47 protein-coding genes and 6 pseudogenes are annotated in these 48,223 nt (G+C 58.3%); 23 read left to right on the top strand and 30 right to left on the bottom strand.

Annotated features, from left to right (window positions below; translation table 11 throughout):
* Positions 1–243: 243 nt before the first annotated feature.
* Both J3R84_RS33220 and J3R84_RS33225 read right to left on the bottom strand, forming a co-directional pair.
* Positions 244–1,893 carry a PAS domain-containing sensor histidine kinase gene (locus tag J3R84_RS33220; protein WP_225906350.1) on the bottom strand — a complete coding sequence of 550 codons (1,650 nt, stop codon included), beginning with the start codon at positions 1,891–1,893 and terminating at the stop codon, positions 244–246.
* Between the two features lie 139 nt (positions 1,894–2,032).
* A complete protein-coding gene (locus J3R84_RS33225) occupies positions 2,033–2,995 on the bottom strand; it encodes an SDR family NAD(P)-dependent oxidoreductase (RefSeq protein WP_057223520.1) in 963 nt (320 codons plus the stop codon).
* An 81-nt stretch (positions 2,996–3,076) separates the two neighbouring features.
* Between J3R84_RS33225 and J3R84_RS33230 the strand changes: the two genes are divergently transcribed.
* The 5 genes from J3R84_RS33230 to J3R84_RS33250 all read left to right on the top strand — a co-directional run bounded on the left by J3R84_RS33230 (position 3,077) and on the right by J3R84_RS33250 (position 6,527).
* The gene (locus tag J3R84_RS33230) at positions 3,077–3,997 is read left to right on the top strand and encodes an AraC family transcriptional regulator (RefSeq protein WP_203528418.1); all 921 of its coding nucleotides are present in this window, start codon (positions 3,077–3,079) and stop codon (positions 3,995–3,997) included.
* Positions 3,998–4,199: 202 nt separating this feature from the next.
* A complete protein-coding gene (locus J3R84_RS33235; protein WP_057218696.1) occupies positions 4,200–4,589 on the top strand; it encodes a response regulator in 390 nt (129 codons plus the stop codon).
* 449 nt (positions 4,590–5,038) lie between these two features.
* On the top strand, positions 5,039–5,722 hold the full coding sequence (locus tag J3R84_RS33240; RefSeq protein ID WP_057218631.1) for a glutathione S-transferase family protein: 684 nt from the start codon (positions 5,039–5,041) through the stop codon (positions 5,720–5,722).
* On the top strand, positions 5,719–6,063 hold the full coding sequence (locus J3R84_RS33245; RefSeq protein ID WP_057209084.1) for an ArsR/SmtB family transcription factor: 345 nt from the start codon (positions 5,719–5,721) through the stop codon (positions 6,061–6,063). Before J3R84_RS33240 ends, J3R84_RS33245 begins: the two co-directional genes overlap by 4 nt.
* The gene (locus J3R84_RS33250) at positions 6,063–6,527 is read left to right on the top strand and encodes an SRPBCC domain-containing protein (protein WP_171520778.1); all 465 of its coding nucleotides are present in this window, start codon (positions 6,063–6,065) and stop codon (positions 6,525–6,527) included. The genes J3R84_RS33245 and J3R84_RS33250 overlap by 1 nt, the downstream gene beginning before the upstream one ends.
* Positions 6,528–7,384: 857 nt before the next feature.
* On the opposite strand, the pseudogene J3R84_RS33255 reads toward J3R84_RS33250, so the two are convergent.
* Positions 7,385–7,923, bottom strand: a pseudogene (locus J3R84_RS33255) (ABC transporter ATP-binding protein); the annotation flags it as partial.
* Between the two features lie 795 nt (positions 7,924–8,718).
* Here J3R84_RS33255 and J3R84_RS33260 point away from each other — a divergent pair.
* On the top strand, positions 8,719–9,006 hold the full coding sequence (locus tag J3R84_RS33260; RefSeq protein WP_057209221.1) for a hypothetical protein: 288 nt from the start codon (positions 8,719–8,721) through the stop codon (positions 9,004–9,006).
* An 88-nt stretch (positions 9,007–9,094) separates the two neighbouring features.
* On the opposite strand, the pseudogene J3R84_RS33265 reads toward J3R84_RS33260, so the two are convergent.
* The 6 genes and pseudogenes from J3R84_RS33265 to J3R84_RS33290 all read right to left on the bottom strand — a co-directional run.
* A pseudogene (locus tag J3R84_RS33265) lies at positions 9,095–9,264 on the bottom strand (NADH oxidase); the annotation flags it as partial.
* Between the two features lie 112 nt (positions 9,265–9,376).
* Entirely contained in the window at positions 9,377–10,456 is a 1,080-nt protein-coding gene (locus J3R84_RS33270) for a quaternary amine ABC transporter ATP-binding protein (RefSeq protein ID WP_203528420.1), read from the bottom strand.
* Entirely contained in the window at positions 10,449–11,336 is an 888-nt protein-coding gene (locus tag J3R84_RS33275; protein ID WP_057209225.1) for an ABC transporter permease, read from the bottom strand. Before J3R84_RS33275 ends, J3R84_RS33270 begins: the two co-directional genes overlap by 8 nt.
* Positions 11,337–11,438: 102 nt before the next feature.
* On the bottom strand, positions 11,439–12,440 hold the full coding sequence (locus J3R84_RS33280) for an ABC transporter substrate-binding protein (RefSeq protein WP_057218624.1): 1,002 nt from the start codon (positions 12,438–12,440) through the stop codon (positions 11,439–11,441).
* A 66-nt stretch (positions 12,441–12,506) separates the two neighbouring features.
* The gene (locus J3R84_RS33285) at positions 12,507–13,307 is read right to left on the bottom strand and encodes a pyrroline-5-carboxylate reductase family protein (RefSeq protein WP_057218623.1); all 801 of its coding nucleotides are present in this window, start codon (positions 13,305–13,307) and stop codon (positions 12,507–12,509) included.
* A gap of 7 nt (positions 13,308–13,314) precedes the next feature.
* Complete coding sequence (locus J3R84_RS33290; RefSeq protein WP_203528423.1) at positions 13,315–13,938, bottom strand: TetR/AcrR family transcriptional regulator; 624 nt, start codon at positions 13,936–13,938, stop codon at positions 13,315–13,317.
* Positions 13,939–14,087: 149 nt separating this feature from the next.
* Here J3R84_RS33290 and J3R84_RS33295 point away from each other — a divergent pair, with 149 nt between their 5' ends.
* The 3 genes and pseudogenes from J3R84_RS33295 to J3R84_RS39195 form a co-directional block, all read left to right on the top strand.
* On the top strand, positions 14,088–16,124 hold the full coding sequence (locus tag J3R84_RS33295; protein ID WP_057218621.1) for an NADH:flavin oxidoreductase: 2,037 nt from the start codon (positions 14,088–14,090) through the stop codon (positions 16,122–16,124).
* A gap of 2 nt (positions 16,125–16,126) precedes the next feature.
* Entirely contained in the window at positions 16,127–16,732 is a 606-nt protein-coding gene (locus tag J3R84_RS33300; protein WP_057209243.1) for a dimethylsulfonioproprionate lyase family protein, read from the top strand.
* Between the two features lie 28 nt (positions 16,733–16,760).
* A pseudogene (locus J3R84_RS39195) lies at positions 16,761–16,897 on the top strand (S-(hydroxymethyl)glutathione synthase); the annotation flags it as partial.
* Positions 16,898–17,027: 130 nt separating this feature from the next.
* Here the strand turns inward: J3R84_RS39195 and J3R84_RS33310 are convergent.
* Positions 17,028–18,113 carry an FAD-binding oxidoreductase gene (locus tag J3R84_RS33310; protein WP_057223535.1) on the bottom strand — a complete coding sequence of 362 codons (1,086 nt, stop codon included), beginning with the start codon at positions 18,111–18,113 and terminating at the stop codon, positions 17,028–17,030.
* Positions 18,103–19,356 (bottom strand): aromatic ring-hydroxylating oxygenase subunit alpha, encoded by a 1,254-nt coding sequence (locus tag J3R84_RS33315; protein ID WP_203528425.1) that lies wholly within the window; start codon positions 19,354–19,356, stop codon positions 18,103–18,105. The genes J3R84_RS33310 and J3R84_RS33315 overlap by 11 nt, the downstream gene beginning before the upstream one ends.
* Before the next feature lie 121 nt (positions 19,357–19,477).
* On the opposite strand from J3R84_RS33315, the gene J3R84_RS33320 reads away from it, so the two are divergent.
* Positions 19,478–20,389 (top strand): LysR substrate-binding domain-containing protein, encoded by a 912-nt coding sequence (locus J3R84_RS33320; RefSeq protein WP_057209249.1) that lies wholly within the window; start codon positions 19,478–19,480, stop codon positions 20,387–20,389.
* A gap of 696 nt (positions 20,390–21,085) precedes the next feature.
* Here J3R84_RS33320 and J3R84_RS33325 read toward each other — a convergent pair.
* Complete coding sequence (locus J3R84_RS33325) at positions 21,086–21,286, bottom strand: hypothetical protein (RefSeq protein ID WP_156408515.1); 201 nt, start codon at positions 21,284–21,286, stop codon at positions 21,086–21,088.
* Between the two features lie 291 nt (positions 21,287–21,577).
* Between J3R84_RS33325 and J3R84_RS33330 the strand changes: the two genes are divergently transcribed.
* A complete protein-coding gene (locus tag J3R84_RS33330; protein WP_063978403.1) occupies positions 21,578–21,829 on the top strand; it encodes a hypothetical protein in 252 nt (83 codons plus the stop codon).
* A 281-nt stretch (positions 21,830–22,110) separates the two neighbouring features.
* On the opposite strand, the gene J3R84_RS33335 is transcribed toward J3R84_RS33330, so the two are convergent.
* The 4 genes from J3R84_RS33335 to J3R84_RS33350 all read right to left on the bottom strand — a co-directional run bounded on the left by J3R84_RS33335 (position 22,111) and on the right by J3R84_RS33350 (position 26,444).
* A complete protein-coding gene (locus tag J3R84_RS33335; protein ID WP_203528427.1) occupies positions 22,111–22,443 on the bottom strand; it encodes a YciI family protein in 333 nt (110 codons plus the stop codon).
* A gap of 1,056 nt (positions 22,444–23,499) precedes the next feature.
* A complete protein-coding gene (locus J3R84_RS33340) occupies positions 23,500–24,252 on the bottom strand; it encodes an ABC transporter ATP-binding protein (protein ID WP_171520782.1) in 753 nt (250 codons plus the stop codon).
* The gene (locus tag J3R84_RS33345; protein WP_057218611.1) at positions 24,246–25,310 is read right to left on the bottom strand and encodes a FecCD family ABC transporter permease; all 1,065 of its coding nucleotides are present in this window, start codon (positions 25,308–25,310) and stop codon (positions 24,246–24,248) included. Before J3R84_RS33345 ends, J3R84_RS33340 begins: the two co-directional genes overlap by 7 nt.
* A 3-nt stretch (positions 25,311–25,313) precedes the next feature.
* On the bottom strand, positions 25,314–26,444 hold the full coding sequence (locus tag J3R84_RS33350; RefSeq protein WP_203528429.1) for an ABC transporter substrate-binding protein: 1,131 nt from the start codon (positions 26,442–26,444) through the stop codon (positions 25,314–25,316).
* Between the two features lie 108 nt (positions 26,445–26,552).
* On the opposite strand from J3R84_RS33350, the gene J3R84_RS33355 reads away from it, so the two are divergent.
* Entirely contained in the window at positions 26,553–27,371 is an 819-nt protein-coding gene (locus J3R84_RS33355) for a class I SAM-dependent methyltransferase (protein WP_171520784.1), read from the top strand.
* Positions 27,372–27,570: 199 nt separating this feature from the next.
* Here J3R84_RS33355 and J3R84_RS33360 read toward each other — a convergent pair.
* Positions 27,571–27,732: pseudogene (locus J3R84_RS33360) on the bottom strand (Hsp20/alpha crystallin family protein); the annotation flags it as partial.
* Positions 27,733–27,979: 247 nt separating this feature from the next.
* Positions 27,980–28,663, bottom strand: a complete 684-nt coding sequence (locus J3R84_RS33365; RefSeq protein WP_057221660.1) for a DAPG hydrolase family protein — start codon at positions 28,661–28,663, stop codon at positions 27,980–27,982.
* An 88-nt stretch (positions 28,664–28,751) separates the two neighbouring features.
* Between J3R84_RS33365 and J3R84_RS33370 the strand changes: the two genes are divergently transcribed.
* A complete protein-coding gene (locus tag J3R84_RS33370) occupies positions 28,752–29,396 on the top strand; it encodes a TetR/AcrR family transcriptional regulator (RefSeq protein WP_057221661.1) in 645 nt (214 codons plus the stop codon).
* A gap of 275 nt (positions 29,397–29,671) precedes the next feature.
* On the opposite strand, the gene J3R84_RS33375 is transcribed toward J3R84_RS33370, so the two are convergent.
* Together J3R84_RS33375 and J3R84_RS33380 are read right to left on the bottom strand one after the other, a co-directional pair.
* A complete protein-coding gene (locus tag J3R84_RS33375; protein WP_057221662.1) occupies positions 29,672–29,971 on the bottom strand; it encodes a hypothetical protein in 300 nt (99 codons plus the stop codon).
* A gap of 194 nt (positions 29,972–30,165) precedes the next feature.
* On the bottom strand, positions 30,166–31,995 hold the full coding sequence (locus J3R84_RS33380; protein ID WP_171520786.1) for an ABC transporter ATP-binding protein/permease: 1,830 nt from the start codon (positions 31,993–31,995) through the stop codon (positions 30,166–30,168).
* A 248-nt stretch (positions 31,996–32,243) separates the two neighbouring features.
* Here J3R84_RS33380 and J3R84_RS33385 point away from each other — a divergent pair, with 248 nt between their 5' ends.
* Entirely contained in the window at positions 32,244–32,471 is a 228-nt protein-coding gene (locus tag J3R84_RS33385) for a hypothetical protein (protein ID WP_203528431.1), read from the top strand.
* A 51-nt stretch (positions 32,472–32,522) separates the two neighbouring features.
* Here J3R84_RS33385 and J3R84_RS33390 read toward each other — a convergent pair whose 3' ends face one another.
* From J3R84_RS33390 to J3R84_RS33405, 4 genes and pseudogenes are all read right to left on the bottom strand, one after another.
* Positions 32,523–32,792: a type II toxin-antitoxin system RelE/ParE family toxin gene (locus tag J3R84_RS33390; RefSeq protein ID WP_203528433.1), complete on the bottom strand. Its 270-nt coding sequence runs from the start codon at positions 32,790–32,792 to the stop codon at positions 32,523–32,525.
* On the bottom strand, positions 32,792–33,049 hold the full coding sequence (locus J3R84_RS33395) for a CopG family ribbon-helix-helix protein (RefSeq protein WP_057223693.1): 258 nt from the start codon (positions 33,047–33,049) through the stop codon (positions 32,792–32,794). The genes J3R84_RS33390 and J3R84_RS33395 overlap by 1 nt, the downstream gene beginning before the upstream one ends.
* A gap of 101 nt (positions 33,050–33,150) precedes the next feature.
* Positions 33,151–33,371: pseudogene (locus J3R84_RS33400) on the bottom strand (GSU2403 family nucleotidyltransferase fold protein); the annotation flags it as partial.
* Between the two features lie 43 nt (positions 33,372–33,414).
* Positions 33,415–34,146 carry a GntR family transcriptional regulator gene (locus tag J3R84_RS33405; protein WP_057218601.1) on the bottom strand — a complete coding sequence of 244 codons (732 nt, stop codon included), beginning with the start codon at positions 34,144–34,146 and terminating at the stop codon, positions 33,415–33,417.
* Between the two features lie 208 nt (positions 34,147–34,354).
* Between J3R84_RS33405 and J3R84_RS33410 the strand changes: the two genes are divergently transcribed.
* Both J3R84_RS33410 and J3R84_RS33415 read left to right on the top strand, forming a co-directional pair.
* Positions 34,355–35,368, top strand: a complete 1,014-nt coding sequence (locus tag J3R84_RS33410) for an SIS domain-containing protein (RefSeq protein WP_057223544.1) — start codon at positions 34,355–34,357, stop codon at positions 35,366–35,368.
* A gap of 82 nt (positions 35,369–35,450) precedes the next feature.
* Positions 35,451–36,263 (top strand): PfkB family carbohydrate kinase, encoded by an 813-nt coding sequence (locus J3R84_RS33415; RefSeq protein WP_057218694.1) that lies wholly within the window; start codon positions 35,451–35,453, stop codon positions 36,261–36,263.
* A gap of 266 nt (positions 36,264–36,529) precedes the next feature.
* Here the strand turns inward: J3R84_RS33415 and J3R84_RS33420 are convergent, their stop codons facing one another.
* The 3 genes from J3R84_RS33420 to J3R84_RS33430 all read right to left on the bottom strand — a co-directional run bounded on the left by J3R84_RS33420 (position 36,530) and on the right by J3R84_RS33430 (position 39,693).
* The gene (locus J3R84_RS33420) at positions 36,530–37,501 is read right to left on the bottom strand and encodes an amino acid ABC transporter permease (protein WP_057209309.1); all 972 of its coding nucleotides are present in this window, start codon (positions 37,499–37,501) and stop codon (positions 36,530–36,532) included.
* Positions 37,502–37,523: 22 nt separating this feature from the next.
* Positions 37,524–38,804 carry an NAD(P)/FAD-dependent oxidoreductase gene (locus J3R84_RS33425; protein ID WP_203528435.1) on the bottom strand — a complete coding sequence of 427 codons (1,281 nt, stop codon included), beginning with the start codon at positions 38,802–38,804 and terminating at the stop codon, positions 37,524–37,526.
* A gap of 61 nt (positions 38,805–38,865) precedes the next feature.
* Positions 38,866–39,693 (bottom strand): transporter substrate-binding domain-containing protein, encoded by an 828-nt coding sequence (locus tag J3R84_RS33430; protein ID WP_057221667.1) that lies wholly within the window; start codon positions 39,691–39,693, stop codon positions 38,866–38,868.
* 888 nt (positions 39,694–40,581) lie between these two features.
* Here J3R84_RS33430 and J3R84_RS33435 point away from each other — a divergent pair.
* Both J3R84_RS33435 and J3R84_RS33440 read left to right on the top strand, forming a co-directional pair.
* Positions 40,582–41,337, top strand: a complete 756-nt coding sequence (locus tag J3R84_RS33435) for an SDR family oxidoreductase (protein WP_057221669.1) — start codon at positions 40,582–40,584, stop codon at positions 41,335–41,337.
* Positions 41,338–41,657: 320 nt separating this feature from the next.
* Positions 41,658–41,831, top strand: a pseudogene (locus J3R84_RS33440) (glutathione-dependent formaldehyde dehydrogenase); the annotation flags it as partial.
* Between the two features lie 443 nt (positions 41,832–42,274).
* On the opposite strand, the gene groL reads toward J3R84_RS33440, so the two are convergent.
* Both groL and groES read right to left on the bottom strand, forming a co-directional pair.
* On the bottom strand, positions 42,275–43,903 hold the full coding sequence (gene groL / locus J3R84_RS33445; protein WP_203528437.1) for a chaperonin GroEL: 1,629 nt from the start codon (positions 43,901–43,903) through the stop codon (positions 42,275–42,277).
* Between the two features lie 41 nt (positions 43,904–43,944).
* Positions 43,945–44,259: a co-chaperone GroES gene (gene groES / locus J3R84_RS33450; protein ID WP_057218594.1), complete on the bottom strand. Its 315-nt coding sequence runs from the start codon at positions 44,257–44,259 to the stop codon at positions 43,945–43,947.
* 275 nt (positions 44,260–44,534) lie between these two features.
* Here groES and J3R84_RS33455 point away from each other — a divergent pair, with 275 nt between their 5' ends.
* From J3R84_RS33455 to J3R84_RS33470, 4 genes are all read left to right on the top strand, one after another.
* Positions 44,535–44,807: an usg protein gene (locus J3R84_RS33455; protein ID WP_203528439.1), complete on the top strand. Its 273-nt coding sequence runs from the start codon at positions 44,535–44,537 to the stop codon at positions 44,805–44,807.
* A 240-nt stretch (positions 44,808–45,047) separates the two neighbouring features.
* The gene (locus J3R84_RS33460) at positions 45,048–45,524 is read left to right on the top strand and encodes an Hsp20 family protein (RefSeq protein WP_057218592.1); all 477 of its coding nucleotides are present in this window, start codon (positions 45,048–45,050) and stop codon (positions 45,522–45,524) included.
* A gap of 66 nt (positions 45,525–45,590) precedes the next feature.
* Positions 45,591–45,890, top strand: a complete 300-nt coding sequence (locus tag J3R84_RS33465) for a DUF982 domain-containing protein (protein WP_057218591.1) — start codon at positions 45,591–45,593, stop codon at positions 45,888–45,890.
* 8 nt (positions 45,891–45,898) lie between these two features.
* Complete coding sequence (locus J3R84_RS33470) at positions 45,899–46,180, top strand: hypothetical protein (RefSeq protein WP_057218589.1); 282 nt, start codon at positions 45,899–45,901, stop codon at positions 46,178–46,180.
* A 343-nt stretch (positions 46,181–46,523) separates the two neighbouring features.
* On the opposite strand, the gene J3R84_RS33475 is transcribed toward J3R84_RS33470, so the two are convergent.
* A complete protein-coding gene (locus tag J3R84_RS33475) occupies positions 46,524–47,567 on the bottom strand; it encodes an SDR family oxidoreductase (RefSeq protein ID WP_057218588.1) in 1,044 nt (347 codons plus the stop codon).
* Positions 47,568–47,645: 78 nt separating this feature from the next.
* Here J3R84_RS33475 and J3R84_RS33480 point away from each other — a divergent pair, with 78 nt between their 5' ends.
* Complete coding sequence (locus J3R84_RS33480) at positions 47,646–48,095, top strand: MerR family transcriptional regulator (protein WP_057218587.1); 450 nt, start codon at positions 47,646–47,648, stop codon at positions 48,093–48,095.
* The last annotated feature ends 128 nt before the right edge of the window (positions 48,096–48,223 follow it).

The raw sequence follows: 48,223 nt of genomic DNA on the forward strand, positions 1-48,223 counted from the left end.
ATGTAGATGGAATTGGCTCGATGCCGTCGAATGAGGTCAGATGGTTTTCTCGCCGGGAAGCGCAACCTTTACTGGAAGTATCGGAGTACTGCCGGCACGCGGGTGTAGATGAGGCGGAGGAGCGGCGGCTGATTACCTTGCTGGGTCGATATGCGTCCCGCCACGAGCTACAGATGAATATCATTCGCTCGCTTCGCCGGGTTCGCTAGTACCCAATTATCGCCAGTCCCTGTGCGAAAGATATCATACGGGAAGCGTTATCTCGAAAACAGTGCCACCCCCGGCGGCATTCTCAGCCTTGAGAGTGCCGCCATTTGCCTCCACCATGCTGACGCAGATGGCGAGGCCGATCCCCAAGCCGTATGGTTTTGTGCTCTGGAATGCTGCAAACAACTTACCCATGATAGCAGGCGATATCCCCGGGCCGTTATCCATGACGGACATCCTAACCGAAGTGGTGCCTGCCTGCGCCAAACCGATCCGGATCATTTTCCTGGCGCCGTCCATGCTCTCCATCGCCTGGATTGCATTGGCGATCAGGTTAACTAACACCTGCTGAAGTTCGATCCTGACTGCGTTCACAGCAGGCAAATCCCTTTCGGACTCGACGCGGATGTCGACCTTGCCGCGAAGCAGATCCGGCGTCATCAATGCACAGGTTTCGTCGACCAGCGACATCAGATCCAAGACCTCTGGCATGCGTCGTTCTTGCCTTAGCAGGCGCCGGGTATTCTCGATAATGTCGCTTGCGCGCTTGCAGTCCCGCACCATTCGTTCCGCTGATCGCCGCACCGCGACGAGGTTTGGCGGGGCCCTGGACAACCACTTCAACAGGGTTTGAGTGTTGACAGTCAGAGCGGCGAGCGGTTGGTTGAGTTCGTGGGCAAGCGAGGCAGATAGGGCGCCCACGGTTGCGGCTCTTGCTGCTTTGGCCAACTCGGCCTGCGCCTCCAACAGCGCCTTCTGTGTCATCTCTCGTTGTGTGATGTCGACCATTCCGACAACGACGCGGTCAAAGGCAGCCGTGTCTTCCGGAAAGCGCAGACTGATGATCACCTGCCGGGTCTCGGCGTCGTGCCTGACGATAGTTCCGGTCTGCTCGAGGCTTTTTCGTTCACTGAAAATCGCATCAAGGAGGTTGATGGTCGTTTCACGGTCGGCCAGGACGTGTCCTGTCATCGCGACGGTGATTCCCTTTGTCGCTACATGGCCAAGCAGTTCGATGGCAGCATCGTTTGCAGCAATCGTCCTGATCAAACGGGCGCATTTTTCCACGACGTCAGGATTACCAAGGGCATGGGATCGAAAGTCGGCGACGCCTTCACGCTTGAGTGACAAAAGATAGGTTCTTACTGAGGAATAGTCGCGCTCCCATAGGGCGACCCGGCTTTGTTCGAAGATCGAGCGATAACGGCGCTCGCTGTCGCGAAGCGCCTTGTTCGATGCGATGAGCTCGGTGCGAGCTGCAGCGTTCCTGAGGATGAGTGCACAGGTAACGGAAATGGCTGAAAGCGATACCGTCAGGCGAAGCAGACTGGAGATGTCGAAAATGAAGCCGTGACCCATCGTATAGGAGACGAGGGTCAGAATATTACATGTCACGCCTACGAAAATCACTCCATGTCGGCTCAGCAAGCCCGCCGAGAGTAGCATCACGATTACATAGAGCACCGCTATCGCGCTCTCGATTTGAGTAAACGCATCGATGTAGAAGACCGCAGCACCAAGAGCTGCGGCCGCAACTGTATTGACGATATCGTGAGGCGTAGCGTTCTGGACGCCACCCATGGTCACCGGGTTTTTACGGGTCTGTTGATTGCCGTTTTTCGCCGAGCGACGCCGATAGGCGGAATTGTCCAAGGCGATACGGGCATGATCGGGGAGTGGCGTCAAAAGCGGTATGTCATCAATGCTTGTGTCGATGGATAGACGCTATCAGCAGCCGGCTGCGGTGAGGACTATACTCGTGGATAGGTGCAGCCGTGATCTTGCCGGCCCACCTGCAGCCGGGTCGGCGTCCCCCTATATTTCATCAAGCAAAGGCTCCAGTCATCGAAACCGATGCGTCCCAGAGACGCCGTGCCGCAACAGGATCGATTGCCCAACTTGCAACCCCCTTGCTGCCTAATTCGCCGTTGTAGGGTTGGGCGACGCCGAAGTCTTCGAGATATTCACCTCCAAACCCGTCAAGCTCGAGGCTGGCACCTGCCCAGACCATTGAAGCGGCGCCTTGTTGCGGGGTCTTGCGGCCGTTCGCCGGATCGATGCGCAGGTTTCCGTCTGCATCGTATGCGTCGAACCGTGCCAAGTATTCCGGCGTCAGGTGCCTGACAATATCGGTCAGGATTTGGCCCGGATGCAATGAAAAGGCGCGCACGCCGACTTCGCGTCCGCGCCTGTCGAGCTCAACTGCGAACAATGCGTTTGCTGTTTTGGCCTGACCATAGGCGAGCACGCTGTCATAGGCGCGGCGGACGAAATGGATATCGTCGAAATCGATACCTCCCGCCTGATGTGCGCGTGAGGAAACACTGACAACACGCGCGCCATTCGCGCGCGTGAGCGCCGGCCATAGAGCCGCGGTCAGTTGGAAATGGCCGAGGTGATTGATCGCAAACTGCCCCTCGTGGCCGTCCGAGTTGCGCCACAGTGGGGTTGCCATGACGCCGGCACTATTGATCAGCATCGATATGGGTCGCCCACTGGAAACGACTTCTGCCCCGAATGCCGCAATCTCGCTGGGAACCGAGAGGTCCAGGTCAGCGATCGTTACGTTGCGCAGATGTGCAAGATTTCGTTCGGCCTTTGAGCAGTCCCGCGCCGGAACGATGACGGTAGCGCCGACGCTGGCAAGCGCGCGTGTTGCCTCCAGACCTAGACCTGAATAGCCGCCAGTGACAACGGCGGTCGTGCCATTTAGGTCAAGCCCTTCGACCACCTGCTGTGCTGTGCTGGCAACACCAAAACGCGAGTTAATGAGATTCGGATTGTGCATGTATGGCTCCGTGATGCTTGTGCCAGGGATATATCGGCACTACCTCTGGAGGATCCATCATCAAGGCGCCAAAGTACTGTCGTGATCGTCCAAAAGCCCAACGAAGATGCACTCTCATCCATTCTGGAATGTCTTGGCGCCCGAGCCCTCTGCTCGATGCGATTGGAGGCTGGCGGGAGTTGGGCCGTCCATTTTCCCTTGCCGCGGGTACTCAAGTTCGATTTTGTTCGGCGCGGCGAATGCTGGCTACGCCTCAGTGGCGCCGAGCCAGTGCGGATCAACGCTGGTGATTGTATCATCGTAGCCGGCGTCCACTATGAGCTTGCCAACGATCCGGATACGCCGGCCCTTCCTGCACAGGAGGTGTTTTCGCCAGCGGGACCCGCACAAATCGGCGCTGTGACGGACTTCACTGTCCTCGGTGGGACGCTTCAACTCGACGCTGGCGACGTTCTGTTCGTAACGGGCGTGTTACCTTCCGTTGTCGTAATACGGGCGGATGAAATGGCACCAGTAGGGTGGCTATTGGAGCAGCTGGATCACGAATGGGACAGCGGCAGGCCTGGAGCTCGACTGGCGAGTAACGACCTCATGCGCCTTGCTTTCATTCACGTATTGCGTGCGCATTTGGCGAAGCTCGACGAGGGCGTCGGATGGCTTCACGCTCTGATTGATCGAAACTTGGGCCCAGCGATGCGAGCCATTCACGCAGATCCGGCTCGTGCCTGGACGGTCAGCGAACTGGCGCGCATCGCCGGGCAATCGCGGTCTGGGTTTGCGGCAAGATTTCGCGCTCATGTGGGATTGTCGCCAATGGACTATATCGCCCTTTGGCGGGTGAGATTGGCATCCGCCAAGCTCCGCGGAAGCAATTTGCCGATATCACATATCGGCCAGGAACTTGGATTTGCGACTGACAGTGGATTTAGTGCCATGTTTCGCCGGGTGATGGGCATGTCTCCCCGACAATACCGCCGGAAGCAGGCCGATCTGCACACATGATCGAGGTGACATAGTTCTCCGGAGTGATAGGGCTCCTGGAAGAAGGAACCAATCACCAAATGCCTCGTTCACCTTAAGATTGTTTTAACGAGAAGTGCCGTGACAATGCGTTGTGCTTTCGCTAGCCATTGGTGCAGGTGGAGAAGATTGCATGCCGCAGTCTGTTCAAGTGACAGTGCATGGCCAGGAGGACCGTTCATCCATGGCAATCGATGGGGAACAGGAACAGCAGGCAAGTAAACAGCGACCCGTCGTTGCAGTCGTCGATGACGATCCGGTTGTGCTCGAAGCGCTGGAAGACTTGCTGGAATCGGCCGGTTATTCTGCGCGCGGGTTCCCGTCTGCCGCGTCTTTGCTTTCCAACGGTCTCTCCGGGTTGGATGTCATAATCACCGATATTGGAATGCCAGGAATGGATGGCTTTGAACTCTGCGATGCCGTGAACTCTGTTCGGCCGGAAATGCCGGTTTTCTTGATGACCGGCCGCCACGACATTGAAGGCAAACGGAGCGAAACATCGAACTTGGGGATATTCCGCAAGCCGTTCGACACCCGAGTTCTTCTTGCGGCGGTCAAAGACGCATTAGCTTGACGAGATGAAAGCGAAGGGATGCCGGCGACAATGTGCGAGCCGCTTTCCACTCGGCAAGATCTCTCTTGCCTGCGCGTGGCGCAGACCCGAAGCGTTCAAGATCTTTCTGCCGATGGATCGCAAGCCAGTTCTTGAGGTTGGAGATGCGCAAGTTCGCGCCGGGCGTGCGCGGGCGCTGCATCGCCCGGTGCGCTTCCTCCAGTCCTCCGGCAACGGCTTGGCTGGATGCCAAGAGGGCAGCCGCGACCAGCCGATTCGGCAAGTGAGCCGAACGGCATGGGCAACATTGTCGGACGCGCCTTCCGTTTTCGGGTGATCGGACCGGTGCTACTCCCTGCAGTCTATCGCCATTCGAAATCGCAAAAAGGTTTCCAAGAAAGGAAACTGTTGTTGCGTCGATGGAAGGGCAGGTCTATAAGTTTCCAATGTTGGAAACTTAGGAGTGGCCCATGCTGACGCTCTACATCCACCCACTTGCCTCCTTCTGCCACAAGGTTCTCATAAGCCTTTATGAAAGCGAGCTGGTCTTTGAGGCAAGGACGGTGGATTTCTCCGATCCGGGATCGGCCGCAGCGCATTTTGAACGTTGGCCTGTCGGGAAGATTCCCGTGTTGCATGATAGCGCAACAGGTCGCGTCGTGCCCGAGACGAGCATCATCATTGAGTATCTGCAGACGCGATACCCCGAGCAATTCCGCTTCCTCCCTGACGACGCACGGCTGCGGCTGGACACGCGGCTCTGGGATCGCTTCTATGATCTCCATGTCAGTGTGCCCATGCAGAAGATCGTCACGGACCGGATCAGGCCGGCCGGAGCCGGAGATCCGTACGGAGTTGCCGAGGCGCATGAGGCGCTCGAGACGGCCTATGCAATGATCGAGACGCAGCTATCGGGAAAGGCCTGGGCGGTGGGTGACGACTTCACGCTGGCGGATTGCGCCGCCTTCCCAGCCTTGTTTTTCGCATCCGTCGTTCATCCGATTGGAGGCGTGAGGCCCGCGTTGTCCTCCTATCTGGATCGGCTCCTGTCACGCCCGTCGGTGGCGCGTGTAATGGACGAGGCACGTCCCTTCTTCCGGTTTTTCCCTTATAAGGAGGCCCTGCCAGAGCGCTTCCGGGAGAAGACTGAATGAAGAACACACCGCAGACGAATTTCGATCGGATGTTTCATGCTCTCTCGGATCCTTACCGAAGAGCCTTCATCGAGCAGCTTTCGAAGGGACCGGCCGCGGTGAAGGAACTCGCTGCACCAGCGGCCGTGCAACTTCCGGCGGTCCTGAAGCACCTTCGTGTCCTCGAGGAAGGCGGCATCGTCATCTCCGAAAAGGTCGGCCGCGTGCGGACCTACCGGATGCGCCCAGACGCCTTTCGTGCAGTGGGCAACTGGATCGATGAGCGCCAGAGCGAGATGAACGATGCCTTCGATCGACTGGCTATTCTGATGGCGCAAACACCGGAAAAGAAGGATCACTGATGGGAGTCAATGTCGACCACCGCACGTTCGTCATCAAGCGCGCACTGCCGGGTAGCCCCGCTCACGCATTTCGCTTTTGGTCTGATCGTGCCTTGAAGCGACAATGGAATGCCTGTCATCCCGACTGGCATGTGCTGGAAGATCGGTTCGACTTCCGAGTCGATGGTTGCGAACGCTTGGTCTGGCGCATGCCTCAGGGGATCGTTCAGGAGATGACCGCTCATTTCCTCGAAATCGCCGAGCGGCAACGCATAGTTTATGCCTATACGATGCGGACAGATGGCCGAAGCTTTTCTTCATCTCTTGTAACCGTGGAGTTCGAAAGCACGCCTACAGGAACCGAGATGACCTTCACCGAGCAAGCCATGTTTGCAGATGTCAAGCACGCAGAGAGAAGAGAAAGTGGCACAGGCGTTGGATTTGATCGGCTGTACCAGGCTATGGAAGCTGCCTCGGTTGGGTGATGGGCCTGAACTCCCGCTTTTGGTGCAATACGGGCTTTTGTCGTGCAATTTCTGTTTTTACTTACGCATCATAGCAGTGGCATGATTCCGTTCCTCGAAGCGCGCATCTGACCGGGCTCGGATCAGCTTGGCGGGGGCGCCTCAAACAGAACCTACGTGACGCACCTTGATGGTCCAACGCCGCCTAGCCTTCGCTACCGGTGGCGCTGTTGCACCTCGCGCCAGCCATATTGCCCGTCCGTGACTTTTCCTTCGAGCGCGGCATCAGTTCGATCTGGACATCCTTCATGTGCGACGGGCTGACCGTGTCCGCGCTGATGCCAAAGGTGTCGATGCTGAAACGGTCACCAACGGTTTTTCGATTTTGCCTTCGGTGACTTTCTTGTCACATAGATCGCGGCTGATGCAGCCTTGCTGCACTCGTAGAGGTTTGGCCGCTGTCGTCCAAATCGCCCCCCCTCGCTGAGAGGTGTTGCTGCGATTGTCTTGATTTGTCGAGCGAGAGCCGCAAGCTTTTTTGCAAGATCCTGTAATTCGATCGGTGAAGCCGCGCGCTCGCGGGTGTCCTTGACGCTAGGTCCGTGCACGGTGTCCTCCTCTCCCATTGGACATAAGCACAATGTATATTTCAAAAACGGAATATAAGACTACCTCCCAAAACGCGCTATGATCGCGGTACACAGCCAATGGTTTATTTAGCAAAGGTGGCTGTCGCGTTGCCTCGCTATGGCTTGAAGTAGCCGGCTTTCGACCTAAGCGACCGGCATGGGCCGAGCCAAACTTTCTAGACGCGTCAGCGATGATGCTGGAAATCGATGGCGCTTGTAGCTAACAGGGGCCCGGATAATCGTCGCCAGTTATAAGCAAACAAAATCATGGCAGGTTAACGTGAGATCATCGCGACGAGGAATGTAGCCACGACTGCCGTTGATCAGGGTGCGGGTGTAGGGGTGGATAACGGCCCGCTTGATCAGCTGCCGCTTTTCCGCAACTTCGACGAAGCCACCATCCTGCATCATGGCAACGCGGTCGCACAGGTGAGCGACCACGGCGAGATCGTGGCTGACGAGGATATATGTCAGCCCTTCTCGCTCACGCAGATCTTTCAGCAGGTTCAGGATCTCGGCCTGGATGGACACGTCGAGCGCCGACGTCGGTTCATCGAGCAGTAGAATGTGGGGTGACAGAGCCCCCGGGCAATGGCCACGCGCTGGCGCTGGCCGCCGGACAGCTGATGCGGGAACCGATATCGAAAATTCTGTGGCAAACCAACATCTTCGAGTGCTTTGTTCACCCGTTCCTGGCGCCGATCCAGCCCATGGATCTCCAGTGGCTCCAGAAGCGTGCGACCGATCGCGTGCCGCGGGTGGATGGAACCGAATGGGTCCTGAAACAGCTGCGAGCCTAATCACCGGCGCGAACCTGCTGGGTGGAAGGTGGATGATCCGTCGCCTGAGGCGGGGCTGCGTTCGACGAAGTTGGGTTAATCTCGGGAAGGTGATCGTCGAGGGCGAGGACCGGTATGGCGAGGGCGTCAAATGTCGCGGCCCGGCTTCGAGACCGGGCGAGATATGGTCTCGCCAAAGGTCACCAGAGGTTGAGAATAAGCTGGTTTCCGGCCTCGAGCCGATGGGCGCAGAAGGTGAAGAATATCGCGGAACCGGTGCAGGCTTTCCGCGTCATCCTTGAAGGACAAGTTCCACGCCAATCAAAGCGCATGGGCTGTTCGTCGAATGCATAAAACAGCGCCTGGCCGACGACGCGCTTGGCGCCACGCCCGCCGAGCGCTGCCTGAGGGAACCTTTCCTTTGGTTTCGATTTGAATCTTAGAAAGACGACAAAATTGGAGACCAGCTGTGGACTTCGAGACGATCGGCCGTCGGCGTCTGATGATGCGCTTGCCGGCGTATCGACGGCAGCTAGAAACGCTGAAAATCCCAGCCCTAAAGGACCTCCTAAAGGCCTACGGGTTCGCGGCCATTCAGAGGGACCAGGTGCGTGCGGTTGAAGGCCACAAAACGCGCCATGCCCGACTGGATTGCGACTGCGCGAGGATCGAGATGGATGTTGTTCGGCTGCTCACGAATGTCGCCGCCCGGGCCGTAAAGGCATAGACCCCACCAGGAACTTTTCTTAGCAGTCAGAGTTGGACCGCTGCGGTTACTGCTTGTGGCCAAAACGGAGCAAGAAAATGAACCTGGAAAAGATCGGCAGAGCACGCATGATGCTACGGCTGCCTGCCTACGGGCGCTTACTTTCCGAGTTAAGAAGCCGATCGATGATCGAGATTTTCATTGCCTATGCCGAGGCGTCAATCCAACTCGATGTGCTGCGCAGCACCGACACTCCCGATGGGGTCTTGATTGAAGAATACGACCAGATTTGCTTGAAGATCGAAAACAGTATCGAGCCATATCTGAGGATGTTGACCGAGCAAAGCCTTACAAGTCACGCGACCAAAGAAACGCAGGCGCGATAGCACGCATCAACTACCCGGGAACCGCAGTAGGAAGCAGCTAAACTTAGCCGCGTTGGATCTGAACGAGAATGGGGTTCGGCAGGATCGAAACGCGATCGTCGGAATGCCAGAAGTTGCCGCGGGTCAAAACGGCCGCAGATGAACCGGCATTGGTTCGACGACAATCATCGCGGCGATCCCGATTGCCCGTTCTGTGTAGTAGGCTGCATGACGTTCCGTCGGGCGGCCCTCCACCGCCGTGTTTGCCGTCAGTGCGCCCCCGGCGGCGAGGGGATAGGGATTGAGTTGGTAGTGCCTCGGCCACCTCGCGCTTTCGGGGCAAAGGCCGGCCACCCGGAGCATGCAGCGTTTGGGCGACCGACCAGTCATGTCACGCGGCGGTAGCTGCGACCGTCATTGTGCGATCGTAGGCTTCATGCGCATTGACCATCGCACCGGCCAGCTGGCGAAACGTGACGGTGCCGAGAGGCTTGCCGGAAGAATCGACGACGGTGATGTCGCCTTCGGGTGCAGCTGTGAGCGCACGTACCGCCTCTTCGATCGTGAAATCGGCGGGAATCCGTTGCCCGCTATCGACAGCGCCCGCCCCAAGTGGCGTCATGATGGCCTCAACATGCACGACGCGGCCCCGGTTCACCTCCTTCACGAAGTTCGCGACATAGTCGTCGGCGGGTCTCAACACGATATCCTGGCTGGTCCCCTGCTGTATGACCTCGCCGTCGCGCAGAATGGCGATCTGGTCGCCGAGCCTCAAAGCCTCGTCGAGGTCGTGGGTGATGAAGACGATCGTCTTCTTGATCTCCTTTTGTAGGTCCAGAAGCACCGTCTGCATATCCGTGCGGATGAGCGGGTCGAGTGCCGAATAAGCCTCATCCATCAAGAGCACCGGTGCGTCGTTGGCAAGCGCCCGGGCAAGGCCGACGCGCTGCTGCATGCCGCCCGACAGCTGGTTCGGGTACTTCTGCTCGAAACCTCTGAGCCCGACGCGCTCCAGCCATCGCATGGCGGTATCGATGCTCTGCGCGTGAGACACACCCTGGATTTCAAGGCCGAAGATAGTGTTGTCGAGCACGCTGCGGTGCGGAAGAAGGGCAAACTTCTGGAATACCATGGCCGTCTGGTGACGACGGAATTCGCGCAAATCCTTATCCGGCATCTTCACCACATCGATGCCGTCGACGAGGACTTCGCCGGCTGTCGGGTCGATCAGCCGGTTGATGTGGCGGATGAGCGTCGATTTGCCCGATCCGGAAAGCCCCATGATCACCTGAATGGAGCCCGACGGCATTTCGATGTTGATGTCGCGAAGTCCGAGCACGTGTCCGTGCCGCTCATTCAGTTCGGTCTTGGTCAGACCGCTCCTGACGGCCTCGACATGAGCCTGCGCATTCGGCCCGAAGATCTTGTAGAGATGGCGGATCGCGATGCCGCCGAAAGCATGGTCAGCCATGGACAACCTCCCGATGCTTCTGGAGCCGTTCACCATAGGCCTGACTGACACGGTCGAACATGATAGCAATGCCGACGATGGCAAGGCCATTGAAGATGCCGAGCGTGAAGTATTGGTTCGCGATCGCTTTGAGCACCGGCTGGCCAAGACCTTGAACGCCGATCATCGAAGCGATGACGACCATGGCGAGCGCCATCATGATGGTCTGGTTGATGCCGGCCATGATGGTTGGAAGCGCTAGGGGCAGCTGCACCTTGAAAAGCTTCTGTCTGTTGTCAGCGCCAAAGGCGTCGGCCGCCTCCAGCACATCCTTGTCGACGAGACGAATGCCGAGATTGGTGAGCCGGATCATCGGCGGGATGGCATAGATGACAACGGCGATCAGACCGGGAACCTTGCCGATGCCGAGCAGCATGACGACGGGTATCAGGTAAACAAAGCTCGGCATGGTCTGCATCACGTCGAGCACGGGATTGACGATCCGCTGGACCTTGTCCGAGCGCGACATCAGAATGCCGGTCGGCAGTCCGATCGCGATCGACAGAACGGTGCACACGAAGATCATCGAGATCGTCCGCATCGTGTCGTCCCACATGCCGAAGTAGCCGATCAACAACAGCGTCGCGAGACAGCCGCCGACGATCCGCAGGCTCCTCGTGGCTGCCCAGGCGATGACCAGGATCAGGAGCGTGATGATCGGCCAAGGCGTCTTGGTCATGAACCGATCGGCGGCGATCAGAAAATGCTGCAGGGGCGTGAAGAAGCCCTCGATCAGGTCGCCGTAGCTGCGCGTAAAGCCGCGAAAAGTCTCGTCGATGACCTTCTTCAGATCTCGAAGTGCGTTGTCGTTCATGTGAGGAAATTGATAAAACCAGTCCATTCGGTTCCCCTTCTCGAAAGAGCCGATCCGTTCTTGTTGTTATATCGGCACGCACGGTGCGGTGTGCCGAAAGCGCACCGCACCGGCGTTCGGCAGTGGTGATTAAAGCGCAGCCTCGATCTTGGTGGCGGCCTCCGGGGAAACCCACTTCTTCCAGATATCCGGGTTTTCTTCGAGGAAGTGCTTGGCACCTTCTTCGCCGCTCGCCTGGTTGTCGGTCATCCAGGCCATGAGCTTGGCGATCGTCTCATTGCTCCAGGAGCGTTTGTTGAGATAATCCATGACCTCGGGGCCTGCCTTTTCGGAAAAGGGCTTGGCGACGAGCGTAACGATCGTGTCGACCGGCCATGCGCTGGGTTTGGGGTCGGTGCATTCGGCAACCGTAATGCAGCGCTTCCACTCGGCCGTATTGTATGGCACGCCGGCTTGCAGCTGCACCATCTCGTATTTGCCGAGAAGGGCGGTCGGCGCCCAGTAGTAGCCGACCCAGCCTTCCTTGCGTTCGTAGGCCTTGGCGATTGAACCGTCGAGACCTGCGGCGGATCCGGTGTCAACGAGAGTCCAGCCGGCTTTTTCAGCTTCGAAGGCCTTGTACAGCTGTGCGGTTACGACGGTGCCTCCCCAACCCTGCGGCCCGTTGAAGATTGCCCCCTTGCTCGGGTCTTCAGGATCCTTGATAAGATCGGGATGTTTCAGGAGGTCGGGAATTGTCTTGATGTCGGGGTGGGCATCGGCAAAGTACTTCGGGATCCACCAGCCTTGGATGCCGCCGTCGGGAAGGGGAGAGCCAACCTTGACGATGCGACCTTCCTCCGTACCTTTCTTGACCACGTCGGGCAGCAGATCGATCCAGGCTTCCGGCGCGATATCAGGCTCGCCTTTTTCCGCCATCGACGTGATGGTTGGGACGGTGTCTCCGATGGTGATCTCGGCGCTGCAGCCGTAACCTTCATTGAGGATGATCTTGTCGAGGTTGGAAATTACCTCGGCACTTTGCCAATTCATGCTGGCGATTGTGACGCCGCCGCAGTCCGCAGCATTGGCGAGCGACGAACCAGTGACGGTTCCAAGAAACAGGCATGTCGATGCAAGCAAGCGTTTCATTATCGTTCCCTCTTTTGGCGGCTTATCTTTTGAAAGCGGAGTGCCGCGGAACCCGCCCTTACGGCGCTAGGAGGCTTCCCCCATGCCAACCGATTTCCTCAATGCAGCCGTCAACCCGCGCGAAACGGCATCATCGAACCCGGCCGCGCGCATCTCCTCGATCGCGGCAGCTGTGGTGCCGCGATAGTCAAGGAAGGTCTGGACTGTTTCACTGGGACAGTCGTCCCGCTGTTCCAGCAGCCGGCCCGCACCCACCATGAGGGTGTTGACGGCCCGCTTGGCGATCTCGGGCGACAGTCCATGCGAGATGGCGTCTGTCATCATCGCTTCGGCGAGCAGCGCCGGAAAGGCGGGCCCCGATCCGGTGAGGCCGGTCAGATAGTCGATTTCCGCCTCTTCGCACACTTCATCTTGAGAGCCGCAGGCATCGAATATAGCCCGCACGATCGCCCGATCATCTTTTCGCAAGCCGGCCGTGGCGATCCAAGGCGTGTAGGACTTTCGAACTTCGGCCGCCGCATTCGGCAGGGCACGAACCACACGGTCCGTCCGGTGGTGCGCACAAAGAGCGCTCAGGCGAATACCCGCCATGACGGAGATGAGAAGCTTGCCTTCGGCATCGACGTTCAGGGTGGGCCAGTCCGCCGGGCGGACGGAGAGAACGATAACGTCAGAGCGGTCGGCGAGTGCCTGGTTGTCTGATGTCCAGGAGGAGCGGTTGAAACGGTAGGGACGCTCGCGGCGATAGGAGAGGGACAGGTTTTCAGGTTCAACGACGCCTGCGCCGACAATGGCTTTGGCTATTGCGCCGCCCAGCCATCCGGCACCACCAAGTACGCCAACCCTCAAAGGTCCGCCCGTTTCCATTGTTCTCTCACTCTGCTTTGTAGCCATGCCGGGCGTAGAAGCGGTCGAGCTCCCTCTGCTGCGGCGTTTGTCCGGTATAAATCGCGATGTAATCCGGAATGCGCCTCATACGGAGCGCCAGGTCCTCCTTGGACTGCATCGAGATGTATCCAATCTGGACCAGGTAGGTTGTTCGCGCGCGAACATCCGCTGGTCCCGCCTCGTAGCCGAAACGCATAAACATGCGGCCCAGCGCCTCCATTCTGACCTGATCGGCCTGCTGGACTTCGGCCAGTATCTCCGGCGATTGCAGCGCCCAGCTACGAACGGCGAATTCGAACTGGGAGTCAAACAGGTCCTTGCTCACCCAGCAGTCGAAAACGTTCAGCATCGCCTCGGCCAGGGACTCCGCATAGGCTTCGGATTGCTTGACGAGGTTACCCGTATTCTTCTCCCTCCAGCGCGCAATGAGAGCGTTCAACAGTTCCTCGCGGTCCTTGAAGAACCAATAGAAGCTAGTCCGGGAAAGATTGAGCCGTTTGGCCAACGGCAGGATCTTCACCGACTCCACGCCAGACTCGAGCAGGGAGTCGTAGGCCGCTTCGAGCCACCCCTCCTGAGAACCGCGCCAGCCGGTGTCACTCTGTTCCATGATTACCTCCTAACAAATCCAAAGGACTGCTTCAAGCAAAATGTACACGAGTGTCGAAGTTCCAAACTACGGTGTTTTTGTTTGTTGACACTTGTGTACATTTTCGCTTACCGTTGCGAATTAAAGTCCCTTAAACCGGAGCCCCTCGCATGTCGAACGATCCCCTGCTTCAGCCGTTTCAGTTGAAGCATTTGACCCTGCGCAACCGCATCATCGTCACGTCCCACGAGCCTGCCTACCCAGAAGACGGTATGCCGAAGGGCCGCTACCGCGCCTATACGGTTGAACGGGCGAAGGGCGGTGTGGCGCTGACGATGACTGCCGGCTCAGCTGCAGTCTCGAAAGACAGCCCCCCGGTCTTCAACAATCTGCTAGCTTACAAGGACGAGATCGTGCCGTGGATTAGGCAGATGACGGACGCTGTGCACGATGAGGGCGCCGCGATCATGATCCAGCTCACTCATCTCGGCAGGCGCACCCGCTGGGACAAGGGCGACTGGCTCCCGGTCATTGCACCCTCGCACCATCGCGAAGCCTCACACCGCGCGTTTCCGAAGAAGATCGAAGACTGGGATATCGAGCGCATCATCAAGGACTTCGCTGACGCGGCCGAGCGTATGAAGGCCGGTGGTATGGATGGCGTCGAACTTGAAGCCTACGGCCATCTCATCGACCAGTTCACCTCGCCGCTCACCAACGAGCTCGATGGTCCCTATGGTGGTTCGCTCGACAATCGCTTGCGTTTCTGTTTCGACGTCTTCAAGGCAATGCGTGAAAGGGTCGGTGACGACTTCATCCTGGGCGTTCGCTATACAGCCGACGAATGTCTTCCCGGCGGGACCGGAATGAGCGAAGGCATTGAGATCTCAAAACGCCTTCGCGACAGCGGCCTTATAGACTATCTGAATGTTATTCGCGGCCATATCGATACGGATGCGGGTCTGACCGACGTCATCCCGATTCAGGGTATGGCAAATTCGCCGCATCTTGATTTCGCGGGCGAGATCCGCGCCGCGACCAATTTTCCGACGTTCCATGCAGCCAAGATTCCGGATGTGGCAACCGCGCGCCACGCAATCGCGTCGGGCAAGGTGGACATGGTCGGAATGACCCGCGCGCACATGACCGACCCGCATATCGTGCGAAAGATCATGGAAAAGCGAGAGGATGATATCCGCCCCTGTGTCGGCGCCAACTACTGTCTTGACCGCATATATCAAGGTGGCATGGCCTTCTGCATCCATAATGCTGCGACCGGCCGGGAAGAAACGATGCCGCACCGGATCCCGAAGGCGGTGGTCCGCAAGAAGGTCGTAATTGTGGGGGCGGGCCCAGCTGGCCTTGAAGCCGCTCGCGTCTCTGCGGAGCGGGGGCATGAGGTCGTCGTTTTCGAGGCCGCGAACAATCCGGGCGGCCAGATCCGGCTTACGGCCCAAAGCGAGCGCCGACGGGAAATGATCAGCATCATCGACTGGCGCATGAACCAGTGCGAAAAGCTCGGCGTCACCTTCCGGTTCAACAACTGGGCCGAGGCTGACACCGTGCATGCCGAAGCGCCCGATGTTGTCATCATCGCGACAGGCGGACTGCCGCATACGGAGGTTCTTTCGAAGGGAAACGAGCTTGTCGTTTCCTCCTGGGACATCATCTCGGGTGATGTAAAGCCGGGAACCAACGTGCTCATCTTCGACGATGCGGGCGATCATGCTGGTCTTCAGGCTGCGGAGTTCCTCGCCAGGGCCGGTGCGAAAGTCGAGATCATGACGCCGGACCGTTCCTTCGCGCCGGAAGTCATGGCGATGAACCTCGTTCCCTACATGCGCTCGCTGCAGAAACTCGATGTCACCTTTACCGTCACCTACAGGCTGGAGGCGGCAGAGAAGAGCGGCAATCAGATCATCGCGCATGTCGGCAGCGACTATGGCGGCGTGGCCAAGCAGCAGACCTTCGATCAGATCGTCGTCAATCACGGCACCATTCCGCTCGATGACCTCTATTTCGAACTGAAGCCTGGTTCGAGGAACCTCGGCGAAGTGTCCTACGACGACCTGATTTCTGGAACGCCGCAATCGGTTGAACGCAACCCGGAAGGTGCCTACCAACTCTTCCGGATCGGCGATGCGGTCGCGGCGCGTAACACGCATGCGGCCATCTACGACGCGCTGCGTCTTGCCAAGGATCTCTAACGATGGCGCGGGTCGACGCTCTGCAAGCTTTTCTGGATGCGGCTTTCGTCGCGTTCGACCAATTCGCTCAGGATTTAAGGGCGCGCCGGTCCGTCATGGAGATATTTGCCCAACTCGAAGCGCCACAACCCCAACGCTTGAACATCGGAAAGCGCCTTCCGGTGTGCAACCGACATATCGAGAGCGTTCTGGCAACGAAAACCTGGCGACCGTCACTGGATGCGCTGATTGAGCGCTTCGCGGACCTTGAGCCGATGCTCGAATGGAAGTGGCGCTCCGTCTACGATCATACGGCAAGCGAGAATTTCCTGATGAGCCACGCCAATACGATGATCGTCGGACCGGGTGGCTTGGAGGACCGAAGTGACCTATGGCTTGGAGCGACGCTGATGGCGCCGAACGTGCGTTATCCCGATCACGACCATGCCCCGGAAGAAACTTACCTGGTTCTGTCGGAGGGAGAGTTTCAGCATGGCACCTCCGAGTGGTTCTCACCCGGGGTCGGAGGCTCGTTTTACAATCCACCTGGTGTCCGGCACGCCATGCGCTCCGACGAAACGCCGTTGTTCGCCTTCTGGGCGTTGTTGCCTGATCGCCCGAGACATTGAAGTGAACGGCTCGGGTGCAACCGAGCGCAGGAGGAACATTGCTGATAACCATGCCTGCGGCTGCACCAAGTGCTGAAGCCCGATGGTGCTGTCTTCTCGGACGTCGCCGCCGCCCCGACAGACAATGTCGAGATACGAGAAAACGGCGACGAGAGCTTGGTATTGAGGCCTATGACTGCCACAACACTGGCCTCATGGGACCCATCGCCACCTGGACGGCAAAGAAGAGTGGCGCGCTCGCGGCCTGACAAGCTAAGGCCCGACAATGAACCGGTGTCCCGATGCTCGGATGATGCTAGCGATCGATGACGAGATCGCTCAGCGGCTTCGAACAGCACGGCAGAAAGAGTCCGGCATCTATCTCTCGTTGCCGGATGCCGCCATTGTGGTTCATCTCGACCGAGCCGGATACCAGTTTCGACTTGCATGTGCCGCAAACGCCATTCGAACAGGATGAGGGAAGCTTTACTCCTGCCTTTTTTGCGCAGGCGAGCACGGTCTGCTCACCTGCAACCTCGATCTTGCGAGCCTGTTTGGAAAATTCGACCTGGAATGTTCGGGTGGCGGGCTGTTCGACGTTAGGAATATCCACGTCGTCGATCACCGCTGCATCGAAGCTCTCCTCGATATAGTTGGACGCCTGAACGCCCAGTTCGGCCGTGATCGCGCGCGCCGCCGCCATGAACGGCGCAGGGCCGCAGCACATGATGATGCGTTCAGCGACGTCGGGAACCGCGAGTTGCATATATGCAGCCGATATGCGTCCCGTCAGACCGTGCCAATTGGCCTCACCGGAAACGACTTCCGGCAGAAACTGCAGTCGCAGGCCCTTCACTCGGTTGGCCAGATTGGCGAGTTCGTCGCGAAAGATGAGGTCCTTCGGGGTCCGCGCCGCGTGCATGAAGACAACATCGGCGGGTTCGCACGTGTCTGCCAACTCGCGGACCATCGCCATGACCGGGGTAATCCCTGATCCTCCGGACAGAAACAGATACTTCCGGCCGTTCGGCCGAACGAAGTGGCCGAGAGGACCGTTTGCCTTGACCTTGGCGTTGACGACGAGCTTGTCATGAAGCCAGTTCGATATCTTGCCGCCGGCGACGCGTTTGACCGTGACCGAGAACGCATTGCTGCGCTTCGGGGACGACGATATGCTGTAGCACCGGCTTTCCGGCTCGCCATCAACATCGAGGTCGAACAGGAAATATTGACCGGCTTCGAAGGCAAAACGTTTGCCCTCGGGAGACGCAAAGGTGAAGGTCTTCACGTCGTGCGTTTCCTGATGGACATCCACGCAGACCAGATCTTCATCCCTGTCGCGGCTCCACAAGTTGTCAGGCTCAAGACGCCCGACCGGAGAAAAGGAGCTCTTAGTATCCATGGGCACGCATCCGGTCGATGTACCAAGACGTGAACTTGTCGAGGTTGGTTTCGGAGAAGGGTGAGTAGGGGCCTGGCACATAGGCTGGATCTTCGATCCCGGCGTGCGAGCGGGCGACGAGTTCGGCGTCCTGCTCGGTCGTGGCGATCCAGACGTTGGTCAGCTTTTCGAGGTCGTAATCGACGCCTTCGACCGCATCCTTGTGCACGAGCCATTTCGTCCGCACGAGCGTCTTATCCGCTGAGAGCGGTATGACGATCGAAACGACGGCGTGGTCGCCCATGAAGTGGTTCCAGCTGTTGTGGCCCCAGAGGTGCATATCGCCGAGATCCTTGCGCAATATCGTGCCGAGCAGCTTTGCCGAGGCTGCGGTCGCGTCGGGGGTCTGGGATTCGCCAGCACCCGAAATGACGAGCCGTTGCGTTCGGAAATTAGTGGTGCAGTTCACCAATTGCTCGACCGCTGCAGATGGATACCCGTCCGCCTCCCACCGCTTGGTGCGTTCCGCATAGAGCGAGAAATGCTCCTCGGCCTGGGCGCGATCTTCCAGGCTCAAGGCGTCCGGGTCGAAGCCGAAATCGAGGTCGACAAAGGAGACGCAGAGTTCGGGATGGTTAGCGGAGCAGTGGTAGCATTCACGGTTGTTTTCGATCGTGAGCTTCCAGTTGCCCTGTTCGATGACATCGGATTCGTACGCGACCTTGGCGTTGCTGATATCGTAGGGTGCAAGGCGTTCGGCCATGACGTCGATGAGGCGCTCGATATCTTCGGGCGGATTGTCCGATAGGCAGACATAGATGAGGCCGCCAACCGACTTGAATGCCGCCGCCTTGAGGCTGCGGCATTCCTTGTCGAAGTTCTTGCCCATATGAGGCGCGTAGCTCAGCTCGCCCGTCAACTCATAGGTCCAGGTATGATAGGGACAGACGAGCTTCGAAACGATCGTCTTGCCCGGATCCAGCAGACGTGAGCCGCGGTGACGGCAGACGTTGTGCATGACGCGGATATCGCCGTCGTCGTCGCGAAGGACGATGAGGCTCGTCTTGCCGATATCAATAACGGATGCATCGCCAGGCTCCGGCACATCGCATTCAAGGCCGATACAGATCCAGTGCCGGCGGAAGAACACCTCGAGATCTGCCTCGAACACGTCCTCGCGTGTGTAAAGGCCGGCTGGAAGTGAATGTCCTTCAGCCCTTGCGTCCAGGAGGGCCGATATGGGAGAAGCAAATGTCTGCAGCATAAATCCACCTTATGTTCCGATCGAAAGGCCGAGGGGCTGAAAGACAAAATCGCTCAACTATTCTGGTCGCTCAACGGCATAAATATGCGCAGGTGACATTACCAAATGTAATGGAAGACAGATGTCGAACCTGAGGAAGAAACTACCGCCGCTCACCGCCTTGACGGCATTTGAAGCGGCGGCCCGCTTGTCCAGCTTCACGCGCGCGGCGACGGAGCTCGGTGTTACTCAGGCTGCCGTAAGCCGGCAAATCCATTTGCTGGAAGAAGATTTCGGTTTCCCCTTGTTTCGGCGGCTCCACCGCAAGATCGAATTGACGGAGAAGGGCAAGCTGCTTTCAGCAGCGGCCGGCGACGCGTTCAATCTGATTGCCGACACCGTAGCCGACCTCCGATCTGAAGGCCCGGATGATGAGTTGGCCATCTCGGCGACCATTTCCTTCTCGCACTTCTGGCTTCTGCCAAGGATCGCCGCGTTTTCTCGCGCCCATCCCGAAATCAAACTTCGCATCATTACGCAGGATGCCCGAACAAGCATCGAGACAAGCGATGTAGACCTGGCGATCCGCTACGGAACCGGTACTTGGTCGGACGGTCAGGCGGAGCTATTGTTCGACGACGAAGTTTTCCCGATTTGCAGCGCAGATTATTTGCTCACGGCTGGCGAGGTCCGCACACCGCAAGATCTTGTCGGCCATCCTTTGATATCAAGCGATACGGAAGATCCTACATGGACGGGCTGGGAGGAGTGGCTAGCGGCCTTTTCCGTGAAGGCGCCGAAAAAGGCCCGAGGCCTTCGATGCAGTTTCTACATCGAGGCCATTTATGCCGCAATGAACGGGCAAGGCATTGCGCTCGGTTGGAATCGTCTAGTGGCCGACCTTATCCAGCAAACTCGCTTGGTCCGTCTTACTGATGCATCCATCCGCACCAGGGCGGCCTACTTCGTCGTCGTTCCAACAAGGAAGCCAAAAAAAGAAAGTGGGAGACTGTTCATTGAGTGGCTGCGCGAGGTTTCCGCTTCCGCGGTTTGACGATTCTTACGCGTGTGTTGGGCCTGCCGTTCCTCTCCATCTCGAAGCGGGTTCGGGGTTGGGTTCCCGATAAGACAAGCGCTTGTTGCGGACTGCCAGCCTAGCCTTAGGCACGCCATTTGGCAGGCGCACCAAAACCCGCGACAATGTGAAAAGTTCCGGCATGGGACTTCAGTCTGATCGGCCCTTGGCAAAAGTCTGAGGTCGATTGTTGGGAAGCCGCGTTGCACTAAATTTCTCAATTAGCCCATGTCGCTGAAGACCCTCACAAAAAAGCCATGGGTTTGTAACGGTGCCAGAGCGGCTCTTCCGTCCCTTCGGCTGCTCTGGTGCTGTTACCTCGGTTCGAGGAGACCATGGGAGATATCAGGATGCATGAAAGACATAGCTATGGGCAGCCGGAAAAAACCGCATCAACCGGGTTGCCCATCGGTGTGATGCTTCTCTCGGTAGCAGCGATAGCCGTTTACCTGATCGTTGGAGGCGAAATTCTCAATGACAATAGCCGGGCCGTCGCCGTGTACCTTCCTAAGGTAGAGGCGAAATAGCCTTACTCAGGGCCAAGGGAGGCGCGGAATGAGCTTGTTAAAGCTAGGGCGGGCTCGCCTGGGGATGGCGCTACCGCGCCATCGTGGGTGGTTGCTCGCAACCAAGGACCGGCGATTGGACGATCTCTTTGAATCCTACGCGCTGGCATCAACGACGCTCGACAATCTCCGGCGTGAGATGCCCCATCGAGAGGCGCTTATAGACGAATACGAGGAAGTCTGCCGGGACCTGCAGGTAGATGTAGTTACGCTGCTCGCCCTGTTGGAGGAGCGAACCTTGCAGCGAAGCTAGCAGCTTGCCGGGGAGAAGGCTTTTTAAGCGCTCAGCTCGATAGCGTTGTTGCAGCACCCGCAAGCTCCAATGTCGCTGCCGGCATTGTAAATGCGGTAGTTGCATCTAGATCCATAGAAAAATTGTCGACGAAAACAAACTCGGCGCAGTACAGCGCAGGGGTCGTTCGCGCGTCCCGTAATTCAAATAGAAGGCCACGCTTGGCGACGCGGTGGGCACCGGACCTCTCAAGGTGGGTTTGACCGTCCATGACCGGCCAGGCCTGGCTCCTGTTAACCTTTCGTTAACCATATATCCGGAACCTCCAGCCCTGGGGCTTTCCGCAATCTCTTACGGAAGGAAAACAGCATGAGGCTCGTGACACTGTCGGGAAGAATTATGGAGAACAGCCACCATACCTTGATCGTGATGAGAGATGGCAGCACCTGTCAGGCGGTCTGCGTGGTCAATGACAGCGCGATTGGCGATATTCGTTCCAAGCTTACGACGCTTGAGAGGATTGCCAGCCGCAAGCTCGATGGCGGAGAATTGGCATTCGACGGTCACATTTGGATCACCGCTTCCGATCTGCCCGAGAGGACAGATGCCGTGCCGCATTGATCATCGTCGATCGTACTTGCCCCAAAAGGCCCAACATCTAGATTAGTTGCGGCACCTGCGGAAGGGGCCGGACGAGGTTCGACTTGCGATGAAGCGTATCGTCGAAGCTGTCGAGGGGTACACGGCCGTGAGCAAGCACTGTGGAACCCACACCCTGGTCAATGACAGTGATCTCGAGGTGCGGTCGGGCGAAATCCATCATCTGGCCGAGCGGTTTGCACGAAACGACCCTGCCAGTGCATCGGCGATGCTCGTGGCTGCTGAAGACGTTGCGGCTCGGATCAAGTTGCCTGTTTCAATGGCCAAACTTCAACGACGCCATGCGCAACCGCACAGGGCACGCACGAAACCTTTTTGATAGCTTCGCTCAGGTCGGCAGCTTCGATGATGGCGAAACCGGCGATCGGCAAGGCGGACGACATGAACGGTCCATCGCGGGTTTCCACGCCGTGAGCGTCTGGATTGCGAACCTGCACCGGTTCGCCAGCGATCCCCATCACAGCGCCGTCGGACCGAAGTTTGGCGTCCTGGGCGTGCGCGGCGTCTCTGGCGGACTTGGGCGTGCGGTCGTAGTCGGCCGGATCGCCATATCCGATTGTGATTAACTTGGGCATTGTCTCGTCTCCTTTCAGTCACGAAACCACCGACGGTCCGTCCTCGAACATGATGCCCCGCAGGAACACCACTTCACGGAACGCCTCTGCGGCCATTTCAATCGGGCAAATGGATCACACCTCCGTCCCCGCAGGATCGCAAATCTGCTTGCATAATGCAACCGGAGTCTGACGCGCCGGAGCTTGTGCAGATGGCCGACGATCAGTCTTTGATCGCAAAAGGCGACGCGAAAAAAGTCAACCTTACCCGGCTTCGAATTCTCAACGTTTTCAGCCTGGTCCGCCGATCTGTTAATTTGAACGCTCAGACGGAGCTTCAACTGTATCCGTATGGGAAGCGGCCATTTCCGATTCTGTGAAATCCTTCAAAGCGCTTGCCGCGTCTTGCTCGCTGCATCGCGGCAAGTCTGCAGAATGTCCTCTTTCTGCAAGCTGCGGGTGGTCCCGCAGACAAAGCACTGGAACACCTCTCTCGTCTCCATGCCCGAGATTGTGAGTCTCTCGCGCATGCCGCACCTCGGGCACTGAATTTGAAAGCTGTCGGAGCGATCCACGGCTGCCTCCCGCTTGCTTCAGAGTTGAACAATCAACTGGCTCACCGAAAGGTAATTTCAAGATGACCTACTGCCCGCCGCTGGATTGGCTCCAGCCGGTGAAGATGTAGCGTATCATCGCGGATGGGAGCGTCGAAGCCTATCGACCTCTGATCCCGTCAACGAGCACGCTCATTTCGCCAGGGAACTAGCAACACGGCCCACGTTGACTATGCCGCCCACACGCTGGGCCGCAATACCGGCGCGATCGGCGTTTCACTGGCCTACATGGCTGGAGCGATCGAACGCCCGTTACCCGCAAGATCCCGATGTAATCGCGCACCCGCAGCTTTCTACGAATTCCCGGTCCGGAGGCGATCCTGTCGCATGCGGAAGTCAACCAAGCAGGCCGGTGAGTGCGATCTCACCCGGCTTCCGTTCGCCCCCAAGGTGATCGCTTAGGCCTATGCACCATCACACGCGCCGTGAAGCCAAAGTCACTGCCATTTGCCAGCGGCTCGGACTAGATCGGGCCGTCGACGATCACCAATGCACGGCCCTGCGAGCAATTCTCGATGCGGGCATTGACCTGGTAGATTTCCTGCAACATCGGAGTGGTGATGACGCTTGCGGTCTTGCCGCTTGCAACCATTGTTCCATTGGCTATGACGATGGTGTTTTCGCAATAACGCAGGGCATGGTTGAGGTCGTGAAGCGCGATGAGAACGATCATGCCTTTGCGGCGAGCAAGGTTGGAAACAAAACTCAGCACGTCAACCTGGCGGTGAAGGTCAAGAGCCGAGGTCGGTTCGTCCATCAGCAGCACTTCGGGCTTGCGGATTAGCGCCTGGGCGAGGGAGACCAACTGGCGCTGTCCGCCGGAAAGTTCGCCGAGGCCGCGAAACGCGAGCGCGTCGATCCGTAGTGCCTTCAAAATGCTGTCGATTTCATCGAGCTCGTCATTGTGAACGCGCCAGCCGCTGCCTTGCTTTGCAGATAGGAGAATAGATTCATATACCGTCAAGACAGCGTTTGCGCCGGTGTCCTGCGGCATGTAGCAGATGCTCGTTTGCGCGCGCTCGGTGTCAGACAGATGGACGAGACCTGGCCCGGAAATAAGCGACGCTATGCGTTTGAAAAGTGTCGACTTGCCCGCAGCGTTCGGGCCAATCACGGCGGTCATACTGCCTTTTTCCAGAATGTCGGTACTGACGCCGGAAAGGACAGAACTGCGGCCATACATGGCGCCGATATTATCAAGTGCGAGCGCTACCATGCGCGCCTCCGATTGCTGAAGATCAGGACGAAGAAGAACGGTACGCCGATGAGGGCGGTGATCACACCGATCGGCAAAATCGCACCAGGGATGATCATCTTACTGACGACCGATGTCGCCGAGAGCAGCAGCGCGCCGCAAATAACCGAGCCCGGCAGGAAGAAGCGCTGGTCCTCGCCGACGAGCATGCGGGCGATATGGGGTCCGACCAGGCCGACAAAGCCAATAGTGCCCACGAACGACACCGGGATGGCAGCAAGCAGGCTGACGATCATCATCGTCTGCAGGCGCAGTCGACGCACGTTCACGCCCATGCTGGCTGCCTTATCATCGCCGAGACGAAGCGCCGTCAATGCCCAGGCGTCCTTCATCAGGAACGGGACCATCGCAACCAGAATGGCCCCAGTGAAGTAAACCTTCGGCCAGGTCGCCTTGGTGAGGCTGCCCATTGTCCAGAACACCACCGCTGCAAGCGCCTGTTCAGAGGCCAGATATTCCAGCAAGGAAAGTGCGGCGTTGAACGTGAAGACAAGCGCAATGCCGAGTAGCACGATCGTTTCGACGCTGACGCCGCGCATTGTCGAGGCGAAATGGATGAAGAGGGCTGCCACCATCGCCATCAGGAAGGCATTGAGTGGAACCATGTACTGGATCGCTGCCGGAAACAGCGCGACGCCACCGACCAATGCCAACGCAGCGCCGAAACTGGCTGCAGCGGAAATCCCGAGCGTGAAAGGGCTGGCAAGCGGATTGGAAAGGATCGTCTGCATTTGGGCGCCCGCAACCGATAGGGAGGCGCCTACCGTTACTGCCATCAATGCAATCGGCATGCGGATATCCCAAACGATGACGCGCAGCTGTTGCGCGACGGCGGCCGGGTCGAGCATTGCCGACAGGACGTCCGAAAGTGGGTAATTTGCCGGCCCGAGCGCCATGTCGAGCGATATGCTGAAGCACAATGCAATGACAAGCAAGCTCAAGATGGCAATGCGGCGAAAAGCGAGGGCGCGGTATAGATCGCGTCCCGTTGACTCGGTGGTCGCAGCCTCGATGGCCATGGATCATTCATCCTTGAGCGAGACGAAGTATCCCGGCTTGTAATCGAGCGGCAGGAAGCGCGCGTGCAGTTCCTTGAATGTCGCTTCGGGGTCAAGGTCGGCAAACAGTTCCGGATGCAGCCACTTGGCGATCTCCTGGATTGCAACGAACTGATACGGATTGTTATAGAACTGATGCCAGATGGCGTGGACATTGCCGTCCGCGACAGCCTTGACGCCGGTAAAGGCTGGACGTTGGGTCAGCGCTTCAAGCTTGCGATGGGCTTCCTTCAGATCGGCACCGTAGCCGACACCGACCCAGGCACCCCCTGGAACATACTTGTCCCAGTTGCCGCCGGTAATGATGATCTGGTCCGGATTGGAGGCAATCACCTGCTCCGGATTGACCGTACCGAAGGTGCCGGGGATGATGTCCTTTGCGATGTTGATGCCACCGGCGATCTCGACCATCTTGCCGAAATTCTCGTTGCCAAACGACATGCAGCAATCATCGGAATATCCACCGGCACGCTCGACGAACACCAGCGGTTTCTTCGCGTCGGCCTTCGCCAGCACGCCCGTGACCCGCTCGATGCTGTCGGCGCGGAACTTGATGAAGTCTTCGGCGATTGTTTCCTTGCCCATCAGCTTGCCCATGATGCGCATGCTCGGCTCGGTGTTTTCCATCGGCTTTTCACGGAAGTCGACATAGACCAGTGGGATGCCGACCTTGCCGAGCTTTTCGATGTAACCAGCTTCTTCCGTGGCAGTCTTGGCGTCGACGTTCATGAGGATCACGTCGGGCTTAAGCGCGACGGCTTGTTCGATGTCGAAGGTCCCGTCCTTCATGCCGCCAAACGTCGGCAGCTTGGCGATTTCTGGGTATTTTGCCAGATAGGCTTCGTAGGATTCAGGGTCGGCTTTCGGCAGGTCGTCGCGCCAGCCTACAACGTGTTCGAACGGAGCTTGCCTGTCGAGCGCAGCAAGGAAATAGATCTGCCGGCCTTCGCCGAGAATCATGTTCTTGACCGGAGCTTCAACTTCGACGTCGCGTCCGGTCACGTCCTTGATGGTAATCTTGTCGGCGAAAGCCGGCCAGGTAGCGGTGGCAAGTAGACCCATTGCAAGTGCGGCTGCTTTGGCTTTAATGCGCATCGAATTTCACTCCGTGGAAACTGCGATGCCTGTATTATTTTATGACTTTAACAGTCAAGTTATATCTATTAGAACCATTTTAATCTCATGCAATCAGGATCGAGCAGGATGAACACAGGAGCGGCTGCGGGCCACAATTTTGGGCTGCGGGACGAGATTAAAACCTATTGGTCGGCGCGTGCGGCGACTTTCGATCAATCGCCCGGACATGAGATCTTTTCAGAAGAGGAACGCCAGGCCTGGCACAATTTGATCATCAGGCACCTCGCTCGAGGAGAAGGACGTCACGCATTGGATCTGGCGTGCGGCACTGGGGTCATATCGCATCTCATGGACGATTTAGGTTACAAGGTCACAGGCCTTGATTGGGCAGAGCCGATGCTGGAACGGGCCCGGGCAAAGGCGAAGACGCGTGGACGAGCGATTGAGTTTCGCATCGCCGATGCTGAAAACACCATGGAGCCGGATGAAAGCTATGATGTCGTGGTAACACGTCATCTCGTTTGGACACTCGTCGATCCGAGGCAGGCATTTGCGGAATGGTTGAGGGTCTTGAAGCCCGGCGGAACCTTGCTTGTCGTTGATGGTGACTTCGTCAACCTCAGTATGGCGGAGCGTGTCGTGAAGACAGCAGCAGAATTGCTCCAGCAGTTGGGATTGACGAAAGCGGACCAGGTCCCCGCGCCGGCGGGCATGGCCGAAATTCACAACCGCATCCTGTCGCAGGTGCATTTCTCAGAAGGCGCGCGCGCTGCGGATGTTGCTGCCCTGATCCAGAATTCCGGGTTTGCGAACGTAACCGTCGATACTGATCTGAAGGCAATCCATCGTGCCCAATCGAAGCACTTAAGTTACCTGAAAGGGCTTTCTCGCGGATTGCAACACCGATACGCGATCGTCGCCCGTAAACCATTAAGGGACCTCTAGATGTCATCTGCTCAGCACGCATCGATCGCCGCCGAGCTTGAGTAGATGTGGAGGGCACGGCTTCCGCATCGAGAGTGGGTGCACAGAATTCAAAAAAGATGGTCCACCTACCGTTCGAAGGCCGGAAATCCCGAGCCCGCGCACGCGGCGAAGTATGCGCGGCAACCGCCAAGCGGCGTTGCCGCGCGCGTATATTCGCTCAGCTCTTGATTGCGATGCGCTTGACCTGCGACTGCGCCTTATCGGTCTTTGGCAAGGTTACGCTCAGCACGCCGTTCTTAAAGCTAGCGTCGACCTGATCTTCCTTGACGTCGACGCCGAGCGGGATTCGGCGCTCGAAGCGTCCATAAGCGGCATCCGACAGCGGGCACCCACATCGGCAAATCGAATATAGCTACAGCTTTACGCTCCTAACGACAGGTGACAGCAAGTGGCACCAACGGTCGGCCAAGTGTAATCCGGCGCTTTGGGAGAAACCCTGCGAGGTTGTCGAAGTCGACAAGGCTAGGAGTGCTCAAAAACACAATCACCGACTAGGCATCTCAGAAGGCCGAGCGTTCCTGGTGTTTGGACGCTCGGCTATCTTGCGTTATTCCTAGTCGAGCAACCTACCAGTTGTCAGCTGGTCTGGGGTTTGCTGGATCACCGTAAAACACAGACGGGAGTGCCTTCGCGAGGAATGAAAACTCCGAATGGCAATGGCGCATCAGGCCCAGTCCGATTTCGTCCGGGACGGCGTGGCCGCCCTTGTCGCTATCGAGACCAAGAACGAATCTGCTTCGCAGAACGAGGCCGTCGGGCGTGTCCCGTGCGACGTGCATCATCCGGCCGCTTAATGGAATTCCATGCTCGTCAATCTCAACATTATCGCCAAAGCCAATTCCGGCGTAGATTAGTGCGGAGACGCCGCCCACCCGCTTTGCGGGATCGATGTCCGTGGCACTGAAGTATGCGGCTGGGCTTAGGAATTTGATGGTTGCTTTGACAGGAGGAACCTCTCCTAACGACTCCGTCGCCCTGATCGTCGCGCCAATATAGTTCTCACCTTTTTTCCAAAGCTCGTCCCAGCCGAAATGGCGCTTGTGATCAATCGGGTGCCACCAGCGAAGGTGTTCGTCGGTTTCAAAATACTTGAACCACCATTCCAGCATCGCTCCATTGCACCCTGGCATTACCGTTCTGCAGGCGACCGTGAGGGTGCCGGAGGCGAAGCGCTCGATCCCCATTTCCAGTCTAATTGGGTCGGCGTGCAGCAGTGCGACAGGGATTGCGGCTTCCAAATCATGTTGCATTCCAATCTCCTATATTTAGGAAACGGGTGTCGTTTCCTAAATATAGTCGGTATACCGTTCGTACGACGTTGGTCAAGGAGATCAAGATTTGGCAAAGCGAGCGAGAGGGCGTCCGGCCCGTAATCGGCTTGAGGTGGAACGCAGTATTCTCCAAGCCTCAACCCAGCTTCTGTTTGACCAGGGATTTGCCAAGTTCAGCATCGATGCGGTATCGCGTAGCGCAGGAGTTGCCAAAAAGACTGTTTACGCTATGGCGACCAATCGTGAGGAACTAGTCGGGAAAATCGTAGCGTCCTGGACTGAGCAACTCCAAACCAGTGGAGATCCCCGGCCGGGCGAGGCGCGTCCTGATCCGGGGAGCCTGCGGGCGCTATTGAGCAGGATTTACCGGATCGCCCTATCCAAGGAAGCTGTAGCCCTTTTCCGTCTCATCTGTGCTGACAAGGAGGGTCGAGAACGGCTCGCAGAAATTTATAATCGAAACGGGGTCGAGCGAGGAGTGCAGGCCGTGGCAAACTGGCTGCGCGAGTACCAAGCCGATGTCCCATCATTTGATGTCAACCGATCTGCCCGGATGATCCTTGCTGCTCTTGTTGCTGAGCCCTTGCGCAGGGCCGCTATCGGCCTAGAAACACCATGGAACGATACCGACGAGGAGGTAACGGCACGGGTTGGAGAATACGTGGATTTTTACGCACCTATATTATTCAAAGAGTTGGGCACTGCACCATAGCGACCTCGTGGCGCGTCGCGGACGCCGAGGCGGTGTCAAGGCAAGCATTGCGCTGACCCAGATGGTTTAAGGCTCCACGGCCGCAACCGCTCGATATAGACCGATAGCTGTCGTTTTAGGAACTGGTCAGCGCTATGCGGCCAGTTTGGTAGTGTGCCAAGCGAATCCGCAGTTCTAACCCGCGTAGCCTAGTCGACACTCGGCGGCCCGACGCCTCGTGCACCTAACGGTGCTCATCAAACCCCAATCGCCGCGCCGTAGGCTGATCCTGTCCTTTACTGGCTGTTAGACTTGGAAAGGCGCGGCTTCATCTCGTTGGCGAGATCATCAAGATACTCAAGCGCTTCGCCCGTTGCGATCGCCGAGTTTGTGCTGCCATCGTCGGCCGAACGGCGTATGTCGCTCCTGGCTGCTTCCAATGCACTTTCGATGAAGGCATGAGGATCCTGGCTGTGCGCCGCAGCCCACTGAAGGAGGCGACAGATCAGCTGCTCATTGACGCGTATAGCGGTGATGGCGTGGCTGAGCATCAGATTCATCTTATGGGCTTTGTCGGCTGTGATCCTTCGTGCCATCGGTAATCTTTCAACTTTGCGGGTGAAGGTCTGCGCAGCGACTTTCGAAAATCGAACTGCCTACGCCGGAATTTGTTCCGTCCGTCATTGGCTAGAATCCTCGTGTGAACCGAGGGCGTACCGGGGGCTTCTTCGAAGATATAAAACTGGTGCCGGCAAAGGGCTCCACCGGTGGCTGCATTAAGGTGTCGATCCTATCCCTGTCCGTCACGCCAGGCATTTATTGTTATCCTTTCCGCAACGCCGTCGTTGATGGCGAGCACGCTATCGAAGAAGTCCGCTCCTTCTTCTGACTGGATGGACGAGGTATCGTGCATCACGGCGACTACGATCGCCTCTGGACAATGGTCCTTGATCGATTGGTGAAACGACTGCGCCGCCTGGCCATCAAGTGCGCTCGTCGCCTCGTCAAGGAATAGCAGATCCGGCCTTAGCAGAAGAATTTTCGCAAGGACGAGTTTTTGTTTTTCGCCCCCCGACAGGAGTTTGTCCCAGTTCTGCCCATCGCGTCCATCGCTCAAAAGCTCCTCCCCGAACTCTCCGAGGCCGGCGCCTTCCAAGGCCGCCACTACAGAGGCGTCGGTGTGCGCGTCAGCCCGGTCCGGCAAACAAATGAGATCCTTCAGGCAAATACTCTGAAGCTTCACGTCCTGTGCGGCATAGAGGCTCTTTCCGGTCTCTGGCGTCGTGATCGTGCCGCGGCCGTGCGCCCAGAGACCATTTATCGCCTTGATAAGCGAGGTTTTGCCACTTCCGGATTCTCCCACGACTAAAATCCATTCTCCGGGAACGAAGCGCAGCTGGTCAGCGGCCAAGAATGGCTCGTCATCACCCGTGTGCAGGAGCTCAATCCGCTCGATGGTCAAACCGAGCGCAGCATCCTGGGTCTTGTATTCGAAAACTGAGGGACCGCTGCGAGCATAATAATCCTGCGGCTGCTGAACCGCTTCGACCGCTTGCGCAAGTTCGGTGATTCTGCGTGCGTCGGCCTTTAACGTCGCAATATCGGGCATCGCATGGATGAACCAGGAACATTCGTTGATGAGCGCTGTCGCCAGCTCGGCGCCGGTGACGTAATCCTGCAAGCTGATCGTTTTGTCGACATAGGGGATCAGTCCGGGCGCATAGGCGACGATACGCGATCCTAGGAAGTTATGCACCAGCTCGAAGCCCATGTAACCGGCGGTCACGCGATTAAGGCTCGCCCAAGTTTGGTCAATCTCGCGATATCGGCGCCCGTTGATGGCTCTCTGGGCCGGTTCGCCCTTGATAACTGCAACATGAAAACTACGGTGCAACAATTGGTTCAGTTCGCCACGATAACTCCCCTCTGCGGACTGAATGCCCACGGATAGGCCTTGCATCACACTGCCGAGCTTGGCTGCGACAAATGTATTGAGTGGCACGTAGATCGCGATGGCCAGCAATGTCAGACAGGCGGTACCGTAGCTACCCAGAAACTCAATTCCCCTGACGGGGCTCGAGGTTTCGATCAGTTTTGTCCCGACAAATCCCAGCGATAGCACAACGCCGGCGATTCCCACGCCAAGGCCGATGGCGCCACCCGTCATGCCCTTTATGGCTTCCTGTACCCTCTGATCGATGTTGTCGGGCGTTGAAGTGTCCTGGCCCGTCGTCGCCCCGAACCCGTTTTGCTGAAGATGAAAATGGGTATGGTTGGAATCGAGCAGGGCCTGGTTAAAGCGTGCGTCAAGCCATTGGCGCCATTTCCGATGGAGCGTGGTCGAAAAGAAGTGACGGACCGCAGTAAATCCCGCATCCCTAGTGATCGCGATCGCGGCGAGGGTCGCCGCGGTAGTCAGCAGCGACGAAGGTGTGGTGGGCACGGTTGGATGGTGGAAGTTGGCAATCCGATTGACGAGCTCGCCGGACGTCAAAGCGAACCAGACGCTCGCTTGAGCCGACAAACCGGTGAGTAGAAGGATGAGGAACGTTAAGCCCCAGGCCTCGCGCCACCGTTCAGATAGCCAATAAGCCAGCAATAGGCCCCAGAAGCTGCGCATTGAGGAAACAGGGCTGCTCCGGCGTCGGCGTTTTCCGCGGAGGGGCCATTTGACCAGTGCTGTTGCTCGTTGTGCGTTGCTCCGCACCACCTCGCTCAAACTCATCTTGATGAATTGGGGCGCCGATCAGACTTTGTCAATTCGGTAGTCGAGAGGCGGGCCGGTTCCGCTGCTGCTGGCCGGGTTTGACGACCGACGTCGGGAACTATCGTGCTCGCGAGCTGTTGGTGCCTAAAAGGAGAATACCGATGACACGAGATATTAGAAGCTCGACATTTTACGTCCTGGAACAGCACGACGCCTCCAGCCCCACCGATGCGCTTCCTGTCAGTTTTGAAGAGGCTTTCGAGCAGGCCAAAAAGCTCACTGCAAGCGGCCGTGCCGTTCACGTCCTTTATACCGACGACGCTACTCAGATGCAGTTGACCCGCTTTGCCGAGGCCGGCATCAGAACGAGCCTCGCTCCGCAAGGATAGGACAAACAGCGACGCGCGGAAATGGAAGGCCGTTGAAATGAATGCGCGCGCTTACGGCTTCTGCATCATAGTAATGATTTCAATGTCCTGTCGAACCCGATAAGGGATTATGTAAGGAATATCGGATAATACAATTTCGCGCGTGCCTGCGATGCGACCGATGCGTCCAGCTGCCGGCAGCTCTGCTAGCATATCGACAGACGCTACGAGACGGGCAACGACCCGTGCAGCAGCATTTGGATCGTCATGTTCGATGTACGCACCGATTTCGTCAAGCCGCTGCAACGCCCACACGGTCCAGCGGATGCGCCTCTGCTTCATTACCGAGAAGCCGCCTTGACGTATTTGCCGATCACGCGTGCCACGTCGTCGTCACTCGCGAATTCACCTCGGTCCGCCTCGGCAATACCAGCTTCCATTTCCGCAACCTGCCACTCTTCGAATGATACGAAATCTTCAATAGCCTGTGCGGCCATGTAGGAGCGGGAACGGTCGTGTTTTTGGGCAAGTTGGTTTAGACGGTCGGCAACTTCGTCCGGGACGCGGATTGTGAATGCTGCCGTGAGCGGACCTTTCAAGTTCACTTTGAATATATTTGAACCACTCTGTTCGTAAAGGTTCAAGCGATCCTTCTTGCAGAGTTTTCGTGTGCGATGATCTTAACGCTAATGGCAGCCGGCGACGCCGGGTTTCCCGTCAGGAAATTGGTCCGGTTGACGAATGCGGTCACACGCGCGCCTTGTCGGCCTGATGGGGGACGGCCCGAAACGAGGGATCGACAGCTTCCAGGACACCCAAGATCGGAGGCAGACTGTCATCGACTTCCTGTGAGATCGCAAAATCCATAGCCAGGTCGGCATCGCCAGTCTGCATTGCCGTCGCGGGCCCCCGGACGCCGACGCACGGCCCCACATCGAGTCCGGCACGCCTTCTCGGAAAGCGCCTACTTGCGCATCAGGCTAAAGGAGAAATGGCTGCCGCGATGATAGTCAATCGCGTAGTTCACCGGGATGCCGGCTGCGTTGAAGCAGGTTTCGGTGATGAGCAGGGCTGGCCCGAAATCCCTGAGGTCATGGCGCGCGACGACGTCATCGGGAAGCATGACGGAGGATACGCTTGCGGCGGACATACGCGGGCGGCTGCCGCATTCCTCGAGCAGGTCCATCAGCGATCCGCTCCAGTCGAGGTCGTAGAGCTTCGCCGGGATAATGCTGCGCGGAACGTAGTCGATACAGTAGAGGATCGGCTCGTCCTCATGCAAACGGATGCGCTCAATGCGGATCACGCGACCGGTGGGTGGGAGATGCAAGCTATCAGCGACGCGCGCGTCGGGTGTTTCCTCGGAAATCGACAGCACCTTGTTGACGGTCGTATAACCGTAATGGTGCGCCATGTCGGTGACGCTCTCGAAGACCGTGATCGGGCGATCGACCTGCACGGCCGCGAGCGCCGAAACGAAACGGCCGCGACCGTGCTCGACATAGATGACGTCGTCCTGTTCGAGCAGCTTCAGTGCTTCGCGAAGCGCCGGGCGGGAAATTTTGAAACGCTGCGTGAGCTGCGCTTCTGTGGGCAGCTTGTCCCCGGGTTTCAGCCCCTCCAACCGGATGAGATCGGCAATCCGGTCGCGAAGCTGAATGGCCAGGGTGCGCGAGTCGCGAAGGGGCTCCTGCACTTAAACGCCTCATGTCGTTGTTAATCGTTCAATCGTTCTTGTCTGACAAATCCTTGCCGGTCAAGTGTACGAAGGCCCCGCTTTGGGCAGCGCGTCCGCCTCGGTTCACGTGGCGTTTCCGTAGATCGCGGAAAAGCCGTCTTGACAGATATTCCTGATGATGTCAGTTGTCTTACAACTATCTCAAGTAGACACCGAGAACAGAACCATGCTGAATTTTGACGAACAGAGATTTCTGCGTATCCAATCCGGGGCAATCGCACTGCAGAGCCGCCTGGAAACCGTGATCGTATCCAGTCTTTCGGCGGGCGCAGAGAACATTTTCTTCCTCGGCACCGGCGGCGCGGCGATACTGATGCAGCCCGCAGCTCAGTTGCTGCAACGGCGCTCGCGCTTTCCCACCTTCATAGACATGCCGGCGGAACTGGTGCTCGCAGGCTCGGCGCAGCTGACGGACAAGTCGATTGTCGTCATGCCGTCGCTTTCCGGGACGACGAAGGAAAGTGTAGCCCTTCTCTCCAGGCTGAAGGAAATCGGCGCGACCGTTATTACCCTGGTCGGCCATCAGGAGACACCGCTCGGCAAGGGCGGGGACCACGTCTTCGTCAACTTTGCCGAGGACGACACGTCCTGCGAATCTTTCTATCTGCAGTCGCTGTTCATTGCGCTCGCGATCCTGAACCATCGTGACGAGATCGAAAACCACGCCGAGATCGTCAGCCAGCTCTCCCGCATGCCGGCGCTGCTACTGGAGGTGAAGCGAGCCTATGAGCCCAAGGCAGAGGCCTTTGCCAAAGTCCTCGCCGCCTCGGACTACCACATCATTACCGGCGCCGGGAACGTCTGGCCGGAAGCGTTCTATTACGGTATGTGTATCCTCGAGGAGATGCAGTGGATCCGCACCCGTCCCGTGCACGCGTCCGATTTTTTCCATGGCACGCTCGAACTCGTCGAAAAGGGCGTCAGTGTCATTCTCTTCAAGGGCGAGGATGCGGCACGCCCGCTTGCCGAACGCGTCCAGAACTTTGCGCCGGGCTACACCGACAAGCTTACCGTTCTCGACACTGCCGAGTTCGAACTGCCCGGCGTTTCGGCCGATGTGCGGGCGCTGGTGTCGCCGGTGCTGATGGCGACTGTGCTGGAGCGCATCAGCGCCCATCTTGAAGTCCTGCGCAATCATCCTCTCACGACAAGGCGCTACTACAAGCGCGTCGCCTACTGATATAGCTGCTTGACGCTATAATCCGGAGCTGCGAACGCGCATCATCGCGTTCGCGGCTTCCGCGTCCTATCCCGAGATACGCATGAAAACCCTCCGCTTCGCCGCCGTCGGCGACAATTGCATAGACCGGTTCCAGCCTCCGCTTTCGCAATCGCTGGTTGGCGGCAACGCTGTTAACGTTGCGGTACAGCTCGCCCGGCTCGGCCACGGCTCGCACTATTTCGGCGCAGTCGGTTCGGATCCGGCCGGACAGCGAACGCGGCATCTCCTGGCTGAAAACGGTGTCGACGTAACCCACATGCAGGAACGTTTCGGCATCACCGCCTACACGGAGATAGACGTGCTTCCCTCCGGGGAGCGTGTCTTCACTTTCGAGGATTTCGGCGTCTGCGCCGGCTACAAGCCGGACGCGGACGAAATTGCCGTCCTCAAGACCATGGATCACGTGCATCTCGGCTGGATGGACGATGAAGGCGTTCTGCGTCGCACGCTCGCCGATGCCGGTGTCAGTGTGTCCCAGGATGTATCCGTCAATGCCGATCCGGTCAATCTGGGAATCGAAGGTCTGACGATCGCCTTTGGTTCCGCCGGCGACGACGACGCAACGGCCAAAGACTTGCTGCGCCGCCTGCTGGAATGCGGCGTGCCGCTCGCTGTCGTTACCCGAGGCAGCAAGGGAGCCCTGGTCAGCGATGGAAGACAAACTGTTTCGATCGGCATCCGGCCGGTCGAGGTGGTCGACACGACCGGTGCCGGCGACAGCTTCATTGCCGGCTTTCTCGCAGCCCGTATTGCAAGTCTGCCGCTGCCTGATTGCCTTGCGGCCGGGCGCGATCGGGCCGCAATGACCTGCATGCATGTTGGCGGTTTTCCGCAGGTGCCGCAGCCGCTCTGACGGGGCGGGCGATGCATGTCAGACGGCGAGCCCAGGCTGTCGCGGTAACAGCCGCAGCCTTCGGCCGGTTGCGAAAGACTGGATCTACAGTGCCACGAGGGCGGCCGCGGTTACAAGAAAGGTCGCCTTAGGCGCCGGCAACCCCCCATGCCATGACCTTCAAAATGGCACCAGTGGGCGGAGAAGATCGCGAGGGCAACAACAAGAAGGTCCACGGCTGTTCGGCGGCACGATGGATGCGCCGCCGCGGGTCGTGGGCGGGCGCATCAACGGGCATTGAAGCGGCCGAAACGTTCCTCGATGCGAGACTGGGCGTATTCCAGGCCGATCGAAAGGATCCAATAGATCATCGAAGCGGTGATCAGCATCTCGATGTGACGGAACTCCGTCTGGCCCTGGGTGCGGGCGAGATACATGATTTCCCAGACGCCGACGACGGAGACGAGTGAGGAGTCCTTCAGCATGGCGATGAACTGGTTTCCGGTCGGAGGAATGATGACACGCATCGCCTGCGGCAGGATTACGAGCGCCAGGGTCTGGTTGGGGCTGAGCCCGAGCGCGGTGGCGCCTTCCGTTTGGCCGCGTGAAATGCTCTGGATGCCGGCGCGGAAAATTTCCGTCATGTAGGCGCCGTAGCACAGCGAAAGCGCCAGGATGCCGGCAGGCACCGCGCCGATCACATAGCCGACCTGTGGCAGGCCGAGATAGATGATGTAGATCTGCATCAGCAGCGGCAGGCCGCGAAACAGCGAGGTGTAGAAGGTGGCGAGGCCGTAGATGACACCGTTGCTGGACAACTTGGCGATTGCGCCCGCCAACGCGATGACCGTCGCGATCACGATGGAGATCGCGGAAATGTAGAGCGTCGTCACCACGCCCTGTGAAATGAGAAAGCCGATCTTCTTGGCGATGAACGCGAAGGACAGATCGAACGAGTAGAAGAAGAGCATCAGAAGAACGAAAAGCTCAAGCCAGACGCCGACCACCTGCTGGCGCCGTGACAGCTGACGCAATGCCTTCCAGTTGGCGGCAACGATGAGCGCGATCAGGAGAGACGAAGCCAGCCGTCCCATGGTGGGGTTTTCGCCAAGCCAACCGGCCGTGGCGGGCAAGACATGGCCGATCCAGGCGGAGCTGACACCGAGCATATAGAGCGCAAGGACCACCAGGGTGAGGATCAGCAGCGCTCCGGCACGGCGCGAGGCCTCGGGATAGATTAGTATCAATCGACCGATCATGGTTTAGACCTTTCCCGTCTTCTCAGGCGGCGCGCTCGCGCCACCAATCCTGTGCCTGGAGCTTCCAATAAGTGAGCTGGGCGACGGCAAGCCCGGCAAGCCCGCCCGCCCAGACGAGGCCGAACGGTTCATAGAGCTTGTAGCGTTCGGTCTCACCGAGAATGCCTTCGGCGATGACCTTGCCGCCGATCGCCGTCGTGTTGAGGCCGTGCCCGCCGAAGGCAGTGCAATACCACACGCCGGGGCTCATGCGCCCGATCTGGGGCATCAAATGGCGGGCGTAGGACATCAGGCCGGACCAGGCAATTTCGGTCTTCAACCCGGCGAGTTGCGGATAGGTGCCGACCATTTCGGCGCGCAGTTCGCGCACGAGCGCGTCGCTCGAGGCTGCACGGGTGGTGATGCGACCGCCCCACAAGAGGCGCCGGCCGCCATCGATCACGCGGTAGTAGTCGCCCGCGCGCCGATTGTCGCCGATGGCATCCTTCGTTGCGATCGCCGAGGCGATAAGATCCGGTGCATCCTCGCTGACCATGACGTAGGTTGCGATCGGCAGGAAGGAGCGCTTCAATTTTCCATTGAGCGATCCGGTGTAACCACCTGTCGTGAAGACGACATCGCGGGCGGTCACGTGTCCACCTGCCGTTTTCACCCGCTTCTGGGCGCCTGCAAGGTCCACGGATTGTACCGCGGACATTTCGCAGATGCGGCCGCCAAGGCGTTCGATCTCGCGGGCGATGGCGCGCAGATAGTTCAGCGGGTGCATGTGGAACGCATTGTCGTTGCGCAATGCCTGGAAATACCGGTCTGACTTGAGGGCCGCGCGGACCGCTTCGCGATCCATGAATTCGAGTTCGTAGCCGTAGCGCCGGCTGGTGTTTTCCGCATAGGTCTTGAGGCTTGCAGCATTGTCGTAGCGCAGCACGCTCATCAGGCCGGGTTGCGGTTGAGCGTCATCGATCGATAGGTCGCGGATGTTTTCGCGGATGAACTCCATGCCTTCGATCGACAGCAGATGGAGGCCACGGGCTGCTTCTTCGCCAGCGATACGCGCGATTTCGTCGCCGTCGGTTGCATAGCCCGGGCTGACGAAGCCGCCGTTTCGGCCGGATGCGCCGTAACCAACGCTTTCGGCTTCCAGAACCGTAACACTTTTGCCGGCTCGCGCCAGTTGCAGGGCCGTCGACAGCCCCGCGAGGCCGCCGCCGACGATCACGACGTCGCAATCGTGCGAGCTTGACAGCGAAGGACGCGCTGTCAGATCTACCATGGTGCGTTTATAGTAGGTATCAGGATAGGTCATGCTGTCCGGCTCCCAGATGCTTGGTGCGGCGTGAGACAGATCGACCCACGCCGCCATGTCGTCAGTCCGTGCTGTAGTCCTTGCCGTACCACTTGGTGGTCAACGTGCTGAGAGTGCCGTCCTTCTTCATCTCCTCAATGATGCTGCCGACCTTTGCCGTCCACTCCGGATCGACTTTTTCGGCGATTACGACGAGCGGCTCGCGGAAGGCATATTCACCTTCCAGGCTGCGGAGCGGATAGCCATTCTTGATGGCATTGAGGGCCGTCTGCTCAGGCGCGATGACTGCGTCGAGGCGCACGCCGCTGCCAAGGCGAAGATCGTCGAACGGCAGCATGGAATCGGCAAAGGTTCGCACTTCGCCCGGCTCCAGTTTGTATTCGATCGGCGGCAGGCCAGGCGCGTCGATTTCCAGTCGGCGGTTGATGAAGTCTTCCGACGTCGTCGCGGTCTCGACGCCGATGACTTTGCCGTTGAGGTCGGCAACGGACTTCGCCTCACTGTCCTTGTGCACGACATAGACATAGGGGCTGTAGTAGTAGATGCCGACGAAATCGATGACCTGTGCGCGCGCTTTGGTCGGCGTTACAGAACCGACGCCGAGATCGTAGCGTCCTTGCCAGCGGCCGCCGGTCAGCGTCGCCCAGTCCGGTGTCTCGAAGCTAACTTCGACGCCGAGGCGCTTGGCGATTTCCCGGGAGACGTCGATATCGAAGCCGACCATCTCGTTGCTGTCGTCCAGATAACTCTGGGGCGGCCAGCCGCTGTTGGTGGCGACGACCATCGCCTTTTTTTCCATAACGCGGTCGAGCGTCTGCCCGGCATGGGCAGACGCGGCCGCGGCGATAAATGCGGCGCCTACGGCCAATCGTACAAAGAGCTTCCTCACATGATCCTCCTATTCGATCCGTCAGCCATGATCCCCTGTTATGTAAGATGTCTGACAACCGAATGTGTCAGTGCTTATATTCCCGAGTCAAGGCCGTCGAGCAGACGAAATCATGAAAGGTTCAGATGGAATCATATCTTTTCGTGATGAGTGGCAACCTAAAGAAGCAGCATTCGAAATCGTCCCACAGCTTTGGCCGTGACGGTCGCTTTTGCCATTTGGGGCCGACGAACGCGAAAGCGCGGTCTCCGAGGAGATCCAAGATCAAGGAAATCAATCTCCAATTTCGTCGCATCCTGGATGCGCTCGTCAAACACCTGGTGAGGCCGAACGGGAGGTGCGACATCACGACGAGGCCAGGATGGCGCTCACTTGAACCGGCAATTCATCTCTGATCTCTCGCTGCGGTAAGCCTTCGATCATTATCCGTTCTGATCGGTGTCTTGGCATTGGCCTTGCGCCGGCTTTTCCGCCAAGAAGTGATCCGCGTCGTGATCCAAGGCCCATGCAGAGCGAAACCTGCGCGCCGCGTCTCAAACCCTGCTTTGCCAGAGCGTGCACAAGCGTGACTATCAAGCGAGCTCGATTGGGCCTGTGGAATGCCAAGTGAGCAAGCGCCACCGTTAGAGGCGATCTCGTGGGATACCAAGGACGGGCGCGACCGAAATGGCTGCCGAAGCTCGGCCGTGCCGTTTCCGCGCATCTAGGCGCGCGCCGTTGCTGTAAAGCTGATGCAGAGTGGCCTGATCGACGTCAAACCGCTAATCACCCATACTCTGCCACTGTCGGATGCGCTCAAGGCTTTCAATATTGGCTCGGAAAAGGGCGAGGAAGGCGCAGGTCGATTTTAGCGGATATGCGAAGCGACCAAACGATTTGGGAGGAACCATGAGCATCCAACTCTTCGACCTGTCAGGCAAACGCGCCCTCATTACGGGCTCCTCGCAGGGCATCGGCCATGCGCTGGCAAACGGGCTGGCAGCGGCAGGCGCCGAGATCATTCTCAATGGACGCGACGAGGAAAAGCTGAAGGCTGCCGCCGAAAGCCTCGGGGCAAGGCATACACTAGCCTTCGACGCCACGGATCATGATGCAGTGCGGATGGCCATTGACACCTTCGAGGCGCAGGTCGGCGCAATCGACATCCTAGTCAACAATGCCGGAATGCAGCACCGCATGCCGCTGGAGGATTTTCCGGCCGATGCATTCGAGCGGCTCCTGAAGACAAATGTTTCGACGGTCTTCAACGTCGGTCAGGCGGTTGCCCGCCACATGATAAAGCGCGGTTCCGGCAAGATCATCAACATCGCCAGCGTGCAGACAGCGCTCGCTCGCCCTGGCATTGCACCCTATACGGCCACCAAGGGCGCGGTCGGTAACCTGACCAAGGGCATGACGGCCGACTGGGCGAAGTACGGTCTGCAATGCAACGCGATCGCACCGGGCTATTTCGACACGCCGCTGAACGCCGCACTCGTCGCGGATCCGACGTTTTCCGCCTGGCTGGAAAAGCGCACGCCGGCCGGTCGCTGGGGCAAGGTCGAGGAACTCGTCGGCGCCTGCATCTTTTTGTCTTCGGACGCTTCCTCCTTTGTCAACGGCCACGTCCTCTACGTCGACGGCGGTATTACAGCCTCGTTGTGAGGCCGACGCCCGGGCGCGACAATCTCGGCTTTTTCGCTAGCTTGATCCAGCTAGCGCGTTTGTAGCAGCTCACGCATGAATTTGGCAGAGCGGGGCGGAGCTCCCCGCCACTGGTCATCGCGGTACAGGTGGTTTCAGTGGCAAAGGCTGGCTTGCAGCACAACGCGTTCTTTCCTGAATGGATGTGTACAGCCGTCCATCGCGCCTCAGATTGCGCACCCGGCCTGGCTGGACAAGCACTATAAGGCTATATCCAACCAATTTGATCTCGAGCGCCCGGTTTTCGGCGGCCGGCGCCCCCTTGGCATGTAGCGCCAGGCATCGTGGGGATTTATGGAGGGTTCCTGCCGCTGTTGATGGAGCGCATCGTAAAGGGTGAGATCGATCCCTCCTTCATCATCACCCACCGAGCGTCCTTGGAAAAGGGACCTGACCTCCACAAGACTTTCCGCGACAAGCAGGACGGCTGCATCAAGGTGGTCCTTAAGCCCTAAAGCCAAAGACCATGGCGGTCGCACTTGGCAGAACGCGCAAGAAAGCCTGCGCTAAAGCCACCTCGACCGTGATCGTCGATCGTCCTGTCCCGAGGAACAGTAAGGTTACGGGGAGAAAACACAATCGAGCGGTTCAAACGCGCCGACGTGCTCTAAGCCGAATAACGCCAGTCCCGATAACGCGAGAAGCGTTCATTGATGCCTGCCGAGATGCTGGCATGTTATCGGACGCGGACGAAACGCTCGGACCCAACGCCGGCGGTGATCGTCAACACTCGGCGGTCTAAATCGCCTCGGCTGGAGTCCCAGATCCAGACTCGGGTGTCCTGTTGTCATCCATGAGGTGCGCTCGCACACGAACGCACCTCTGCTTTGATGGTAAGAACCGCCTGGGGCGTGGCACACTCTGGACAGGGCCCGCCGGTCGGGGCGGGCCTTAAGAATTAGAATTCCATCCCAGGACCAGCAGGCACGGCCGGGGCGGGTTCCTTCTTCGGTTTTTCAGCGATCATGGCTTCCGTCGTCACCAGCAGACCCGCGACAGATGCTGCGTCTTGAAGCGCGGTCCGGACGACCTTCGCCGGATCAATGACCCCTTGGGAGTAAAGGTCGCCATATTCACCGGTCTGAGCATTCCAGCCATAGGAGAACTCGCTCTTTTCGAGCAGCTTGCCAACGATCACAGAGCCTTCCGCACCGGCGTTCTCTGCAATTTGGCGGACGGGGGCCTCAATTGCGCGGCGAACGATGTCGACGCCGACCCTCTGGTCCCGGTTGGCTGTCTGCAGGCTATCGAGCGCCTTCACCGCGCGCAGCAGCGCGACGCCGCCACCGGGCAGGATACCTTCCTCAACCGCAGCCCGCGTCGCGTGCAGAGCGTCGTCGACCCGATCCTTCTTTTCCTTCACCTCAACTTCGGTGGAGCCGCCAACGCGGATGACAGCGACGCCGCCGGCAAGCTTGGCAAGGCGTTCCTGCAGTTTTTCCCGATCGTAATCGGAGGTGGTCTCCTCAATTTGCGCCCGGATCTGGGCCACGCGACCGTCAATTTCCGCCTTCGAACCGACACCATCGATAATGGTGGTATTCTCTTTTTCGATCGCCACCTTCTTGGCGCGTCCGAGCATTTCGAGAGTGACGTTCTCGAGCTTGATGCCGACGTCTTCGGAGATGACCGTGCCGCCGGTGAGGATGGCGATGTCTTCCAGCATGGCCTTGCGGCGATCGCCGAAACCGGGTGCCTTGACGGCAGCGATCTTGAGCCCGCCACGCAGTTTGTTCACGACAAGCGTGGCAAGAGCTTCGCCTTCGACGTCCTCAGCAATGATCAGGAGCGGTTTCCCGCCCTGAACGACAGCTTCGAGAACCGGAAGCATCGACTGCAGGTTCGAGAGCTTCTTCTCATGGATGAGGATATAGGGGTCCTCGAACTCAACGCGCATCTTGTCGGCATTGGTAACGAAATATGGGCTGAGATAGCCACGGTCGAACTGCATGCCTTCGACGACTTCAAGCTCGGTTTCCGCTGTCTTGGCTTCCTCGACGGTGATGACGCCCTCGTTCCCGACCTTTTCCATTGCCTCAGCGAGGTACCGGCCGATTTCCTCGTCGCCGTTGGCTGAAATGGTGCCCACCTGAGCGATTTCGGAGTTGTTAGAAATCTTGCGGGCGTTGGTCTTCAGTTCTTTGACGACCGCGTCGACGGCCACGTCGACACCGCGCTTTAGGTCCATCGGGTTCATCCCCGAGGCCACGGCCTTCGCGCCTTCCTTCACGATCGCCTGGGCAAGGACGGTCGCGGTCGTCGTACCGTCCCCAGCGAGATCATTCGTCTTGGATGCCACTTCGCGCAGCATCTGGGCGCCCATGTTCTCGAACTTGTCCTCAAGCTCGATCTCCTTGGCGACCGTAACACCATCCTTGGTAATGCGGGGGGCGCCGAAGGATTTGTCGATCACGACATTGCGACCCTTCGGTCCCAGTGTCACCTTCACGGCATTAGCAAGCAAATCGACCCCGCGCAGCATACGGTCACGGGCATCGGTGTTGAATTTGACTTCTTTCGCGGCCATTTTTCACTCCTTCAATAGGCAGCTTTGTTGACTGACGTGGATCAGGCGGCCTTAATCTGCTCGGCCTGTGGCTCGATGACGCCCAAGACATCGCTTTCCTTCATAATCAGCAGATCCTCGCCGTTGATCTTGATCTCGGTGCCGGACCATTTGCCGAACAAGATGCGATCACCCGCCTGGACATCCAGCGCCTGGATCTGGCCCGCCTCGTTGCGCGCGCCTGAGCCGACGGCGATGACCTCGCCTTCTTGCGGCTTTTCCTTGGCGGTGTCGGGAATGATGATGCCGCCCTTGGTTTTCTCCTCGGAATCGACCCGGCGGACGAGAATGCGATCATGAAGCGGTCGGAACGACATGTTTTCCTCCAATGGACAAACAATGATGTTGGTGTTCCCCCAGTCGGCCTGGATGACCAGTCCGGTCAGGTACAAAACCTCAATCGAGCGTCTTGCGCGAAATGATCTGGTTTGCCGAATTTTCGATTTCAAGAGGAAGACGCAAAAAAATAGCACTCGAGCTCTGTGGCTGCTAAGGCACTGGAAAGGAACAACAAACCTTCGCGCCGCGTTTCGCTTTTTTGCTATAGGCGCAAAGGCACCGCCTTACAAAGTCAAATGGACGGAGGTGAAGCATGCAATTCTCATCAGATCTCGATTGCCAGCTTAACGGTTATGGTCTCACCACTGCGCATATCCTCTATCGCATTCCCGATTTCGAATCCGTCCTGCAGGCCTATGTCTGGCAGGACTACGATTTGGCTCCCGATTTCCCGCAATTGCATAGGTCCCTCGACTTCTGGCAGCCCAATCTTGAAGGTCCGCTGCACTCTGTCCGCTATTCGTATCAGCGTCTGATCGGGCCTAATGAATGGCGGCGCGTCGACGGCGAGTTCAGATTGTATTGAGGCTTCAACGGAATTAGTTACTCCCTGGCCCATGTGCTCTCGAGGATCGATGAGCTTGATCGGGAAACCAGAGATTTACCGCTGGTCTGAAGGCCGAAAATTTTCCCAGCCATCGCTCTTGAATCCGAAATTCGCGAAAACCAGATCAATTGTCGCCAGCCGCTGCGATCAGGGCTGGCTTTGCTGGAAGCCCCGTCTTTCGGCGCTTCCGTACCCATGTTGCTCAAGGAGGATATGGCTATGGCAACATCTTACGACTACGCACCGCTGTTCCGCTCGAGCATCGGCTTCGATCGGATCTTCAATCTTTTGGAAGACGCGCAGCGCGGCCGCTCGATCAGCGACTGGCCGCCCTATGACATCGTCAAGACCGGCGAGGACAGCTACCGGATTTCGATCGCAGTGGCCGGCTTCGCGCAGGACGATCTTGACTTGACCTTTCAGTCCAACCTGCTGACCGTGACCGGCAAGAGGCAGGAACCTTCCACGGACGGCTATCTGCATCGTGGCATTGCCGGCCGCCCGTTTGAACACCGGTTTGAGCTTGCCGACCATGTCAAGGTGACTGGCGCGGATCTGAAGAACGGTCTTCTGTCCATCGATCTCGTTCGAGAAATCCCAGAAGCACTGAAGCCGAGGAAAATCTCCATCCAGAGCGAACCATCTCTGGCGCCATCAACCGCTCCGGCACAAATCAAAGCGGACAAGGCTGCTTGAGAAGCTGTGAGGGGGCGCCGATGCGTCGGCGCCCTATGACACTTCGGGTCAGGAAGGAGAGAGACGATGAAACCCGATATGTTCAAAGAGCCCGTATCCATTCTTGTTGGCCTCGGTTTTCCCGCAGAGGTTCGCAGCGTCCTCGAGGCCTACCGCTATCTCTCCGAGTGTCCGACGTCACTCAGAGACACGGCACATTCTATTGCGTTAAGGGCATGTGGAGCCGCGCTTCGCGGCGAGATAGAAGCAGAGACCGCGCGTGGCTTGTTCGCGGCCTTTGCAGAGAAACACGATGTGCTGACGCCGGACACCAAATCCATCGTTGCGTTTCGCCTGCCGCGCGATAGAGATCCGCACGTGCGTTGAGTGGCCCAATGATCCACAAGACTTTGGAAAACGCGGTCAACGATGCGATGACGAAAGGACCAACAGTTCTGGCCTTGCAAGGTCTGGCGTTTCAACGGCCAATCGACGTTGTGATGGCACCCGCACTTTCTGTCGATGACAAGCGCGCGATCCTCGCTGCCTGGGCTTCGGACTATTACGCGATAGACTCACAACCGGCCCTGCGTCAAATTCCAGGAACACCTGAACCGGTCCTTATTGACGAGGTTCAGCGCGCTTTGGCAGAACTCGATTGTCGTTACCAAACCTGACCGCATTTCCAGGAGGGGAGCCAGTAGCGACGAGGAAGGGCTCTCAGCTCCGTCGAAGAAACATGGATGAACAGCCGAGAATAGCCGAAACGCAGTCGCTCCTCGCCACCATGGTGCCGTCGGGTGCTGGCCAACCCGAAACCTGAGCACGCGGTGGCGGTCGAAGAAACGTCCCCGACTTTGATGCCCCATCACATGAGAGGTGACGCCCGCCAGCGTGGGGTGGGTCCTCGAGTAGATCGGGACCACCATTGGCTGCGAGCGTAAATGATCGGCGCATTGCTATTGCACCTCGGCACCATCTTGCCGATGGACTCGCATGAGGGCCTTCTCACCGAACGTTTCAGCTAGGCAGGAAGCCGTGCGTACGGAACCAAGCCACTTCATCACGCAGGGTCTCGATCACCGGCCGGAACTCCAGACCCAATTCTCGTGTGCTCTTCGCACAATCATAGCGAGAGCGATCATTCTCCGCTGCCACCGTTTTCGCCATGGCCCAACTCAAGAGGACCGGCTTGCCAGTTATCCGAGCGTAGAGTTCATTGCCAGCGCCGATCAGGTAAAGCAAAATGAGCGGAATGCGGCGCGTCGGTGCCTTTGCCGTGGTGGCTTGTGCGATCAAGGGTAACAAATCGGTCATGGTCATATGCTGTCCGGCGGCAAGGTAACGTTCGCCCCGTTGCCCCCGGCGGTTAGCCAGGATCATCGCCCGCGCCACATCGCGCGCATCGACCACCGAGAAGGAGCCGGGTGGAACACCGGGCAAGCGCTCGAGCGCCACGTCCAGCACCGTCTGGCCAGCCGAGGTCGGCCCGATATCCCCCGGCCCGTGCATCCAACCCGGTAGCACCATGGCCGCCCAGAAATCGGGATGTTTGTCGAGAAAATCGAGCACCACGCGGTCCGCCAGGATCTTGCTGCGATAATAATCATCGGCATCCCGCTCATCCCGCAACATGGACTCGTCTATGGTCTGTCCCTTCGCACCACGCAGTACAGCGACCGAGCTGGTATGGACGAAGCGCCGGACGCCGGCTCGATAAGCGTGATCGAGCAAGCCACGGGTTCCCGCGACATTGGCCGCGTAGAGCGCGTCCCAATGACTCCCGCCCTTGTAAGAGTCGCGGAAATAGGCCGCTGTGTGGAAAACCACGTCCACGCCCTTAAGCGCGTCAGCGAAACCCCGCACGTCGAGCATGTCGCCGGTGATGATCTCCAAATCCAGCCCGGCAAACTGCAATGTTGCTTTTTCGGGCGAGCGAACCAGCGCTCGCACGCTCCAGCCGTCGGCGATTAGTTCGCGGACCAGATTGTTGCCAAGGAGGCCGGTTGCGCCCGTCACGAAGGCAGTGGGCGCATGGGAATCATTATTGGGATAGTTCAGCATGAAAGTGTTCCATATTTGAGGGAACACCTCGTATAAGGCTGGACTAAGGTCCATGGTCAAGAGCTTGAGGGGTGAAATATGCTGATCGGAGAATTCGCCCAGCGGACAGGGTTGAGCCAGGACACTGTCCGATTTTATGTCCGCAAAGGTCTGCTCACGCCGCAACTCGGTGCCAAAGGTGGTCGCAATCCCTATCAGATCTTCACCGACCGGGACGCCTCGACGGTTCGGATGATCCGTTTCGCACAATCACTGGGTCTGCCACTCAAGGAGATCGCGGAGATTGCTACGGAACTCCAACGCGAGGGTTTATCGCCGGCGCGGGAAATCGAGATCATGAACATCCAGCTCGTCAAGCTTGAGCAGAAGGCAACCCAATTGGCCGAGCTGACCAATTACCTGCGGGCGAAGCGCGACTGGGTCGTATGCGGCAAGCCGGGCGATGAACCCCGATTTACCGATGACACGCTTTGCCTAATCCAGCGCCCGGTTTCCGGCTTCAGATGCACTTCTTCAGACGCGGATTGATTCCGGACAGGTTGGCTACCCCAACTCAGGGCAGCGCATTTCCACGGGCCTTTTTTCGGTGAGCGATTGCGGATATACCGCCCTTCTTTCCTGCTGTTGCAGCCTCCGAAATCTAATTTGGAAACACG

Source organism: Ensifer canadensis (assembly GCF_017488845.2).
GTDB lineage: Bacteria > Pseudomonadota > Alphaproteobacteria > Rhizobiales > Rhizobiaceae > Ensifer > Ensifer canadensis.

Coding starts and splice junctions, on each gene's coding strand:
- J3R84_RS33470 (WP_057218589.1), top strand. CDS start 45,899: ATGATCCACAAGACTTTGGAAAACGCGGTCAACGATGCGATGACGAAA.
- J3R84_RS33225 (WP_057223520.1), bottom strand. CDS start 2,995: ATGCACAATCCGAATCTCATTAACTCGCGTTTTGGTGTTGCCAGCACA.
- J3R84_RS33465 (WP_057218591.1), top strand. CDS start 45,591: ATGAAACCCGATATGTTCAAAGAGCCCGTATCCATTCTTGTTGGCCTC.
- J3R84_RS33410 (WP_057223544.1), top strand. CDS start 34,355: ATGCTGAATTTTGACGAACAGAGATTTCTGCGTATCCAATCCGGGGCA.
- J3R84_RS33260 (WP_057209221.1), top strand. CDS start 8,719: ATGAACCTGGAAAAGATCGGCAGAGCACGCATGATGCTACGGCTGCCT.
- J3R84_RS33385 (WP_203528431.1), top strand. CDS start 32,244: ATGACACGAGATATTAGAAGCTCGACATTTTACGTCCTGGAACAGCAC.
- J3R84_RS33390 (WP_203528433.1), bottom strand. CDS start 32,792: ATGAAGCAGAGGCGCATCCGCTGGACCGTGTGGGCGTTGCAGCGGCTT.
- J3R84_RS33435 (WP_057221669.1), top strand. CDS start 40,582: ATGAGCATCCAACTCTTCGACCTGTCAGGCAAACGCGCCCTCATTACG.
- J3R84_RS33420 (WP_057209309.1), bottom strand. CDS start 37,501: ATGATCGGTCGATTGATACTAATCTATCCCGAGGCCTCGCGCCGTGCC.
- J3R84_RS33315 (WP_203528425.1), bottom strand. CDS start 19,356: ATGCTGCAGACATTTGCTTCTCCCATATCGGCCCTCCTGGACGCAAGG.
- J3R84_RS33335 (WP_203528427.1), bottom strand. CDS start 22,443: ATGCCCAAGTTAATCACAATCGGATATGGCGATCCGGCCGACTACGAC.
- J3R84_RS33250 (WP_171520778.1), top strand. CDS start 6,063: ATGGGAGTCAATGTCGACCACCGCACGTTCGTCATCAAGCGCGCACTG.
- groL (WP_203528437.1), bottom strand. CDS start 43,903: ATGGCCGCGAAAGAAGTCAAATTCAACACCGATGCCCGTGACCGTATG.
- J3R84_RS33365 (WP_057221660.1), bottom strand. CDS start 28,663: ATGCAACATGATTTGGAAGCCGCAATCCCTGTCGCACTGCTGCACGCC.
- J3R84_RS33275 (WP_057209225.1), bottom strand. CDS start 11,336: ATGGACTGGTTTTATCAATTTCCTCACATGAACGACAACGCACTTCGA.
- J3R84_RS33480 (WP_057218587.1), top strand. CDS start 47,646: ATGCTGATCGGAGAATTCGCCCAGCGGACAGGGTTGAGCCAGGACACT.
- J3R84_RS33340 (WP_171520782.1), bottom strand. CDS start 24,252: ATGGTAGCGCTCGCACTTGATAATATCGGCGCCATGTATGGCCGCAGT.
- J3R84_RS33295 (WP_057218621.1), top strand. CDS start 14,088: ATGTCGAACGATCCCCTGCTTCAGCCGTTTCAGTTGAAGCATTTGACC.
- J3R84_RS33415 (WP_057218694.1), top strand. CDS start 35,451: ATGAAAACCCTCCGCTTCGCCGCCGTCGGCGACAATTGCATAGACCGG.
- J3R84_RS33320 (WP_057209249.1), top strand. CDS start 19,478: ATGTCGAACCTGAGGAAGAAACTACCGCCGCTCACCGCCTTGACGGCA.
- J3R84_RS33460 (WP_057218592.1), top strand. CDS start 45,048: ATGGCAACATCTTACGACTACGCACCGCTGTTCCGCTCGAGCATCGGC.
- J3R84_RS33330 (WP_063978403.1), top strand. CDS start 21,578: ATGAGGCTCGTGACACTGTCGGGAAGAATTATGGAGAACAGCCACCAT.
- J3R84_RS33290 (WP_203528423.1), bottom strand. CDS start 13,938: ATGGAACAGAGTGACACCGGCTGGCGCGGTTCTCAGGAGGGGTGGCTC.
- J3R84_RS33280 (WP_057218624.1), bottom strand. CDS start 12,440: ATGAAACGCTTGCTTGCATCGACATGCCTGTTTCTTGGAACCGTCACT.
- J3R84_RS33235 (WP_057218696.1), top strand. CDS start 4,200: ATGGCAATCGATGGGGAACAGGAACAGCAGGCAAGTAAACAGCGACCC.
- J3R84_RS33375 (WP_057221662.1), bottom strand. CDS start 29,971: ATGGCACGAAGGATCACAGCCGACAAAGCCCATAAGATGAATCTGATG.
- J3R84_RS33270 (WP_203528420.1), bottom strand. CDS start 10,456: ATGGCTGACCATGCTTTCGGCGGCATCGCGATCCGCCATCTCTACAAG.
- J3R84_RS33245 (WP_057209084.1), top strand. CDS start 5,719: ATGAAGAACACACCGCAGACGAATTTCGATCGGATGTTTCATGCTCTC.
- J3R84_RS33455 (WP_203528439.1), top strand. CDS start 44,535: ATGCAATTCTCATCAGATCTCGATTGCCAGCTTAACGGTTATGGTCTC.
- J3R84_RS33380 (WP_171520786.1), bottom strand. CDS start 31,995: ATGCGCAGCTTCTGGGGCCTATTGCTGGCTTATTGGCTATCTGAACGG.
- J3R84_RS33475 (WP_057218588.1), bottom strand. CDS start 47,567: ATGCTGAACTATCCCAATAATGATTCCCATGCGCCCACTGCCTTCGTG.
- J3R84_RS33355 (WP_171520784.1), top strand. CDS start 26,553: ATGAACACAGGAGCGGCTGCGGGCCACAATTTTGGGCTGCGGGACGAG.
- groES (WP_057218594.1), bottom strand. CDS start 44,259: ATGTCGTTCCGACCGCTTCATGATCGCATTCTCGTCCGCCGGGTCGAT.
- J3R84_RS33350 (WP_203528429.1), bottom strand. CDS start 26,444: ATGCGCATTAAAGCCAAAGCAGCCGCACTTGCAATGGGTCTACTTGCC.
- J3R84_RS33310 (WP_057223535.1), bottom strand. CDS start 18,113: ATGGATACTAAGAGCTCCTTTTCTCCGGTCGGGCGTCTTGAGCCTGAC.
- J3R84_RS33345 (WP_057218611.1), bottom strand. CDS start 25,310: ATGGCCATCGAGGCTGCGACCACCGAGTCAACGGGACGCGATCTATAC.
- J3R84_RS33300 (WP_057209243.1), top strand. CDS start 16,127: ATGGCGCGGGTCGACGCTCTGCAAGCTTTTCTGGATGCGGCTTTCGTC.
- J3R84_RS33240 (WP_057218631.1), top strand. CDS start 5,039: ATGCTGACGCTCTACATCCACCCACTTGCCTCCTTCTGCCACAAGGTT.
- J3R84_RS33285 (WP_057218623.1), bottom strand. CDS start 13,307: ATGGAAACGGGCGGACCTTTGAGGGTTGGCGTACTTGGTGGTGCCGGA.
- J3R84_RS33425 (WP_203528435.1), bottom strand. CDS start 38,804: ATGACCTATCCTGATACCTACTATAAACGCACCATGGTAGATCTGACA.